Annotated in this window: 43 protein-coding genes and 2 pseudogenes; 21 read left to right on the plus strand and 24 right to left on the minus strand. The window is 69.5% G+C overall.

The window, feature by feature from the left end; translation table 11 throughout:
• Positions 1 to 271: 271 nt before the first annotated feature.
• From pheT to VET29_RS23775, 9 genes are all read right to left on the minus strand, one after another.
• Positions 272 to 2,782: a phenylalanine--tRNA ligase subunit beta gene (gene pheT, locus VET29_RS23735; protein ID WP_324924154.1), complete on the minus strand. Its 2,511-nt coding sequence runs from the start codon at positions 2,780 to 2,782 to the stop codon at positions 272 to 274.
• A gap of 29 nt (positions 2,783 to 2,811) precedes the next feature.
• A complete protein-coding gene (pheS, locus tag VET29_RS23740) occupies positions 2,812 to 3,879 on the minus strand; it encodes a phenylalanine--tRNA ligase subunit alpha (protein ID WP_324924156.1) in 1,068 nt (355 codons plus the stop codon).
• Positions 3,880 to 3,985: 106 nt separating this feature from the next.
• Complete coding sequence (locus VET29_RS23745) at positions 3,986 to 4,804, minus strand: DUF6159 family protein (protein WP_324924158.1); 819 nt, start codon at positions 4,802 to 4,804, stop codon at positions 3,986 to 3,988.
• Positions 4,805 to 4,938: 134 nt separating this feature from the next.
• Complete coding sequence (locus VET29_RS23750; protein ID WP_324924160.1) at positions 4,939 to 5,760, minus strand: RNA methyltransferase; 822 nt, start codon at positions 5,758 to 5,760, stop codon at positions 4,939 to 4,941.
• Positions 5,761 to 5,765: 5 nt separating this feature from the next.
• Positions 5,766 to 6,140 carry a 50S ribosomal protein L20 gene (gene rplT / locus VET29_RS23755; protein WP_324924162.1) on the minus strand — a complete coding sequence of 125 codons (375 nt, stop codon included), beginning with the start codon at positions 6,138 to 6,140 and terminating at the stop codon, positions 5,766 to 5,768.
• Positions 6,141 to 6,203: 63 nt separating this feature from the next.
• The gene (gene rpmI / locus VET29_RS23760; RefSeq protein WP_324924164.1) at positions 6,204 to 6,398 is read right to left on the minus strand and encodes a 50S ribosomal protein L35; all 195 of its coding nucleotides are present in this window, start codon (positions 6,396 to 6,398) and stop codon (positions 6,204 to 6,206) included.
• Positions 6,399 to 6,472: 74 nt separating this feature from the next.
• The gene (infC, locus tag VET29_RS23765; RefSeq protein ID WP_324924235.1) at positions 6,473 to 7,027 is read right to left on the minus strand and encodes a translation initiation factor IF-3; all 555 of its coding nucleotides are present in this window, start codon (positions 7,025 to 7,027) and stop codon (positions 6,473 to 6,475) included.
• Positions 7,028 to 7,335: 308 nt separating this feature from the next.
• Positions 7,336 to 8,010: a response regulator gene (locus VET29_RS23770; protein ID WP_324924166.1), complete on the minus strand. Its 675-nt coding sequence runs from the start codon at positions 8,008 to 8,010 to the stop codon at positions 7,336 to 7,338.
• A gap of 60 nt (positions 8,011 to 8,070) precedes the next feature.
• Positions 8,071 to 9,660 carry a sensor histidine kinase gene (locus VET29_RS23775; RefSeq protein WP_324924168.1) on the minus strand — a complete coding sequence of 530 codons (1,590 nt, stop codon included), beginning with the start codon at positions 9,658 to 9,660 and terminating at the stop codon, positions 8,071 to 8,073.
• A 103-nt stretch (positions 9,661 to 9,763) separates the two neighbouring features.
• On the opposite strand from VET29_RS23775, the gene VET29_RS23780 reads away from it, so the two are divergent.
• Complete coding sequence (locus VET29_RS23780; protein ID WP_324924170.1) at positions 9,764 to 11,128, plus strand: cation:dicarboxylate symporter family transporter; 1,365 nt, start codon at positions 9,764 to 9,766, stop codon at positions 11,126 to 11,128.
• Positions 11,129 to 11,197: 69 nt separating this feature from the next.
• Here the strand turns inward: VET29_RS23780 and VET29_RS23785 are convergent, their stop codons facing one another.
• Positions 11,198 to 11,653 carry a pyridoxamine 5'-phosphate oxidase family protein gene (locus VET29_RS23785; protein WP_324924172.1) on the minus strand — a complete coding sequence of 152 codons (456 nt, stop codon included), beginning with the start codon at positions 11,651 to 11,653 and terminating at the stop codon, positions 11,198 to 11,200.
• A 44-nt stretch (positions 11,654 to 11,697) separates the two neighbouring features.
• Here VET29_RS23785 and VET29_RS23790 point away from each other — a divergent pair, with 44 nt between their 5' ends.
• Complete coding sequence (locus VET29_RS23790) at positions 11,698 to 12,261, plus strand: helix-turn-helix domain-containing protein (protein WP_324924174.1); 564 nt, start codon at positions 11,698 to 11,700, stop codon at positions 12,259 to 12,261.
• On the opposite strand, the gene VET29_RS23795 is transcribed toward VET29_RS23790, so the two are convergent.
• Both VET29_RS23795 and VET29_RS23800 read right to left on the minus strand, forming a co-directional pair.
• Entirely contained in the window at positions 12,248 to 13,225 is a 978-nt protein-coding gene (locus VET29_RS23795) for an AraC family transcriptional regulator (RefSeq protein ID WP_324924176.1), read from the minus strand. The genes VET29_RS23790 and VET29_RS23795 overlap by 14 nt on opposite strands.
• A 135-nt stretch (positions 13,226 to 13,360) precedes the next feature.
• Positions 13,361 to 13,807 carry an SRPBCC family protein gene (locus VET29_RS23800; RefSeq protein WP_324924178.1) on the minus strand — a complete coding sequence of 149 codons (447 nt, stop codon included), beginning with the start codon at positions 13,805 to 13,807 and terminating at the stop codon, positions 13,361 to 13,363.
• 34 nt (positions 13,808 to 13,841) lie between these two features.
• On the opposite strand from VET29_RS23800, the gene VET29_RS23805 reads away from it, so the two are divergent.
• Entirely contained in the window at positions 13,842 to 14,711 is an 870-nt protein-coding gene (locus VET29_RS23805) for an oxidoreductase (protein WP_324924180.1), read from the plus strand.
• 195 nt (positions 14,712 to 14,906) lie between these two features.
• Here VET29_RS23805 and uvrA read toward each other — a convergent pair whose 3' ends face one another.
• A complete protein-coding gene (gene uvrA / locus VET29_RS23810; protein ID WP_324924182.1) occupies positions 14,907 to 17,759 on the minus strand; it encodes an excinuclease ABC subunit UvrA in 2,853 nt (950 codons plus the stop codon).
• A gap of 213 nt (positions 17,760 to 17,972) precedes the next feature.
• Here uvrA and VET29_RS23815 point away from each other — a divergent pair, with 213 nt between their 5' ends.
• Positions 17,973 to 18,764 carry a maleylpyruvate isomerase family mycothiol-dependent enzyme gene (locus VET29_RS23815; RefSeq protein ID WP_324924184.1) on the plus strand — a complete coding sequence of 264 codons (792 nt, stop codon included), beginning with the start codon at positions 17,973 to 17,975 and terminating at the stop codon, positions 18,762 to 18,764.
• 13 nt (positions 18,765 to 18,777) lie between these two features.
• Here the strand turns inward: VET29_RS23815 and VET29_RS23820 are convergent, their stop codons facing one another.
• Positions 18,778 to 19,326 carry a DUF1349 domain-containing protein gene (locus VET29_RS23820; RefSeq protein WP_324924186.1) on the minus strand — a complete coding sequence of 183 codons (549 nt, stop codon included), beginning with the start codon at positions 19,324 to 19,326 and terminating at the stop codon, positions 18,778 to 18,780.
• A gap of 6 nt (positions 19,327 to 19,332) precedes the next feature.
• Here VET29_RS23820 and VET29_RS23825 point away from each other — a divergent pair, with 6 nt between their 5' ends.
• From VET29_RS23825 to VET29_RS23850, 6 genes and pseudogenes are all read left to right on the plus strand, one after another.
• A complete protein-coding gene (locus VET29_RS23825; RefSeq protein ID WP_414636585.1) occupies positions 19,333 to 20,052 on the plus strand; it encodes an MBL fold metallo-hydrolase in 720 nt (239 codons plus the stop codon).
• A gap of 220 nt (positions 20,053 to 20,272) precedes the next feature.
• Complete coding sequence (locus VET29_RS23830; RefSeq protein WP_414636586.1) at positions 20,273 to 21,349, plus strand: beta family protein; 1,077 nt, start codon at positions 20,273 to 20,275, stop codon at positions 21,347 to 21,349.
• A 19-nt stretch (positions 21,350 to 21,368) separates the two neighbouring features.
• Positions 21,369 to 21,569 (plus strand): annotated as a pseudogene (locus VET29_RS23835) (MBL fold metallo-hydrolase); the annotation flags it as partial.
• A 55-nt stretch (positions 21,570 to 21,624) separates the two neighbouring features.
• Positions 21,625 to 21,891 carry a type II toxin-antitoxin system prevent-host-death family antitoxin gene (locus tag VET29_RS23840; RefSeq protein ID WP_324924190.1) on the plus strand — a complete coding sequence of 89 codons (267 nt, stop codon included), beginning with the start codon at positions 21,625 to 21,627 and terminating at the stop codon, positions 21,889 to 21,891.
• The gene (locus VET29_RS23845; protein ID WP_324924192.1) at positions 21,881 to 22,345 is read left to right on the plus strand and encodes a type II toxin-antitoxin system VapC family toxin; all 465 of its coding nucleotides are present in this window, start codon (positions 21,881 to 21,883) and stop codon (positions 22,343 to 22,345) included. Before VET29_RS23840 ends, VET29_RS23845 begins: the two co-directional genes overlap by 11 nt.
• A gap of 27 nt (positions 22,346 to 22,372) precedes the next feature.
• Positions 22,373 to 22,561 (plus strand): annotated as a pseudogene (locus VET29_RS23850) (MBL fold metallo-hydrolase); the annotation flags it as partial.
• A gap of 195 nt (positions 22,562 to 22,756) precedes the next feature.
• Here VET29_RS23850 and VET29_RS23855 read toward each other — a convergent pair.
• Entirely contained in the window at positions 22,757 to 23,185 is a 429-nt protein-coding gene (locus VET29_RS23855; protein WP_324924239.1) for a type II toxin-antitoxin system VapC family toxin, read from the minus strand.
• Positions 23,154 to 23,429, minus strand: a complete 276-nt coding sequence (locus VET29_RS23860) for a type II toxin-antitoxin system prevent-host-death family antitoxin (RefSeq protein WP_324924194.1) — start codon at positions 23,427 to 23,429, stop codon at positions 23,154 to 23,156. The genes VET29_RS23855 and VET29_RS23860 overlap by 32 nt, the downstream gene beginning before the upstream one ends.
• A gap of 311 nt (positions 23,430 to 23,740) precedes the next feature.
• Here VET29_RS23860 and VET29_RS23865 point away from each other — a divergent pair, with 311 nt between their 5' ends.
• The 3 genes from VET29_RS23865 (at position 23,741) to VET29_RS23875 (ending at position 26,235) form a co-directional block, all read left to right on the plus strand.
• Entirely contained in the window at positions 23,741 to 24,622 is an 882-nt protein-coding gene (locus VET29_RS23865; protein ID WP_324924196.1) for a hypothetical protein, read from the plus strand.
• Between the two features lie 236 nt (positions 24,623 to 24,858).
• Positions 24,859 to 25,323 (plus strand): hypothetical protein, encoded by a 465-nt coding sequence (locus VET29_RS23870; RefSeq protein ID WP_324924198.1) that lies wholly within the window; start codon positions 24,859 to 24,861, stop codon positions 25,321 to 25,323.
• A 165-nt stretch (positions 25,324 to 25,488) separates the two neighbouring features.
• Positions 25,489 to 26,235, plus strand: a complete 747-nt coding sequence (locus VET29_RS23875; protein WP_324924200.1) for a GNAT family N-acetyltransferase — start codon at positions 25,489 to 25,491, stop codon at positions 26,233 to 26,235.
• 20 nt (positions 26,236 to 26,255) lie between these two features.
• On the opposite strand, the gene VET29_RS23880 is transcribed toward VET29_RS23875, so the two are convergent.
• Together VET29_RS23880 and VET29_RS23885 are read right to left on the minus strand one after the other, a co-directional pair.
• Positions 26,256 to 27,158: an aminoglycoside phosphotransferase family protein gene (locus tag VET29_RS23880; protein ID WP_324924202.1), complete on the minus strand. Its 903-nt coding sequence runs from the start codon at positions 27,156 to 27,158 to the stop codon at positions 26,256 to 26,258.
• Between the two features lie 64 nt (positions 27,159 to 27,222).
• Positions 27,223 to 27,891, minus strand: coding sequence for a DUF429 domain-containing protein (locus VET29_RS23885; RefSeq protein ID WP_324924204.1), 669 nt, complete (start codon positions 27,889 to 27,891; stop codon positions 27,223 to 27,225).
• A gap of 30 nt (positions 27,892 to 27,921) precedes the next feature.
• Between VET29_RS23885 and rnhA the strand changes: the two genes are divergently transcribed.
• The 4 genes from rnhA to VET29_RS23905 all read left to right on the plus strand — a co-directional run bounded on the left by rnhA (position 27,922) and on the right by VET29_RS23905 (position 31,212).
• A complete protein-coding gene (gene rnhA / locus VET29_RS23890; RefSeq protein ID WP_324924206.1) occupies positions 27,922 to 28,368 on the plus strand; it encodes a ribonuclease HI in 447 nt (148 codons plus the stop codon).
• Between the two features lie 138 nt (positions 28,369 to 28,506).
• Positions 28,507 to 29,304: an ArsR/SmtB family transcription factor gene (locus VET29_RS23895; protein WP_324924208.1), complete on the plus strand. Its 798-nt coding sequence runs from the start codon at positions 28,507 to 28,509 to the stop codon at positions 29,302 to 29,304.
• Between the two features lie 20 nt (positions 29,305 to 29,324).
• Complete coding sequence (locus tag VET29_RS23900) at positions 29,325 to 30,506, plus strand: PLP-dependent aminotransferase family protein (protein WP_324924211.1); 1,182 nt, start codon at positions 29,325 to 29,327, stop codon at positions 30,504 to 30,506.
• Between the two features lie 331 nt (positions 30,507 to 30,837).
• Complete coding sequence (locus VET29_RS23905; RefSeq protein WP_324924213.1) at positions 30,838 to 31,212, plus strand: FKBP-type peptidyl-prolyl cis-trans isomerase; 375 nt, start codon at positions 30,838 to 30,840, stop codon at positions 31,210 to 31,212.
• A gap of 79 nt (positions 31,213 to 31,291) precedes the next feature.
• Here VET29_RS23905 and VET29_RS23910 read toward each other — a convergent pair whose 3' ends face one another.
• The gene (locus VET29_RS23910; RefSeq protein ID WP_324924215.1) at positions 31,292 to 32,110 is read right to left on the minus strand and encodes an alpha/beta hydrolase; all 819 of its coding nucleotides are present in this window, start codon (positions 32,108 to 32,110) and stop codon (positions 31,292 to 31,294) included.
• A 31-nt stretch (positions 32,111 to 32,141) separates the two neighbouring features.
• On the opposite strand from VET29_RS23910, the gene VET29_RS23915 reads away from it, so the two are divergent.
• The gene (locus VET29_RS23915) at positions 32,142 to 33,428 is read left to right on the plus strand and encodes a cytochrome P450 (protein ID WP_324924217.1); all 1,287 of its coding nucleotides are present in this window, start codon (positions 32,142 to 32,144) and stop codon (positions 33,426 to 33,428) included.
• 1 nt (position 33,429) lies between these two features.
• Here the strand turns inward: VET29_RS23915 and VET29_RS23920 are convergent, their stop codons facing one another.
• Both VET29_RS23920 and VET29_RS23925 read right to left on the minus strand, forming a co-directional pair.
• On the minus strand, positions 33,430 to 33,972 hold the full coding sequence (locus tag VET29_RS23920) for a hypothetical protein (RefSeq protein ID WP_324924219.1): 543 nt from the start codon (positions 33,970 to 33,972) through the stop codon (positions 33,430 to 33,432).
• Between the two features lie 51 nt (positions 33,973 to 34,023).
• Positions 34,024 to 35,514, minus strand: a complete 1,491-nt coding sequence (locus VET29_RS23925) for an MFS transporter (protein ID WP_324924221.1) — start codon at positions 35,512 to 35,514, stop codon at positions 34,024 to 34,026.
• Between the two features lie 87 nt (positions 35,515 to 35,601).
• Here VET29_RS23925 and VET29_RS23930 point away from each other — a divergent pair, with 87 nt between their 5' ends.
• A complete protein-coding gene (locus VET29_RS23930; RefSeq protein WP_324924223.1) occupies positions 35,602 to 36,840 on the plus strand; it encodes a nitric oxide synthase oxygenase in 1,239 nt (412 codons plus the stop codon).
• Here the strand turns inward: VET29_RS23930 and VET29_RS23935 are convergent.
• A complete protein-coding gene (locus VET29_RS23935; protein WP_324924225.1) occupies positions 36,813 to 38,768 on the minus strand; it encodes a beta-propeller domain-containing protein in 1,956 nt (651 codons plus the stop codon). The two genes, VET29_RS23930 and VET29_RS23935, sit on opposite strands and share 28 nt — an antisense overlap.
• 87 nt (positions 38,769 to 38,855) lie before the next feature.
• On the opposite strand from VET29_RS23935, the gene VET29_RS23940 reads away from it, so the two are divergent.
• On the plus strand, positions 38,856 to 39,500 hold the full coding sequence (locus VET29_RS23940) for a uridine kinase (RefSeq protein ID WP_324924227.1): 645 nt from the start codon (positions 38,856 to 38,858) through the stop codon (positions 39,498 to 39,500).
• Here the strand turns inward: VET29_RS23940 and VET29_RS23945 are convergent.
• Positions 39,497 to 40,039, minus strand: coding sequence for a carboxymuconolactone decarboxylase family protein (locus VET29_RS23945; RefSeq protein WP_324924229.1), 543 nt, complete (start codon positions 40,037 to 40,039; stop codon positions 39,497 to 39,499). The two genes, VET29_RS23940 and VET29_RS23945, sit on opposite strands and share 4 nt — an antisense overlap.
• Positions 40,039 to 40,332, minus strand: a complete 294-nt coding sequence (locus VET29_RS23950; protein ID WP_324924231.1) for a DUF4342 domain-containing protein — start codon at positions 40,330 to 40,332, stop codon at positions 40,039 to 40,041. Before VET29_RS23950 ends, VET29_RS23945 begins: the two co-directional genes overlap by 1 nt.
• A 116-nt stretch (positions 40,333 to 40,448) precedes the next feature.
• On the opposite strand from VET29_RS23950, the gene VET29_RS23955 reads away from it, so the two are divergent.
• A partial coding sequence (locus tag VET29_RS23955) for a LacI family DNA-binding transcriptional regulator (protein ID WP_324924233.1) occupies positions 40,449 to 41,157 on the plus strand: 709 nt, incomplete at its 3' end.

Below are 41,157 nucleotides of genomic sequence, written 5' to 3' on the forward strand. Positions count from 1 at the left end.
GGAAGCCGGAAGCCGGAAGCCGGAAGCCGGAAGCCGGAAGCCGGAAGCCGGAAGCCGGAAGCCGGAAGCGGGGAGCGGGGAGCGGGGAAGCATCGCAAGGCAAAGAAAGGCAAGGCAAGAGGCAAATCACGGCACCGCCGCACCAACAAGGCAACTAGCACCAACAAGACAGCGAGGGCCCACAGGCCTAGAACCGGCCCACCCAACCAGACCCAGTTGCCAACCCTTCCCCACGCACCCCCGGCCCGCGCCTAGGCCAGAACCCGAAGCCTCAACCCCGAAGCGCAGCCCCGAAACGCCCAGCAGCCGCAGCCACGGCCGAATCCCGAGCAGCCGTGGCCTCCTCAACCGTCAACGTCCGATCCGGTGCCCGGAACCGCAGTGAGTAGGCCAACGATCGCTTCCCCTCACCAACCTGCTCCCCGGTGAACACGTCGAACAGGCGCAGCTCCTCCAGCAGGTCACCGCCGCCGTTGCGAAGGGTCGTGGCCACCTCCGCGACCGGCACGGACGTGTCCACCACCAGTGCCACGTCCAGCAGGACCGGCGGATACGGCGACGGAGCCGGCGCGGGTCGCCGGTCCACCAGTGGCAACGCCTCCAGCTTCAGCTCCATCGCGCAGGTACGCTTCGGCAATCCCAGGGCGTCGATCACCTTCGGGTGCAGCTCGCCGGCGTACCCGACGGCCAGGTCCCCGACCCGCAGCTGCGCGCACCGGCCGGGATGCCAGGGCGCCAGCTCGGCGGCCCGGATGTCCAGCTCGACACCCGACGCCTCGGCCACGACGTGCGCGGCCCGCACGGCATCCGCCCACGTCGCCGGCTCGCCGGGGCCCCACCAGCCGGTCTGCTCGCGGTTGCCCGCCAGCACCACGGCCGCGTGGACCGGCTGCTGCGGCAGCGCGGCCATCAGCGCCGCGACCTCCCCTTCCGACGGACGGCCGTCCACACCCACGGTGGGCACCGGCACCTGCTGTGCCTTCGGCAGCGTCACCTGCCCGATGTGGAACAAGGCCACGTCGCGCATCCCACGTGACACGTTCCGGTTCAGCGCGTCCAGCAGCCCGGGCAACAACGTCGTCGCCAGCTCGCTGCGCTCCGCCTCCAGCGGGTTGAGCAGCGACACGGTCCGGCGGCGGTTGTCGTCGAAGGCCAGGCCGAAGGAGTCCCAGATGTTCGGCGACACGAAGGGGAACGGCAGCACCTCGATGTAGCCGGCCTCGGCCAGCGCCCGCCCCACCGCGCGGCGGCGCAGCTGGCTCGCGGTCGCGCCCTTGCCGGGGGGCGCCGGCGGCAGCTTGGTCGGGATGGTGTCGTAGCCCTCCAGCCGCAGCACCTCCTCGACCAGGTCAGCCGGCTCGGTCAGGTCCGGCCGCCAGGTCGGCGGCTGGATCACCACGCGCGACTTGCCGTCCTCGCCGGTGAACATGTCGACCGTCGTGCAGCCGATCTGTTGGAGCCGCCGCACGGTCGCGCCGCTCGCGTACGGGGTGCCGGCCACCTGGTCCGGCAGGCCGATCGGCATGGTCACCGTCGGCAGCGGGACCACGCCGCCCACGTCGGTCCTGCCGGGCTGGATGCTGCCCTCGGCGTGGTCACGCAGGATCCTGGCCGCCCGCTCCAGCGCCATCGGCGCGATGAAGGCGTCCACCCGGCGCTCGAAACGCTTCGAGGCCTCGGACGGCAGCTTGTGCCGGCGCACGGTCCTGGCGATCGCCGTCGGCTCCCAGTTCGCCGCCTCCAGCAGGATGTCCGAGCTGTCCGTGCGGACCTCGGTGCTCGCGCCGCCCATCACGCCGGCCAGCGAGATCGGGCCCGTGTCGTCGGCGATGATGATGTCGTCCGGGTCCAGCGTGCGCTCGACATCGTCCAGCGTGGTGAGCTTCTCCCCCGGTCTCGCCCGCCGGACGACCATGGTGCCCTTGACCGAGGACGTGTCGAACGCGTGCATGGGTTGGCCCATCTCGAGCATCACGTAGTTCGTGACGTCGACGGCCAGCGAGATCGACCGGACGCCGGCGAGCATGAGCCGCCGGCGAAGCCAGAACGGGGTGGGCGCGGTCGGGTCGACGCCGGTGACCCGGCGGGCGACGAAGCGCGGGCAGTCCTCCTCGTTCTCGACGGTGATCGGGAACGCGAGGCCCTCGGCCTCCGGCACGTCGATGGCGGCGTGGTCCCGGTACGGGATGTCGAACGCGCACGCCAGCTCGCGGGCGAGCCCGCGGATCGAGAACGCGTAGCCGCGGTCCGGCGTGATGGACAGCTCGATGACGCTCTCGTCCAGCTCCAGGTACTCGACCGCGTCGTCACCGGCGCCGACGTGCTCGCCGCTGGGCAGTACGAGGATGCCGGAGTGCTCGTCGCCCAGGCCCAGCTCGCGCGCGGAGCAGATCATGCCGTCGCTGTAGCGACCGTAGGTCTTGCGCTTGGTGATCGAGAAGCCGCCGGGCAGCACCGCACCGGGCAGGGCGAGCACCACGAGGTCGCCCTCGGCGAAGTTCGTCGCGCCGCAGATGACGCCGCGCATGCGCGGGCCCATGGTCTCGTCGTGGTCGTCGGCCTCCGCGACCTCGACCATGCAGTACCGGATGGGCTTCTTGAACCCGGTGAGCTCCTCGATCTCGGCGACGCGGCCGACCACGACGGGACCGGTCACCGGCCCCAGCGGGGTGACCTCCTCCACCTCGAGACCGACGCGAACGAAGGCCTCGGCGATCTGCTCCGCCGTGAACCTCTCCTTGGTCTCGAGTTGCTCGGTGAGCCAGCTGACGGGGACCCGCACGTTCGTTACCTCTCCTACTGACGGCGCGTTCAGGCCTCGATGCCGAAGGGCGCCGTGAACCGGACGTCCCCTTCGACCATGTCGCGCATGTCCGGGATGCCATTGCGGAACTGCAGCGTCCGCTCGATGCCCATGCCGAACGCGAAGCCCGAGTACACGTCGGGGTCGACGCCGCAGGCGCGCAGCACGTTGGGGTGGACCATGCCGCAGCCGCCCCACTCGACCCAGCCCGCGCCGCCCTTCTTCTCCGGGAACCACACGTCGGGCTCCGCGGACGGCTCGGTGAAAGGGAAGTAGGACGGGCGCAGCCGGATCTTGGAGCTGTCGCCGAACATCGCCTTGGCGAACGCGTCCAGCGTGCCCTTCAGGTGGGCCATCGTGAGGCCCTTGTCCACCGCGAGTCCCTCGACCTGGTGGAAGACCGGCGTGTGCGTGGCGTCCAGCTCGTCGGTGCGGAAGGTGCGGCCGGGGCACACGACGTAGACCGGCAGGTCACGCTCGAGCAGCGAGCGGATCTGCACCGGCGAGGTGTGGGTGCGCAGGACCAGGCTGGAGTCGGCCGGGGCCACGTAGAACGTGTCCTGCATGGTGCGGGCCGGGTGGTCCTTCTTGAAGTTGAGCGCGTCGAAGTTGAACCACTCGGTCTCGACCTCGGGGCCTTCGGCGATCTCCCAACCCATGGCGACGAACACGTCCGCGATCCGCTCGGAGAGCGTGGTCAGCGGGTGCCGGGCACCACGCGGCCGGCGGTCCCATGGCAGCGTGACGTCGACGGCCTCCTCGCGGAGCACCCGCTTGTCGCGGTCGGCCTCCAGCTCGACGCGCCGCTCGTCGAACGCCGCGCGGACCTGTTTCTGCACCTCGTTGACGCGCTTGCCGGCGTCGGCCTTCGCGTTGGGGGGCAGGGCGCCGATCTCGCGCCGGGCGATCATCAGTGGCGCCTTGTCCCCGAGGTGGGCAGGCTTCACCGCGGCGAGCGCCGCCAGGTCGACGGCTGCCTCGAACTCCTTGCGCGCCTGCTCCACGGCGGCCTGCAGGGTCTCCGGCGCGAGGGCCGCGACCTGCTTCGGGTCGTAGGAGTCGTTGGCTGCGGACATGGTCGGTGCGCGCTCCCGGAAATGGATCGATCTGGTGCCCGCGCATACCGCGAGCACAGTGATCCTAGGTGATCGGCCGAAACGGCCGACAACCAGTTTCCCCTACTTACCTCTTTGGAGGGAACGCGGCACCCAGGTCGACACCCGCGAACTCCTGCGGCACGCTCCGCTCGGCGGCGTAGTGGTAGAGCGCGGTCTGGTAGATGCCCGACAGGGCGCTGGTAACGATGACGGAGCCGAGGAACCAGACCACGGCGAGGCCGAAGAACACCCAGGACACCGCCCCGCCCGCGGCGGCGCCGAGCACGGCGAAGAGGACGCACGGCAGGAACAGCAGGAAGCCGACCGCCCCGATGCCGACGTTGCCCAGCACGTTCTCGCCCCAGGTGCCGCGGAACAGCTCCGCCGAGCGCTTGACGGCGGGCTTGGTGGTCGCGCGCTCGAGGACCATGATCGGCAGCACCAGGTAGGTGACGAGATTCCAGGCCATCCCGATCAGGCCGCCGATGATGCGGCCGAGGAAGCCGAGCCGCTCCTCGATGGCCCGGATGATCAACGACACCGTCGCGGTCAGCAGCGCCCACGGGAACAGCCGGCCGGCCATCGAGCCCGCCGTGCGCAGGCCGCCGGCGACGGTCGGGTCACCGCCCTTGAGCGCGATGTGGGCCTGGGAGATCAGCGCGGCGTTGAAGAAGATCGCGACGTACGCGCTGACCAGGTAGAAGGCGACGAGCAGCACGTAGGTGCCGGGGGTGGCGCCCTTGCCGTCGGTGTCGACGGTGAACACGGCCGGCGTCAGGAAGATGATCGCCACGACGAGGCCCGCGGCGCCGGACAGCAGCGGGAAGACCGCCAGTTCCCTGCGTGACCGCAGCACCCGCCACGACGCCTTGAACATCTGCCACGAACGCCCGAAGCGACCCATCGCGAACCCCCACATCCGGTGTGTTGCGACAGCTTAGGGCCTCTCCCCGCGTCCGCGCCGGCAAACGGATACCGAGCCCCGATCCACCTCGACAACGCGGCCCCACACCTGAAAGCGGACGAGCAGCGGACCGATCAGATATTCGTTGTGTCTTCCGCGCGTTGGCGCCACGCCGTGGCGTAGAGGCAGACCGTGGCGGCGGTGGCCAGGTTGAGGCTTTCCGCGGCTCCGTAGATCGGCACGCGGAGCGACTCGTCGGCGGCCGACCGCACCTCGTCGGGCAGGCCGTGGGCCTCGCTGCCGAACAGCCACGCCGTGGCGCCTGTCGCGGTGGCGGGCGTCAGCTCCGACTTCGCGTAGCCGTCCGCGGCGACCAGGCGCAGTCCGGCGGCGCGGCAGGCGGCGAGCACGTCGTCGACGGGCGCACGGGCGATGGGCACATGGAAGACGCTGCCGGTCGAGGCTCGCACGCACTTGCCGTTGTGCGGGTCGACCGCGTCGCCGGCCAGGATCACGGCGTCGGCGCCGGCCGCGTCCGCGACCCGGATGACCGTGCCCGCGTTGCCGGGGTCGGACACACCGACGAGCACGGCGACCAGCTGGGGTGTGCCGGCGAGGGCGCCGGCGAGCGACCGGTCGACGAGGTCGCACACCGCGACGACTCCCTGTGGGGTCACCGTTTCCGCGAGGCCGGCCATCGCGCGATCGGTCACCGTCGAGACGAGGACGTCACGGTCGGCGGCCGACGCGGCGAGTTCGGTGTCGCGGGCCAGGAAGTCCTCGGTCACGAACAGCTCGTGCACGGCGCCCGGCCAGGCGAGGGCCTCACGGACGGCCTGTGTGCCCTCCACGAGGAAACGCCCGGCACGCTGCCGGCCGGCGCGGCGCGACAGGGTCCGAGCAGCGACGACCCGGGGTGTCCGCTCGGTGAACGGACCATCCCCGGGTCGGGTCACGGTGTTCAGGAAGCCTTGCCCTGCGGGTGCGCGTTCTCGCGGGCGACCTCGACGAGCGCGGCGAACGCGGCCTCGTCGTTGACGGCCAGCTCGGCGAGGATCTTGCGGTCCACCTCGACGCCGGCGTTCTTCAGGCCCTGGATGAACCGGTTGTAGGTGAGGCCGTTCTGGCGGGCCGCGGCGTTGATACGGGTGATCCACAGCTGGCGGAAGTCACCCTTGCGGGCGCGGCGGTCCCGGTAGGCGTAGTTGAGCGAGTGGAGCACCTGCTCCTTCGCCTTGCGGTACAGCCGCGAGCGCTGGCCCCGGTAGCCACTGGCCAGCTCGAGAGTCGTGCGGCGCTTCTTCTGGGCGTTGACCGCCCTCTTGACGCGTGCCACGGTGCAAATCCTGTCGATCTCATGGGCGGCATGGCGCTCGCCCGGTGGTCAAGGAACGGTCGGTCAGATACCGAGCAGCTTCTTCACGCGCTTGACGTCCTGCTTGGCGACCTCGGTGGTGCCGGACAGACGCCGGGTGAGTGAGCTGGGCTTCTTCTCCAGCCTGTGGCGGAGGCCCGTCTTCTGACGACGCAGCTTTCCCTTGCCGGTGATCCGAACACGCTTCGCGGTACCGGAGTGGGTCTTGTTCTTGGGCATGTGTCTTCCTCGCACAGTGAGATGACCGGGCGCGGTCTGAAACAGAGACGCGCTCGGTCTCGGTCAGCCTCGGATCAGTTCGTGTCGGTGCCCGCGCTCGCCTTGGGACGGGTCTTCTGGGACTTGTGCGGCGCCAACACCATGATCATGTTTCGACCGTCCTGCTTCGGCGCGGCCTCGACGAAACCGAGATCGGCGACGTCCTCGGCCAGCCGCTGCAGCAGCCGGAAGCCAAGTTCGGGGCGGGACTGCTCACGACCCCGGAACATGATCGTCACTTTGACCTTGTTCCCGTGCTCGAGGAAGCGCATCACGTGGCCGCGCTTGGTCTCGTAGTCGTGGGTATCGATCTTCGGGCGGAGCTTCTGCTCCTTGATCACGGTGAGCTGTTGGTTTCGACGCGACTCGCGAGCCTTCTGCGCGCTCTCGTACTTGAACTTGCCATAGTCCATGAGCCGACAGACGGGCGGGCGAGCCTGCGGGGCAACCTCCACGAGGTCCAGGTCCGCTTCCTGAGCCAGTCGCAGTGCGTCCTCGATGCGCACGATGCCGACCTGCTCGCCGTTCGGTCCGACCAGGCGGACCTCCGGACCTCGGATGCGGTCGTTGATACGTGTCTCGGAGCTGATGGGGCCTCCTCAGGCCGGTTGGGTCTTGTCTACCTCCCGCGACCCTCGCGGAGTCCCATCAAGCACGAGACCCCGGCCGCCATGAAGGCGAACGGGGCCCGCTTCCGATCACACCCGCCGCACCTGACGGGAAATGCCTCGACCAGCTGGTTCGACCCTTCCAACAGGCCGTGCCAGCTGCCGCGGCGACCGGAACCCGGCCACGTCGTGACTCGGGTGGGAGCGGGGCTCCACTTGTACCGCCTCGCGGACGAGGCGGGTCGCAGCGAACAGGATAACACCCCCGGTCGGGGGTTTTGTTCCGCGGGTCACCCGCTGGCCCACTGGTAGCGCAGCTCGGGCCTGCCGACCTGACCATATATCGGCTGGCGCACGGCGAGCCCGTGGTCGGCGAGGTACTCGAGGTAGCGGCGCGCGGTGACCCTGGACATGCCCAGCGCGTCGCCGGCCGCGCTGGCCGACAGGCCGTCGCCCGCGCCGCGCAGCGCCGCGGCCACCGCGTCCAGGGTCGGCGGGCTCATGCCCTTCGGCAGCTGGGCGCCCTCGCTGCCCCGGAGCGTGGCGAAGAGGTGGTCGACCTCGGTCTGGTCGGCCTGCTCGGCCCGGTCGACGCCGCGCCGGAACCGCGCGTACCGCTCCAGCTTGTCCCGCAGGGTCGCGAACGTGAACGGCTTGAGCAGGTACTGCACGACCCCGCTGGACACCGCGGCCCGGACGAGCGTGAGGTCACGCGCCGAGGTCACCATGATCACGTCCACGAGCCGGCCCTCGGCCCGCAGCGCCCGGCACAGGTCGAGACCGTTGCCGTCGGGCAGGTACTGGTCGAGCAGCAGGAGATCGACGTCGAGGCGCCCCAGCGCGCGGCGGGCCCCGGCGGCGCTGTGCACGACACCGGCCACGGCGAAGCCATCGACCCGCTCGACGTAGAGCCGGTGCGCCTCGGCCGCGACCAGGTCGTCCTCCACGACGAGCACGTCGATCACGAGACCTCCTCGCCCGCTCCACGGCCTCGCTCGTGCGGTTGGTTCACTCCCCGGCTCCGCTCACGGCGACTTCACCAGCGCCGCTGGCAGCCGCACGGTGAACACCGCCCCCCGGTCGCCCTGGCCGACCTCGATCGTGCCGTGGCCGCGGCGGACCGCCTGCCGGACGAGCGCCAGCCCGAGGCCACGGCCGTCGGCCTTGGTCGACCAGCCGCGGTCGAACGCGACCTCGCCTGCCGTGAGCCCCGTTCCGGTGTCCTCCACCCGGAGGAGCAGCTCCCCGTTCTCGGTGCGGGCGGTGACGTAGACCCGAGGCGTACTGCCACCTTCGAGTGCCGCGTCCAGCCCGTTGTCGATGAGGTTGCCCAGGATCGTGACCACGTCCCGCTGCGCGAGCGCGCCGCCCAGCACCGCGTCGTCGATCTCCGTCTCGGGGGTGATCACCAGCTCGACGCCACGCTCGCTGGCCTCGGCGGCCTTGCCCAGCAGCAACGCCGCGAGCACCGGCTCGGACACCGCGTCCACCACCCGGTCGGTCAGCCGCTGCGCGAGTGCGAGCTCCGCCGTCGCGAACTCGACGGCCTCGTCGTACCGGCCCAGCTCGACCAGGGACACGACCGTGTGCAGGCGGTTCGCCGCCTCGTGCGCCTGGGAGCGCAGCGACTCGGCGAAGCCCCGGACCGAGTCCAGCTCGCCGGACAGCCTCTGCAGGTCGGTGTGGTCGCGCAGGGTCACGACCGTGCCGTGCGCACGGTCGCCGGACCGGACCGGCGCGCTGTTGACGACCAGCACCCGCCGCTCGGTCAGGTGGAGCTCGTCCCGGGTGGCCCGGTCCGAGGCCATGCTCGCGACCATCTCGGCCGGTAGACCCAGGTCGGTGAGCGCCCTGCCCTCGACGTCGCCCCGCAGGTCGAGCAGCTCGCGGGCGCCGTCGTTGCACAACGTCACGCGGCCGGCCGGGTCGACGAGCAGCAGGCCTTCGCGCACGGTGTGCAGGATGGCCTCGTGGTACTCCAGGCGCCGGCTCAGCTCGGCCGGGCCGAGCCCGTGGGTCTGCCTGGCGAGCCGGCGGTTGACCAGGTAGGTGCCGGCCATGCCGATCGTGAGCGCACCGGCGGCGACCAGCGCGAGCAGCACGAGGCGGTCGCGGACCTGGCCGGCGATCGCGTCGAGCGTGATGCCGACGCTGACGAGCGCGACGATCTTCCTGCCGTCCCGGATCGGGGCCACCGCGCGGATGGACGGGCCCAGGGTGCCGGTGTAGGTCTCGACGAACACGTGCCCGGCCAGCGCCTGTTCGATGTGTCCGAGGTACCGCGCGCCGATCTGTCCGGGGTCCGGGTGGGTCCACCGCCGGCCGTTCGTGTCCATGATCGTCACGAAGTCGATCCCGGTGTCGTCCAGCACGCGGTTCGTGAACGGCTGCAGGACCACACTCGGGTCGGGCGCCTCGACCGCGTCGACGATCGCGGGGGTGTCCGCGATGGTCGTCGCGACGGCGACGACCTCGTCGCGGGAGGACGCCTTGGTGCGTGCGGCGACGTCGAGGAACGCGAGTACCGCGCCGGCGACCACGAGTACGCCGACGATGATCACCTGTAGCACCAGCAGCTGCCGGGCGAGGCTCCAACCTCGGCGTTCGGTTGCCATGCCGCCTAGTGTGTCGTGCTTCACGAACGTCCTTCGCTCAAGGCCCGTGTACGCAATGAACAGAAACGTGACCCAGGTCATAACCACTCGGACAATGTCCCGCATGTCCAGCGCTGAACAGCCCGTCCGGTCCCGCCGAAGCGACCGGACACATCTGCTCTACATCGCCGTGGTGGTCGCGGTCCTGGTCGGCATCGTCATCGGTCTGGTCTGGCCGGAGCTCGGCAAGGAACTGAAACCGCTCGGCACCGGGTTCGTCAACCTGATCAAGATGATGATCAGCCCGATCATCTTCTGCTCGATCGTCATCGGCGTCGGCTCGGTCGCCAAGGCCGCGAAGGTCGGCAAGGTCGGCACGCTCGCCATCGGCTACTTCCTCGTAATGTCGACGGTGGCGCTGATCATCGGTCTCGTCGTCGGCAACATCCTGCATCCCGGTGAGGGCCTCAACCTCACGCCGGACGTCGCGGCGGCCGGCAAGAAACAGGTGGCCGAGTCGGAGGGCACGGTCGAGTTCCTGCTCGGGATCATCCCGACCACGCTGGTGTCCGCGTTCACCGAGGGCTCGGTACTGCAGACGCTGCTGGTGGCGCTGCTCGCCGGGTTCGCCCTGCAGGCACTCGGATCGAAGGGCGAGCCGATCCTGCGGGGGATCGGACACATCCAGCGACTGGTCTTCCGCATCCTGTCGATGATCATGTGGGTGGCGCCGGTCGGCGCGTTCGGCGCGATAGCGGCGGTGGTCGGCGAGACCGGCTGGGCGGCGCTGAAGAGCCTGTTCATCATCATGCTCGGCTTCTACGTCACGTGCATCCTGTTCGTGTTCGTCGTGCTGTCCTCCATCCTGTGGGTGGTGGCGCGGATGAACATCGTGGCGCTGTTCAGGTATCTGTCGCGTGAGTTCCTGCTGATCCTGTCCACGTCGTCGTCCGAGGTCGCGCTGCCTCGGCTCATCGCCAAGATGGAGCACCTCGGCGTGAGCAGGCCCGTCGCCGGCATCACGGTCCCGACGGGCTACTCGTTCAACCTGGACGGCACGGCGATCTACCTGACGATGGCGACGTTGTTCATCGCGGAGGCCATGAACAAGCCGCTGGCGTTCGGGGAGCAGATCGGGCTGCTGCTGTTCATGATCGTCGCGTCGAAGGGCGCGGCGGGCGTGACGGGCGCCGGGCTGGCGACCCTCGCCGGTGGGCTCCAGTCGCACCGGCCGGAGCTGGTCGACGGCGTCGGGTTGATCGTCGGCATCGACCGGTTCATGTCCGAGGCCCGGGCGCTGACGAACTTCGCCGGCAACTCGGTGGCGACGGTGCTGGTGGGCACCTGGACCAAGGAGTTCGACCGCGAGAAGGCGGACCGCGTACTGGCGGGCGAGGACCCGTTCGACGAACGCACCCTGCTCGACGAGGACGCGCCCCCGCCCGAGCCCGAACGGGCCGACTCGGAGCCGAAGCCGTCGCCGAGCTGACCGTTGGTCTCCTCCGGTGGACCGGAGGTGGAGGGCCCGCTGCCGTCACCCCCTCGGCAGCGGGCCTCTTTACTTGCGGGTGCGGCGGCGCCAGCCCGTGCCGTCGTGCCAGGACTCGATCACCAGGTGGTCCGGCGGCGTGCCGCCGAGGTAGGTCAGCGCGACCTCGGTGACGTCGATGCGGAAGTGCCCCGAGCCGGGTTCCGCGCCCTCGGCCGGTGGCACCTCGACCGCCCGGCCGGCGATCTTGGCGTCACCGTGCCACTCCCCCTCCGCCGGCGGGTCGAGCGACGGGCTGTGCACGGCGACGCGCGGGTCCCTCCGCACGTCGGCGAGCTTGAGCGAGTCGGCCATCATGCCGAACGTCACCTCGCCGTCCTCGAACTGCAGCTCCGACCCGCTGATGCGCGGCGAACCGTCGCCCCGCAGGGTCGCGAGCGTCTTGTGCTTGCCGGCCCCGAACACGTCGCGCACCCGCTTCGCGAACTCCGGCGCGTCCTTCTCGATGTCCTGCCATCTCGCCATGCTCGGATGGTATCCCGTTTTCGAACCGTGGTTCAATAACATCCGTGGCGCGACCGAGAAAGATCTCCGACGACGGCCTGATGGCGGCGGCCGGCCGCGCGATCGGCCGGTACGGCCCGGGGTTCACCCTCGCCCAGGTCGCGGCCGAGGCCGGCGTCGCGGTGGGCACCGTGGCCGGGCGGTTCGGCTCCAAACAGAACCTGCTGCTGGCGATGATGAACATCGGCGCGGCGAGCGTCGGACCACGCATGCGTGCCGCCGCCCACGGCCTCGACCCGGTCGCGGCGGTCACGGCGGCCGCGCTCGTGATCGCCGACGGCCTCGACGAGCCGGCGACGGTCACCAACCACCTGGGTCAGCTGGGGGTCGACCTGGCGGACCCCGCGCTGCGGTCGGGTTTCGCGGCCTTGCGGGCGAGCGTGCACGAGGTGCTGACTGACCTGTTCACGATGGCAGGACTGCCGGGCGCTCCCCCACCGGCGCAGGCGGCACGCGTCATCGCGGCACTCGCCCACGGCGCGCTGATGGACTGGGCGCTGAACCCGCACGACGCGATGGCGGACGTGCTGCGGGCGGATGTGCGGGCGGTGCTCGTCAGCTGGCGTTGAAGTCCAGCAGGTCGTCGCCGCGGCGTTTCCTGGCCGCCCCCGGGGAGACGCCCAGCACGCGTTTGAAGGCGCGGGCGAACGCGGCCTCGGAGCGGTAGCCGAGCTTGCGCGCCAGCTCCGCGGTCGTCGTCCGGCCCTCCTCGAACGAGCGGAGCGCCACCTGCATCCGCCAGCGGGTCACGTACTGCATGACCGGCTCCCCCACCACCTTGGTGAACCGGGCCGAGAACGCCGACCGGGACATCGCCAGCTCGCTCGCCAGCTCCGCGACCGTCCACGCGTGGTCCGGCTGGCGGTGGATCAGCGCCAGCGCACGGCCGAGCTGCGGGTCGTGCAACGCGCCGAGCCAGCCGGTCCGCGCGGCGGGGTCGGCCTCCAGCCAGGTGCGGATCGCCTGGATGACGATGATGTCCGACAACCTGGTGATCACCTCCTCGCCGCCCGGCCGCAGCTCCCTCGCCTCGCTGGCCATCAGCCGCAGCAGGCTGGGCATCCAGCTGTCCGGCGCGCTGCCGGCCGTCTCGATGTGCAGGGTCTCGGGCAGCACCTCGATCAGGTGCCGCGCGCTCGGCTGGTCGAACCGGATCGCGCCGCAGATCATGTGCGTTGGCGCGCCGCCACCGCCGTGCCGCAGCATCTCGTAGCGTTCGCTGACCAGCTCACGGGGCAGGTCGAGCACGCCGGGCGTGGCCACGCCGGGCTCGCTGAGCAGCGTGTGTCCCTGACCGTGCGGCACGAGCACCAGCTCACCGGCGCCCATCACGCGCGGCGGGCCGTCACCGGTGCCGAGCCAGCACGTGCCCGCGGTGACGACGTGGAACCACAGGTGTCCCGGCATCGCCGGCATCGCCATGCCCCAGGGAGCCGACATCTCGACGCGGCAGTAGAACGCACCGTTCATCCGCAGCAGGTGCAGTGCCTCACCGACGGGGTCGGTGGGCGCCCAGGGGTCAAAACCCTTCATGGAACTGAATATGGCGGTTCTACACCAACCATCCAAGCCAGTTGGACGATCGAGCATGAACCGCATGCTTTCGGTGACAGATTCCCCATCCGGGTCCCGGCCCGGTGGGACGCCCTGCAACGACCAGGGAGATCCTCAGCCGGTGAGGTAGGCGCGGAAGCCGCGCTGGCCCCGCCGCATCATGAGGGCGTGGTTGACGCGGAAGACGGGCCGGGCAACGGGCGAGAGCGCGCGAAGCAGTGGTTTGGTGACGATCACCCGCTGCGAGATGTCCAGGAGCACACCCAGCTTCCCGTGCTCGGCGACGACGCCCTGGACGTAGCCCACGAGGTCACCGGTTATGTTCACCCGCATCCGCCTTTCGCGCGGGTCCTCCACGGCCCGATGCATGCGGAAGGTCAACGCGTACGGCAACGTGGACCGGCAGACGACCTCGGCGGTGTCGTCATCGATTCGGGTGACGGAGCGAATGTCCGGCCACCATTCCGGATAGCGGGAGAGATCGACGAGCGCGTCGAACACCTGCCCGGCGGCGGCACGGACCGACCAGAGACTCCGGAACCGGTATTGGTTGAGCGACACACACCGAGTATGCGCGAAACACTAGGGTGCGGTCATGGCGAAATGGACCCTGGCCGACCTGCCGGACCAGAGCACGCGAACGGTGGTCGTGACGGGCGCGAACAGCGGCGTGGGGCTGGCCACGGCTGGGGCGTTGGCCGCGGCGGGCGCGAGGGTGATCCTGGCGTGCCGCAACGTGGACAAGGGCAAGGCAGCGGCCGCGACGATGGCGGACACGGTCGAGGTACGGGCCCTGGACCTCGCCAACCTGGCGTCGGTGAGGGAGTTCGCCAGGTCAATGGACGAGCCGGTGGACGTGCTGGTGAACAACGCCGGGGTGATGGCCGTGCCGTACCGGCGAACCGTGGACGGCTTCGAGATGCAGGTGGGCACCAACCATCTGGGGCATTTCGCGCTGACGGCCCTACTGCTGGACCGAGTCCGCGACCGGGTGGTGACGGTATCCAGCTCTTTTCACTGGTTCGGGCGACTGGATCTGGACGACCTGAACTGGGAGCGCAGGAAATATCGCCGCTGGGCCGCCTACGAACAGTCGAAGCTGGCGAACCTCCTGTTCGCATACGAGCTGGCCCGCAAACTGGAGGCCGCCGGCTCCTCGATCAGGTCATACGCGACCCACCCGGGCTATGTGGCAACAAACCTGATGTCCCACACGGAAACAATCCTGGACTCGCTAATGACCCTGGGCAACCGCGCAATAGCACAAAGCCCGGAAATGGGCGCCCTGCCCTCTCTGTACGCGGCAACGACCGACCTGCCTAACGGCAGTTTCGTAGGCCCCGGCCGACTGATGTGGGGCCACCCGAAACTCACCAACTCGAGCCCAGCCTCACAAGACCGAGAAAAAGCAAAAAGCCTGTGGAACCTGTCAGAAAAACTGACCGAAGTGACGTTCCCGTTCTAACGTAGGTTTATGTCTCTTGTTGTTCCTGGCGGCGGAGCTTGTGGTGACGTTGGCAGGAACGGCCGGGGCGGGCTTGTCTGCCGCCTGGTGATGGCGGACTAAACCGCCCCTCGCCAACCCAACCACCTGACCAGCCCTGGCCACCCCTCCCCCGGCGGCCCCCGGCGGCGGCCCCTCCCCGACAACCCAGCAAACCTAGAGAACCTGCTTCAAGAACTGCCCCGTATAAGACTCAGCCAAAGCGGCGATGTCCTCCGGCGCCCCCTCACCAATCACGGTGCCGCCGCGAGACCCACCCTCAGGCCCCATGTCGATGATCCAGTCCGAAGTCTTGATCACGTCCAGGTTGTGCTCGATGACGATGACCGTGTTGCCCTTGTCCACCAACCCGTTGATGACGCCGATCAACTTGCGGATGTCCTCGAAGTGCAGCCCGGTCGTCGGCTCGTCCAACACGTAGACCGTCTTACCGGTGGACCGCTTCTGCAGCTCCGAAGCCAGCTTCACGCGCTGGGCCTCGCCGCCCGAGAGAGTCGTCGCCGGTTGCCCCAGCCGCACGTACCCGAGACCCACGTCGACCAGGGTCTTCAGGTGCCGGTGGATGGCCTTGATCGGCTCGAAGAACTTCTCCGCCTCCTCGATCGGCATGTCGAGCACCTCGGCGACGGTCTTCCCCTTGTAGTGCACCTCCAGCGTCTCCCGGTTGTACCGCGCCCCCTTGCACACCTCACAGGGCACATAGACGTCCGGCAGGAAGTTCATCTCGATCTTGATGGTGCCGTCGCCCGCGCACGCCTCACAGCGTCCACCCTTGACGTTGAACGAGAACCGCCCCGGCTGGTACCCGCGAACCTTCGCCTCGGTGGTCGCCGCGAACAGCTTCCGCACGTGGTCCCACACGCCCGTGTACGTCGCCGGGTTCGACCGCGGAGTCCGCCCGATGGGCGACTGGTCCACCCGGACCAGCTTGTCCACCATCGTCAGCCCGTTCACCCGGGTGTGGCGGCCGGGCACCTGCCGCGCGCCGTTGAGCTTGTTCGCCAGCACCGTCGCCAGGATGTCGTTGACGAGCGTCGACTTGCCCGACCCCGACACGCCGGTCACCGACACCAGGCAACCGATGGGGAACGACACGTCCAGGTTGCGCAGGTTGTGCTCCCGTGCGCCCACCACCGTCAGCTGCCGCTTCTTGTCCACCGGTCGCCGGATCGCCGGGATCTCGATCCGCTCCCGGCCCGACAGGTAGGCGCCCGTGAGCGACTTCTTGTTCTTCAGCAGCTTCTCGTACGGTCCACTGTGGATGATCTCGCCGCCGTGCTCGCCCGCTCCGGGGCCGATGTCGACCACCCAGTCGGACGTGCGGATGGTGTCCTCGTCGTGCTCCACCACGATCAGCGTGTTACCCAGGTCACGCAGCCTGCTCAGGGTCTCGATCAGGCGATGGTTGTCGCGCTGGTGCAGGCCGATCGACGGCTCGTCGAGCACGTACAGCACGCCCACCAGACCGGACCCGATCTGTGTCGCCAGGCGGATCCGCTGCGCCTCGCCACCGGACAGGGTGCCGGCGGCGCGGTTCAGCGACAGGTAGTCGAGGCCCACGTCGAGCAGGAAGCGCAGCCGCGCCTGGATCTCCTTGAGGACCGCGCCCGCGATCGCCTGCTCGCGGCGGCCCAGCTGCAGGCCGGCCAGGAAGTCCGCGCACTCGCTGATCGACAGCGCGGTGACCTCGGCGATCGACCGCGGCCCCTCCTTCTTGTGGGTCAGGGTGACCGCGAGGATCTCGGGCTTGAGGCGGGTGCCGTCACACGCCGGGCACGGCACCTCCCGCATGTAGCCCTCGTACTTCTCCCGCATGTACTCGGACTCGGTCTGCTCCTGGCGGCGCTCCAGGAACGGGATCACGCCCTCGTAGTTGGCGTAGTACGACCGTTCGCGCCCGTACCGGTTGCGGTAGCGGACGTGCACCTGGTCCGTGGTGCCGTGGAGCACCGCCTTCTGTGCCCTGGCCGTCAGCTTGCGCCACGGCGTGTCCATCCGGAACCCGATGGCCTCGGCGAGCGAGGTGAGCAGCCGCTCGAAGTACTCCGCGGTCTGGCCGCCCGCCCACGGGGCGATGGCGCCGTCGGCCAGGCTCAGCTCCGGGTCGGGCACGACCAGCTCGGGGTCCACCTCCTGGCGGACGCCGATGCCGGTGCATACGGGGCACGCGCCGTACGGCGAGTTGAACGAGAACGACCGCGGCTCGAAGTCCTCGACGGCGAGCGCGTGGCCGTTGGGGCAGGCCAGGTTCTCGGAGAAGCCCCGGATGCGGTTCGGGTCGTTGTCCGGCAGGTCGACGAACTCCAGCTCCACCAGCCCGTCGGCCAGGCGCAGCGCGGTCTCGACCGAGTCGGTGAGCCGGCGCTTCGAGCTGGCCTTGACCTGCAGGCGGTCGATCACGACCGCGATCTCGTGCTTCTCCTGCTTCTTGAGCTTCGGCGGCTCGGTCAGCTGGTGGACCTCGCCGTCGACGCGGGCACGGGAGTAGCCCTGGGACTGCAGCGAGGAGAACAGGTCGACGTACTCGCCCTTGCGGCCGCGGATCACCGGCGCGAGGACCTGGAACCGCAGCCCCTCCTCCATGGCCATGACCTGGTCGACGATCTGCTGCGGCGTCTGCTTGCTGATCGGCTCGCCACACTGCGGGCAGTGCGGCTTGCCCGCGCGCGCGAACAGCAGGCGCAGGTAGTCGTAGACCTCGGTGATCGTGCCGACGGTCGACCGCGGGTTGCGGTTGGTCGACTTCTGGTCGATCGACACCGCCGGTGACAGACCCTCGATGAAGTCGACGTCCGGTTTGTCCATCTGGCCGAGGAACTGCCTGGCGTAGGCCGACAGCGATTCCACGTACCGGCGCTGCCCCTCGGCGAAGATCGTGTCGAACGCCAGGCTCGACTTGCCGGACCCGGACAGCCCGGTGAACACGATCATGCTGTTCCTGGGCAGGTCGATGTCCACGCCGCGCAGGTTGTGCTCCCTGGCGCCGCGAACGACGAGGCGGTCAGCCACTGAAGTCCCTTCGAAGTTCTCTCTTCTGACTGGTCACAGGCCGGTTCCCGGGCGGGCGGCGTGGCCGCGCCCACTGTAGGACGGGGCACCGACAATTTCGGGACGGGTTGCGGCCCGTGCCTATCGGTTACCGGTTGTGCTCACCTACGCTGGAGTAACCAGGTCTGGTTTTCCGAGTCATGTCTTGCTGCCAACACGCGGGGATTGGGCGGTATGAGCATCTCACCCGAGGCATCGGTCCAACAGAACGGTGTACCGGCGCAGCGGGACGCCGGCGAGCGGCCGGCGGCGGAGCGCGCGGTACGCCTGCTTCCGTTGGTACGCGAGGCGACCGAGAGGCTCGAGCTCATTGTCGCAGGACTCGACGACCACACCATCCACCAACCGAGCCGGCTGCCCGGGTGGTCGAGAGCGCATGTCGTGTCCCACCTTGCCCGCAACGCCGACGCGCTGGTCAACCTGCTCACCTGGGCGCGCACCGGCGTCGAGCATCCAATGTACGCGAGCAGGGCCGACCGCGACGCCGACATCGAGGAGGGCGCCGGCCGGCTCGCGCAGCTGCTGCGGGAGGACCTGCGGGCGGCCTGCGCCCGGTTCATGGTCGCCGCCACGGACCTGCCCGCACGGGCGTGGAGCGCGTCGGTCGTCGCCCGGCGGCAGGGCCCGATCCCCGCGGCCGACGTGCCGTTGGCGCGGTTGCACGAAGTGTGGGTCCACCTGGTGGATCTCGACGCCGGCTTCACCTTCGCGGAGGTCCCGGCGGACCACCTCGAGCACGTGCTGGAGGTGTCGCTCACCGCGCACCTCGACCGGGCGGACGGGCCGGCGGTGCGGCTCACCGCCGAGCTGTCCGGTGGTACGCGGACGTGGGACCTGGCCGGCGGGCGCGATGACAGGACCTACGAGGTCGCGGGTCCCGCCGCCGACGTCATAGCGTGGCTGACCGGTCGTGGCGACGGCGCGGAACTGCGCGGCGACGTGCCGGTGCTCCCCGCGTGGGGCTAGGCGGGCGAGCCGCTCAGGGCCGGATCGTGATGTCCTCGAATCGTGTGGCGAATCCCGTCCCGGTCGGTGACGCGCACATCACACCAGCAAGCACCGACAGTCCAGGCGGGAAGTACGTGAGGCGCAGCATCTCCGCAGGTGGGGAGCCGTTCAGGCCGTAGTGGATGGTGACCGCGTCACCCTCCCGAGCGGCCGAGATCGTGACCTTCTCGGCCGGTTCGGTGAGCGGGATCACCGACCAGTCGGACACGTCGCGCGTCACCACGGCCGATAGCAGCTGACGGCCCTCGACGAACTCGATGCCGCTCTTGATCCAGTTCCGCTCGTCGATCCAGAGCCCGATGCCGGCCTGGTCGTAGAGCGCCAGGTAGTCGCCGGTGAAGGTGACCGTCAGCTCGAAGTCACCGGTCCGGTCGGTGCCCAGGATATGGGCGTTGTCGTGGACGTAGCCGTAGTGGGTGGTGCGCCAGAAGTCGGTCTCGGGGTCGGCCGTGATCGTGTCGCCACTCCACCGCGCCGGTTCGTTCAGCCAGCGCCAGCCGTCCTTCATCAGGTGATCCACCCCGCCATGCTGTCAGTCCGCCGGGGCCAGCCGCTAGGGTCGGCGATCGTGGACGTTGTCGATGAGTACACAGGTCATGTCGAGCCAGGCGGCCCGGCCTCAAGGCGCACGCTGGACGCACTGACGATCACCAAGATCTCGGTCGGCCCGATGGACAACAACGCGTACCTGCTCGTGTGCCAGAACACCAGGGAAGCCCTGCTGATCGACGCGGCGAACGAGCCGGAACGCCTCTCGGACCTCATCGGCCACGGCGACGACCGCCCCACCCTGCGCACGATCGTGACGACGCACCAACACCAGGACCACTGGGCCGCTCTGGGCGCGATCGCGGGCGCGTACGGCGCGAACACGATCGCCCACGAGTCGGACGCGGGTCCACTCCCTGTGCCCCCCGACCGCTACGTGACCCAGGGCGACACCGTCCCGGTCGGCGACTGCGAGCTCGAGGTCATCCACCTCCGCGGCCACACCCCGGGTTCGGTGGCACTCCTGTACCGCGACCCCAAGGGCCACGCCCACCTGTTCACCGGCGACTCACTGTTCCCAGGCGGTCCAGGGCGGACAACAAAACCCGAGAACTTCACCAGCCTGATGAACGACCTGGAGTCACGCGTCTTCGGCAAACTGCCTGATGACACGTGGTTCTACCCCGGTCACGGAGACGACTCCACTCTAGGCGAGGAGCGCCCGAAGCTCGGCGAATGGCGAACACGGGGCTGGTGAGGGTCTGCACCGGTGAGGGCGAACACACCGGTCAGCCACTACGTCGGCTCCTGTTCGAACCCGGACCGAAAGACCTGATCACCCCCTAATTTCACTCTTCCGGAGGACCACGGGCAAACGCTGCGGCGCGCACCATGAGTGTTTGGCCCGGCGCTGCTCGGACGCTTCTCCGGAGGAACTGGCGATGTCCTTCAGACCATTGGTCGCTCTGAAGAGCAAGATGGGCGAGTTGAAGGCGATCTGCCACACCACCTCGGACCACCAGGGAACAAGCCCCAGAATCGTCGTCGAGCTGCTGGATTCGGTTGCACCCGCGGACGGGGCGCAGCTGTTTCCCGCGCTCGTCGAAGCCGCAGCACACATGGTGATGATGGGGCGCCCGCTCTGGGTCGACACCCACGCGTTGAGCGGAAACGCTGCCCTCGCCCGACGCCCCGGCGGTCCGTTCGAGTTCCTCGACCAGAGCGTCGAGGCGAGGCTGGTGACCGAGTTCGGCTTGATGACCTCGCTGCAGGTCCCGGACGTCCCGCCATTGATCCCGGTTGTCCCGGACTGCGCGACCGATAACGAACTCGGGCTGGTCGCCTCGCTGCGCGAGCATCGGGAACGCGACGTCGTGGTGCGGTTTCGGGCACTCAACGCCCCGGTGTCCGACCTTCACCAGCGCCTTCGGCGCGTCGCTCGGCTCGTTCGAACCAGGCCTGACGACATGCACGCCGTCATCGATCTGGGGTTCGTCGAGACAGTTCCACCGGCCGCCGTACGACAAGCGGTCTCGGTCGCGCGAATGCTGGTCGACCAGCTCGGACCCGAGTCGACGACGCTGCTGGCCGGGTCCGTCCCGGCGACGAGGAACGGGTTCGTGACCACTGCTCGCGACCGTCCCGAGGTAGCGCTGTGGCTCGCAGTCGCCGAAGAGTTGGACGGAGCGATCCAGTACGGGGACTACGGCGTCACACACCCGGCGCCACCGGCGAGCGGTACCTCGATGGCCCGCAGTCCCAACCCCTACCTGTACTACACGATCCCGGGATCCACGATCGTGTTTCGCAGACAGCCGACCAAGGTCGACGGCAAGACACCATCGGGCGCGGCTGCCGAAGCGTTCGCGGACCTGGCCGAGGAACTCGTCTCCCGGCCCGAGTTCGCCGGCGGCGACTACTCATGGGGCGACCAGGAGTTGGCCCAGTGCCGACGCGGAGGCAGACGGACCGCCGGCAGCGTCTCCCAGTGGCTCTCCATGGCCACCTCACACCACCTGTCCCACCTGGCACGCCGCACGCCGAACAACCTGTGAGAGCCACGTCGGCAGGACCTTCTCCGGCGACTCGCTGTTCCCCGGCGGGGTGGGCGGACGACGTCCCCGGAGAACTTCACGTCGTTGATCAACGATGTGGCGTCACGGATCTTCGACAAACTCCCCGACGACACCTGGTTCTATCCAGGCCACGGCGACGACTCCACGTTGGGTGTGGAGCGCCCCAAGCTCCGACGAATGGCGCGAACGCGGCTGGTGATCCCAGTGTGCCACACTGTGCCACTGCGTGGCACCAGCGTGTATCATCGGATGTCATGGCCCAGCCCGAGATCACCCAACGAGACCTTCGCAGCCGGTCCAAAGAGATCATGGACGCGGTCGAAGGCGGCCAGTCGTTCACGGTCACCCGTGACGGCCACGAAGTCGGCGAGCTGATCCCATTGCGTCGGCGCCGACGGTTCGTCGCACGGGATGAGTTCGCCACCATGTCACGCAATGCCGCGAGCCTCGACATCAACGCATTCCGCGAGGACCAGACAGCTGCCGCCGAGCAGGAGGTTCTCGACCCGTATGAGCGTTGACAGCTACAACCAGGGCCTCATCGACACGAACATCCTGATCCTGCGCCGCTGGGTCGATACGGCCGAACTGCCGAACGAGATGGCGATCAGTGCGTTGACGCTCGCCGAACTCTCCGCAGGCCCGCACCAAGTGCGCCCGAACAGCGAGCAGAGCACGTACGACGAGCACGCGGAACGCGCCCGCCGCCTCGACGTACTCCAGCGCGCCGAGCACGAGTTCGATCCCATCCCGTTCGGTGTCGAGGCGGCCAGGATCTACGGCCGGGTCACCGCCTCGGTCGTCGCCGTCGGACGAAAACCACGCCGCCGAACCGTGGACCTGATGATCGCCGCAACCGCCATGGCCGAGGAACTACCGCTGTACACGACCAATCCTGGCGACTTCGACGGACTTCAGGATCTACTCCCCATCGTTTCGGTCTCTCGGCCATTCGTTCCTCACGAAGGTCGCTGACCACCGTTTTGTTCGCCGCCCGCGCGATCTCTGTTTCCCGGTGGGGTGGGGTGGACGACGTCTGCGGAGAAAGCCACGTCGTTGCTCAACGACGTGGCGTCACGGATCTTCGACAAACTCCCCGACGACACCTGGTTCTATCCGGAGCACGGAAACGACTCCACGCTCGGTGCGGATCGGCCGAAGCTCGATGAGTGGCGTGCGCGCGGCTGGTGAACTGACGTTGGCAGAGGCCGCATTGACCAGTAGGCAGCCCTCCCCACGTTGACCCCGCGCGGTCAGATCAGCTGCCCGTGCCCCATCACCGATCACGTCGGCCGACAACGGTGACGGTGAGCTGACCTCTCAGGATTCGGTCGTAGCGCGTCTCAAAGTTCGGCGTCACCGTCGGCGACAGCCAGTTGACGACGGTCAGACGGCGATGACCGTGACGATGTCGTCGAGCCCGGCGAAATCGGCGATGTTCCGCGTGAAGAGCGGCAGACCGTGCGACGAGGCGATGGCGGCGATCATCAAATCCATGCGACGTGGTCTCCGATCTCGTCTCGCCTCGACTGTCAAGGCCACGAGGCTGCCGTATCGGGCGGCTGCCTCTCCGTCGAAGGGCAGCGGATCGAAGTCGACAATGGCCGCGCCGAGCAGCTCGTTCCGGGCCGCCCTGGTGACCACGCTCTTGGCCATCACGACGCCCTGGTGCAACTCGGCCACCGTGATAGCGGTGATCTCCGGAACCAACGGCAACAACCCAGGATCGAGTTGACCGAGGTCAATGTAAGTGCAGGTGTCCAGGACGCCGGACCCGTAGCGGTCAGCCACCGGCACGCTCCCACGGATCGTCATCACCGACACGATCCTCGCCAAGGAACTCATCAGCGTCCCGCCGCATGGCCGCATGGTCGACCCGAGGAAGCCGCCGATGCCGCTCGACCAACTCCTCCGCACCCAACCGTCGACGACGAGACAACGGACGCAGCTCAGCGACGGGGACGCCGTTGCGGGTGACGTGATAGATCTCCCCTGCCTCAACCGCATCCATGACCGCAGCGGAGTTGTTGCGAAACTCGCGTTGGGTGATGACCTTCACTCAACCAATGTAGCGCGCTGTAGCACAGTTGGCTACAGTGGTTGCCGCCAGTGCGCTCTGCCCTGGACGACATCTGCTTCTACCCAGGCCACGGCGATGACTCCATGGTGGGTACGCCCGAGGCTCGACGACTGACGGGAACGCGGCTGGTAGCCGCAGGGCGTGCGCTTCGGAAGTCGACGGCTTGCGGCGTCGGCGGAGCCAGCCACGTCGACGGCATCCAGGCGACCAGCAACGGTCCTCCAGATGACCAAGGGCGACGCGTCCGAAACGTTCAAGGTTGGGCAGCGGGATGGCGGCAGAATTCGGATATGACTGTTGACCTCCAGGCCGCGGGGTCGTTCCTGGCCACCCATGGCCGGGTGTTGGACCGGCGGCGGTTCGAGTTTCTGTTCGGGGGCGGCCAGGCCGGCGCCGTGCTTGCCGCCGTCGACGGGTACCGGAACCCGGACGGGGGATACGGGTGGGGACTCGAGCCCGACCTGAGGGCGGGTGAGAGTCAGCCCGGTGGTGCCCTGCACGCACTCGAGGTCTTCGCCGAGGTCGGGCCCACGCCGCGCTCCGTCGAGGTCTGCGACTGGCTTGCCGGGGTCTCCTTGCCGGACGGTGGTGTGCCCTTCGCCGTGCCCGTTGCCGATCCCGCTGGGTGTGCGCCGTTCTGGGTGGACGCCGACCCTCGGGTGTCTTCCTTGCAGAGCACCGCTTTCGTTGCCATGGTCGCGCACCGGGCCGCCGCCGGGGACCCGGCGGTTGCTCGGCATCCCTGGTTGGCCGCGGCCACCCGGTACTGCGTCGAGGCCGTCGCCGCGCTCGACTCCGCGCCGCACCCCATTGCCCTCGGCTTCGCCGTTGGCGTCCTCGACGCCGTCCACGAATCGCATGCGCAGGCTGCTCCCCTGCTCGACAAGCTCGGGGAGTTCATTCCCGCCGACGGGCTCGTGCCCGTCGAGGGGGGCGCCGACGGGGAGACCCTGCGGCCGCTGGACTTCGCGCCCCTTCCCGACCGGCCGGCGCGAAGGTTCTTCAGTGCCGACGTCATCGCGGACGACCTGCGACGGTTGGCCGACGCGCAACACGAGGACGGGGGCTGGCGGGTCGACTTCGACAGCTACTCCCCTGCCGCGGCCTTGGAGTGGCAGGGTTACAAGACCGTCGCCACCCTCTCCTTGTTGCGGGCCAACGGGATTTTTTGACGACTGTCACGTCCTGGGCACCCGAACGGGCTCGTCCGGGCAACCCGGGATACCAGATGGTGATCATCAGCTCACGCTCGGTCTCGAAGCGTCATGGTGGTCATGCGGACAGCCTGCCTGGTTTGGTGTCATCGCACATCCACCCGTGGTTTGTCAGACTCTGGTATGACGTAACGAATTCCGGGACAGGACGACAAACCTTGCGGAACCGTGGAATCCGTTGAGGTGACAGGCGCATGAGTGTGGCCGAGTGGCTGCGGGACAGGCTGACCGGAGAAGGTATACCCGACACGACACCGGTCGCGGAACGTCCACAGTGGATGCGGGACGGCATGCGCGCGATGGAGATCTTCGGGTACGACGACCTGCGGGTGGTCGGCTCCCCCGGCTACCAGGACATACTGTGGTCGATCATCGGCCGTGACGTGGCGACGCCCGTGAGCCGGGACGTCCACGCGCTGCTCGTGGCCGAGCACGGCAACCCGCAGGACCGCAACGCGGTCGCGGTGTGGCTCGGCGGCCAGCGGGTGGGCCGCCTCGCCACCGACGACGCCGGACGGCTGCGACGTGGGCTGATCCGGCTACAACGCCAGCACCGGCGGGCCGTCGCGCTCCCCGGCCACGTGGGCGGCGACCGCGACGGCCTCGGTGTCTACCTCAACTACGACGCGGCCGCCTTCGGGGTGCGTCAGCGGACGTAACGCGAATAGGGGTTGGGTGATCACCGGCGGCCGTGGCACACTCGACGCGACCGCAAGACCGAGCAAGGGAACGCCTCATGTCTGACGCCCTCGACGGGCGTCGCCTGTAGTGCCGGTGGCGCCGTGCCCACTGTCGTTCTCCCATGCTCCTGAAGGGTTCTCAGCTTGTCTTTGCAGTCACACATGCGCCGGGCCGCGGCGGCCGGGCGCGCGACCGAACAGGTCGGTCCCTTTCTCGCCACCTTCTCGCCCAACTCGGCCAATCCGTACCTCAACTACGCCGTTCCCGACGACGGGTCCCGGCCGTCACCGTCCGATGTGGACGCCCTGACTCACGCCTACCAGCGGCGTGACCTCCTACCCCGGGTGGAGTTCCTCGTGGACACCGCGCCGGCCGCCGAGACCGCCCTGCTCGCCGCCGGGTGGTCCGTGGAACGGCGGATACCCCTGATGCTGTGCCCGCCGGGCTCGGCTTCGGCGCCGACGACGCCGGCCGGCATCGAGCTCGTGGTGCCGTCCGGCGACGACGAGGTCAGGGGCATGCTCGCGGCGCAGTTCGAGGCGTTCGAGCAGGCCGTCGACATCTCCGACGCGGACGTCGCGACGGCTCGCAGGCGGCTCGAAGACGGTGGGTTCGCCGTGCTCGCGCGCGACGCCGTGACCGGCGAGGCCGCCGGCGGCGGGGTCGCGGAGGCGGTCGTCGACGGGACGTCCGAGGTGGCCGGGATCGGTGTGCGGCCGGGGTTCCGGCAGCGCGGAATCGGCTCCGCGATGACCGCGTTCCTCACGGTGGCGGCGCACGACGCGGGTGGCCGGACGGTGTTCCTGACGCCGGCCGGCGTGCCCGAGCAACGTCTGTACGCACGGGTCGGCTACGAGGCCGCCGGGACGATGGTGCACCTCAGCCGCTGAGGCCGGCCCGCCGGCGCCGCTCAGCCCAGAAGCTCACGCAGCCACGAGGTCAGGGCGTCCGCCTGTGCCCGCTGAAACGTACGTAGTGACGGCAGGCCCGGCGGCGCCGGCAGGCGTGCGGCATCGGCGAAGAAGGCGCCGAGGCCGGCGAGGGTGCCGACCAGGTCGATGCGGTCGGCGGAGATCGTGGCCAGGTCGGGGCGGCCGCCGCAGAGGCGGACGTTGAACAGCAGCATCAGCGTGTCCAGCCAGGCCGGGCCGCGGGTGGCGTGCGGCCAGTCGATCACCGTTACTGTGCCGTCCGAGCCGATCAGGAGGTTGTCGGCGCGGATGTCGGTGTGGGTCAGCGTGTCGCCGGCCAGCGCGGTCAGCCCGTGCTCGGCCAGCCGGCACAGCTCGTCGAGGTGGGCGGCGGTCCATTCGTCCAGGCTCGACGGGTCGGCGCGGAGGCGGTGCCAGCCGGTGAAGTCCGGTTCGAGGTGCTCGGCGGCGGCCGGCAGGTCCGGTGGCGCCTCGATGCGCGCCAGCCCGTCGAGCGCGACACGGGTGCTGGCGAGATCGTCGTCGCGCCACGGGGTGGCTGGGTGGCGGCCCTCGACGTCGGTGAGGACCAGGGCCACCCAGTCGCCGTCGTCATAGGCGCCGAGCAGGGTCGGGGTCGGCGCGGACGGTGGCAGCGCGGCGGTGACCCGGGCCTCACGGCGGTGGAAGTCGGGGCTGTGCTCGTTCTGCGCGGCGCTGACGGCCTTGACGAACGCCCGCCGGCCGTCGGTGGTGCGCACGCGGTCGGCGCTGCCCGGCGAGAACCCGCCCGACTGCGACACGGCCTCGACGACCTCGCCGCCCAGGATGTCCGCGACCGCGTCGCGGACATCGCCGGGGAGGTCGCCCCAACCGATGCGCACGCCCGATGCCGTCACCATGGCGGCATGGTGCGCCTGCCGTCGTGCCTCGCGCAGCTGGTTTTCCAGTGCGGTGGACACGCAACTAGCGCCAGATGGCGGCTTCGATGCCGTCGAGGACCTCAGGCGGGTTGGGGAACGGCACCGCGGTGCCGAGCTGGACGCGCCACGCCGTCCATGCCGCCGCGGCGGCGTCGAGGACGTCGTCGACCGCAGCCCTGCCGGCCTCGCCGAGAGGGCCCGCCACGGTGAGCCCCATCTGCTTGAGGAGCTCGTGCCGTTGTTCGGCACCCGCCCAGGTCTTCTTCGGTGCCAGTGGGTGGCCGGCCAGCTGAGTGAAGGTCACTTCCGGGTGAACTTCGACCACTCGACAGGGTGCCTTGGGTCGCCAGTTGTCTACTTCCTCGATCCTCGGGAGGAGGCTGAACGCCTGGATCGACAGCCCCTGCCGGGTGTGTTCGAGGTTGATCGCGTTCGCGCGGCTGTGCTGGGGAACACCCAACGTGGCACGTACCGGGGTCATGAAGACCGACGAACGACGCGAGCCGACGAACTTGCGGGCGAGAATGTCGGCCTGGCGGAAGCCACGATCCGGCAGTCCTATCGGGATGTCGATCGCGATGACCGACAGTGGGCCCGCGGCGTCCACCAGGTCGCCGATCGTCGGGGCGTAGTGGGGCGTCACGGCATCCCCGGCCCAGGCGATGCCCACCCAGCCGGTCTTGCACGCGTCCACGCCGAGCACGGTGTCCATGCCGGCTATGTCGTCGATACGCTGCCGGGCGTGTCCAACACCGTGGAGATTTACACCGACGGCGCGTGCAGTGGGAACCCCGGGCCCGGCGGGTGGGGCGCCGTACTCAAGTACGGACAGCACGCCAAGGAGCTGTACGGGGCCGAGCCGGCCGTCACGACCAACAACCGCATGGAGCTGATGGCGCCCATCCAGGCGTTGGAGAGTCTCAACCGACCGTCGACAGTGGACATGTACACCGACTCCACGTACGTGCGGAACGGCATCATGCAGTGGCTGCCACGGTGGAAGAGCAACGGGTGGCAGACCAGCGCCAAGCAGCCCGTGAAGAACGCCGACCTGTGGCGGCGGCTCGACGAGGCGGTCAAGCCGCACGAGGTGCGGTGGTACTGGGTCAAGGGGCACGCCGGCCATCCCGAGAACGAGCGGGCCGACCAGCTCGCGGTCAAGGGCGCGCAGGAGGCCGCCCGGCGCTGAGATCTATGGGGCCGACGCGAACGCCGCGTCCGGCGAGGGTGAGGGCCGTTGGCGCGGGTGACACCAGCCGCCAACGGCCCTCACGCATGCTCTGGCCCCAACTTGACACGTGACCAATCGGTCACATATCTTCTCACCGTGACCGATGACGACCGGGTGTTCAGGGCCCTGGCCGATCCGACGCGCAGGCTGCTGCTCGACCGCCTGTTCGCACGAGACGGCCGGACGCTGAGCGATCTCGAGTCCGACGTGGACATGACCCGTTTCGGGGTGATGAAGCACCTGCGACTGCTGGAGGACGCAGGTCTCATCACCACACGCAAGTCCGGGCGGGAGAAGCTGCATTTCCTGAATGTCGTACCCATCCGGTTGATTCATGACCGGTGGATCGACAAGTACACAGAGCCGCAGGTGACCGCGCTCACCTCGCTCAAGACAGAACTGGAGCAACCGATGACCACTGCCGCGACCGCTACGACCGTGCAGGTGCACCGCGTCTACATCAAGGCGACCCCGCAGGCGATCTGGGACGCGATCACCAAGCCGGAATGGTCGAAGCGCTACGGCTACCGTGCGGTCGTGAACTTCGACCTGCGTGAGGGTGGCAGGTTCGAGGCCCTGGCCGGCGACGGTGTCCCGGGGATGGACCCGACGGCGTGCCTCGTCGAGGGCGAGGTGGTGGAGGCGGACCCGCCACGTCGCCTGGTGCAGACGTGGCGCCCGACCTGGCTCGACGAGCCGGCGACGACGCTGACCTACGAGATCAAGGAGGGTCAGGACGGCGTCTGCTCGCTGACCCTGACACACGACCTGCACGACGCACCGCAGACCGCCGCACAGACGGCCGGGGCCGTGGAGGGCGCCGGCGGTGGCTGGCCGGAGGTATTAAGCGACCTCAAGTCGTTGCTGGAGACGGGTAGTGGCATGTACACGTGAGCGAGCGTTAACATTCCCGCATGCCGCCAGCCCGCCGGTTACAAGGTGTCAGGAGTTCCCCGGTCCGCGACCTGCTCGCGTTGACGCTGCGACCGGAGGTGATCTCCTTCGCCGGCGGGCTGCCCGCCCCCGAACTGTTCGATGTGGATGGTTGGGGTGACGCGTTCGCCAAGGCGGTGGGCGACCGCCGCAACCTCCAGTACGGCCCGACCGAGGGCGATCCGGTGCTACGGGCGTTGATCGCCACCCGGATGACCGACCGGGGGGTCCCGACAGCCGAGAACGACCTGCTGATCACCACGGGCTCGCAACAGGCGTTGACGCTGGTGGCCACCACGATGCTGGAGCCGGGCGACGTGGTGGCGGTGGAGGAGCCGACGTATCTGGCGGCACTGCAGTGCTTCCAGATCGCGGGCGCCCGCGTGGTCCCGGTGGCGAGCGACGACGACGGCATGGTCCCGTCGGCGCTGGCCGAGGTGCTGGAACGCGACCATCCGACGCTGGTGTACGTGATCCCGACGTTCGCGAACCCGAGCGGCCGTACCCAACCCCCGCAACGACGAAAGGAGATAGCCCGGCTTGTCGCCGACCACGACACGTGGCTGGTAGAGGACGACCCGTATGGCGAATTGCGTTACGACGGCAGCCGGGTGCCACCGCTGGCGTCGTACGGCGAGCGGGTCCTGTACCTGGGCAGCTTGTCCAAGATAGGCGCGCCAGGCCTGCGCCTGGGTTGGCTGCGGGCGCCCAAGGACCTGATGCCGGTCGCGGTGGTCGCGAAACAGGCGACCGACCTGCACACGAGCACGATCGACCAGGCGGCGGCCGCGGTCTACCTGTCGAACACGGACCTGGACGCGCATGTGGCAGGTCTGCGCGCGGCGTACCGAGCCCGCCGGGACACGATGCTGACGGCATTGCCGGCAACGGTTCCTCCGGGCACGACGTGGACGAACCCGGAAGGGGGGATGTTCGTGTGGCTCCGCCTTCCTGGCGAGGTCGACGCGACGGATGTCCTGCGCGAGGCGCTGAAGCACAACGTGGCCTTCGTGCCAGGTGCGCCGTTCTTCGCGACGACGCCTGACCACGCGACCTTCCGCATGTCGTTCACGACAAATCCCCCGGAGGACATAACGGAGGGGATGCGTCGGCTGGCCCGGGCCTTCGACGAGTTCGCCACCCAGGACTCTCTGGAGGTCTGAAACCAACCGCCAGCAACGAAAGGCCATCCTCGAAGCCGTCCTCGAAAGCCGTCCTCGAAAAGCCGTCCACAGGAGGCGGTCTGCTGGAAGCCGTGCTGGAAGCCATCGCCCGATCGAGGCGGGCAAATGGGCGAGGGATCTTGCTGGGTGCTTCCGCCCGCTCTGACCTGCCGGCGATCTGGGCTCCGCGGGCTGGGGCTTTGTTGGACTCTCACGGGCGCCGGTCGGTCTCATGGGACGTTGACGGGCCGACTTGGCTGGTCGGGCAAGGCCCGCGGTTGGCTGGTTGGATGGGTCGGGCAAAAGAGGAACCAACCAAGGAGGAAAACGCATGGCGCTCGAGAAGCCCGACGTCGACCCGGTCGACGGGGCGCCGCCAGCTGACCTGGTCGTCGAGGACATCACCGTCGGTGACGGGGACGAGGCCCAGGCCGGGCAGAGCGTGAGCGTGCATTACGTCGGTGTCGCGCACTCGACCGGCGAGCAGTTCGACGCCTCGTGGGACCGGGGCTCGCCCTTCAGCTTCCCGCTCGGCGCGGGGCGGGTCATCGCAGGCTGGGATCGCGGGGTGGCCGGCATGAAGGTCGGCGGGCGGCGCAAGCTCGTCGTACCGCCGCACCTCGGCTACGGCGACCGCGGCGCGGGCGGCGCGATCAAGCCGGGCGAGACCCTCATCTTCGTGGTGGACCTGCTCGGCGTCCGCTGACGACGAGAAGTGGGTGGTCAACTCAGCGCTGACCACCCACTCACCGGCTTGGCCCGTCGGCTGATGGCAGGGCCACCACTCACTGACCCAGCGCGTCGGTGACCGACCGGAGAAGTCGGTCCAGGATCGGCCACAGCAGTGGTGGGCTCTCGACGTGGACGTTGTGGCCTGCGCGGGGCAGCACGACACCGTCGGGTGCCGCGTCGAGCAGGTGCTCTGGCGGGCACATCGGGTCTCGCTCCCCCGCCGCGAGGATCGTCGGGCATGTCGCCCGGGCCAGTAGCGCGGGCACGTCCGGGGCGCCGACGCCGAACGCCGCGGGGTCGACCGCGACCCGCCAGCCGGTGTCGGGCGCGGTTGCGTCGGGCGTGAGCGTGGTGGTGTCCGGCGTGGGCACCCTCGCGTCAGGCGCGAGCACGCCCGCGTCGACCAGTGGGGAGTCCGGGGGCACCAACCCGTCCAGGCCCGACAGCTTCAACCAGCGGTCCACGGCCTCCTCGCGGGTGGCGAACACCCGCTCGGGGCGGGCCGTGACCTGCGCGGCCTTCGTCAGTTCCGCTTCCGACCAGCGCAGCTTGATGCCCACGCCGCAGGCCGCCGCCACGCGGCCGGTCGCGGCCAGGGTCAGCGCGAGCACTCCGCCGAGGGAGTGACCCAGGACCACGACGTCCCGGCCCTCCGGCAGAACCGCGGCGACCGAGGCCGCCATCGACTCGAACGTGTATGTGTCCGGTCGGGGGGAGCGGCCGTGTCCGGGCAGGTCAGGGGCGATGACCTCGCCCTTCCAGTGCCGTTCCAGCAGGCTGTCCCACACCTCCCCCGTCGCGCCGAGGCCGTGCAGCAGAAGCAGGACCGGGTCGCCGCCGGGCTCGTGCCGGGCAAGATGGAGCGTGGTCATAGCCTCCGATCGAACCCGCATAATGACGATCATGTCCACTGACACCGATGTCATCGTCGATCCGGACACCTACCTCACCAACATCCCCCACGCGGTCTTCGCACGGCTGCGCACCAACCACGCGGTGGTCTGGATGGACGAACCGGCGGTGCCGCTCTGGCCCACCGGCCCCGGCTTCTGGGGCGTGCTGCGGCACGCGGAGATCAAGCAGGTGATGCGCGACCCGGCCACCTACTCGTCCTACGCCCGGGCCACGCAGATCAGCGATCCCCCGAACGACAAGGCGCTCGACTTCACCCGGCAGATGATGCTCAACCAGGACCCGCCGCGGCATTCGCGACTGCGCCGGATGCTCGCCAGCGCCTTCACCCCCAGGGCGATCGCCCGGTTGGAGGACCGGATCGCCGCGTGGGCGGGTGAGCTGGTCGACCGGGTGGCGGACGACGGCCACTGCGACTTCGCGGAGCTGGCCGCGGACCTCCCGCTCCAGACCCTCGCCGAGGTGTTCGGGGTGCCGCAACAGGACCGCTGGCTCATGTACGACTGGAGCAACCGCGTCATCGGCTACCAGGACCCCGAGTACGCGTCGAGCGCCAAGGCCGGCGCGGACGGGTCGACCGACATGGCCAGGCGGGCACTGGCGTTGCGGCCGGCGCCGGACGCGAACGGGTACCTGCCCGACCAGCGGACCCGCGAGGGCATGCCCGACCTGTACGGCTACGCCCACGACCTCGCAGAGCTCAAGCGTCGCGAGCCAGGTGAGGACGTCATGAGCAACCTCGTCACGGCCGGCGTCACCACGGCCGAGTTCGAGAACATGTTCTGGCTGCTTTCCGTGGCGGGCAACGAAACCCTGCGCAACGGACTACCGGGCGGCATGTACGCGCTGCTCGCCAACCCCGACGAGTACCGCAGGGTCGTGGCGGACCGGTCGCTCCTGCCCGGCGCGGTCGAGGAGATGCTGCGCTGGTGGTCACCGGTGATGCGGTTCCGCCGCACGGCGACCGTGGACACGGAGCTGGGTGGCCGGGAGGTCAGGGCCGGCGACAAGGTGGTCGTCTGGTTCTCGTCCGGCAACCGGGACGAGCGGGTGTTCGCCGATCCGGATCGGTTCGACGTCACCCGGGCCCAGAACGACCACCTCGCCTTCGGCCATGGCCCGCACTACTGCATCGGCGCGCATCTCGCCAAGGCGCAGATGCGGGCCCTGTTCACCGCGGTGTTCGACCGGCTCGGCGTCGTGGCGCCCGCCGGGGACGTCGTGCGATTACGGTCGAACTTCCAGCACGGCGTCAAGCACCTGCCGATCGGCTGGTAGCTCAGCAACCACCGCAGTTGTAGTACGTGATGTCCCAGTGGTTGCCTTCCTTGTAGTAGATGTTGCCGGCGCCGGACTCCCACTTGGAGCCGCCGATGGACGTGAAGTTGCCCTGGATGTAGTTGTTCAGGCAGGTCGACAGGCTGATGTCGAGCTTGTAGCCGTTCCAGTGGCTGTACGTGCCGCTGGCGTGCCCGGTCTCCGTGCCGCCGGTGACGTTGATGGCACACCCGCTCGCCGACTTCAACGTCTGGATGCCCTGGATGGTCGTCAAATTGACCTGCTCGAACGACGTGCAGGTCGAGTTGTTGCGGTCACTGCAGCCACCACTGGACGACCAGGTGATGCTCGACGAACGCAGGCGCGACGTCGCGTCGGAGTGGGACAGCTTCGTGACCAGGACGCCGATTGTCGGCGTGCTGGCCGGCGGGTTGTCGAACACCGGGTCGCTGCCCTGCGCGGTGGCCTGTGCGCCGGACGTGCCCAGCAGGAGTGCGGTCGCGGCGGCTGCGACCACGGTGAACGTCCGAACGAGGAATCGCATGTTTATCCCTTCGCGGTCGGATTCGTACCCTTCCGCGACGGACTTTAGCGATTACTGACCAGGTACCACAGTGTTGGATCGGATATTTTCCAACTCAATGTTCCCATGGTTCCCAATTCGGCCACGTTCCTCCAGGAGCCCCAGCACGAGTGCCACGAGGACCAGGAACACCGCGGTGACCATCGCGACCGAGAAGCCCGTCGCCGGGACGCCGGAAACCGTCGTGACGGCGTGGAACACGGCCGCCAGCAACGCCGTGCCCACCGCGGAGCCGAGGCGCTGGCCCGTCTGGAGCACCCCGCTCGCCACCCCGGCCATGTCGGACGGCACGCACGCGAGCGTCAGCGTGGTGTTCGGCGAGACCACGGCGCCGCCGCCGACACCGGCCACGAGCATCGGCAACTGGATGGCCAGCATCAGCGAGTCCCGCGCGACGACGAACCCGAGCACGGCGACCGCGCCGAGCCCGGCCACGACGAGCAGGAGCCCGGTGATCGTGACCCACCTGCCCCAGCGCCCCACCAACCGCCCGGCGATCCAGGACGACACCGCCGAACCGATGGAGAACGACGTGACCGCGAGCCCCGACTGGAGCGGCGTGAGCCCCACGTCGGTCTGGAGGTACACCGCGAGAACCAGCCACAGCCCACTGAAGCCGCAGAAGTAGACCGTGCCGATCGTGGCGCCCGACGGGTAGCCCGGCGTCCTCGTGAAGAGGCTCAGGTGCACGAGCGGCGACCGTCCCTCGCCCACCCGTCGCCGTTCCCAACGCACGAACAGCCAGCTCAGCGGCACCGCGACCAGGAACAGCCACCAGAACCGCTGGATGCCGCGCGAGTCGGACAGCACGACGGGGAACATCAGGCACAGCACGGCGACCCCGAGCAGCAGGATGCCCACGTAGTCGATGTCGGCGCCGGTCGAGCGCTTCGGCGTCCGAGGCACCAGCACGAACGCCAGCACGAGGGTGAGCAGGCCGAACGGCAGGTTCACCAGGAACACCCAGCGCCAGCCGTCCGGCCCGCCGGCCAGCCCGAGGATGAGCCCGCCGATCACCGGGCCGGCCGCGGTCGACAGGCCGATCGTCGCGCCGAGCAGGCCGAACGCGCGGCCCCGCTCCGCGCCGCGGAACAGGTCCTGGATGAGGCCGCCGTTCTGCGGCGTGACCAGACCGGCGACCAGGCCCTGCAGCAGTCTGGCGACGACCAGCAGCGTGAGCGTCGGCGCGAGCCCCGCGAACACGCTGGCCGCGACGAACGCGGACAGCGCGTTCAGGTAGATGTCGCGCCGGCCGAACGCGTCGCCGAGCCGGCCGCCGGCGACGAGTGCGAGGCCGAGGGTCAGCGGATACCCCGAGACCACCCACTGCACGCCGCTCGGCGACGTGCCGAGTCCCTGCTCGATCGACGGGATCGCCACGGTCACGATGCTGACGTCCAGCAGCATCATGAACCCGCCCGCGAGCGTCACCCACAGGGCGTGCCAGCGCCGCGGGTCGGCGCCCGGCTCGTAGTTCGTGTGCTGCGCGGGTACCTGGGGCACTGTCGAGGTGTACCCGAAGCGCGCGACCTACTCCACACGGATGAAACGTTGCCAGGACCACACACGGCTTCCGGTACCTTCCCGCGGGTGACCGTCCAGACATGGGAACCACCGCGCCGGCCACCGGCCGAGTCCCGAGTGGATGTCGATGTCGACGAGGCCGTCGAGTTCCTTCGTCTCTACTACAAGGAAAACCCGGACGCCGGGTCCGCGGCGCACCGGATCGCCTGGGTCCGCGCGGAGATCCAGCTGACCGGCACCTACCACCACACGAGCGAGGAGCTGACGTTCGGCGCGCGGGTGGCCTGGCGCAACAGCGCGCGGTGCATCGGCCGCCTTTACTGGCGCAGCATGCGGGTCCGTGACCTGCGGGCCGTCCGTGAGCCGGCCGAGGTCGCCGCGCAGTGCTTCGAACACCTGCGCATCGCCTACAACGGCGGCAGGATCCGGCCGGTGATCACGGTGTTCGCACCGGACGCGCCCGGCCGCCCCGGGCCGCGCATCTGGAACGACCAGCTCATCCGCTACGCCGGCTACCGCCGCCCGGACGGGACGGCGCTCGGCGACCCGCGCTACGTCGGCTTCACCGAGTCGGTCATGCGCCGGGGCTGGCGCGGGGCCGGAACGGCGTTCGACATGCTGCCGCTCGTGGTGTCCGCCGACGGCACGACCCACCTGACGGACCTCCCGTTCGACGCGGCCGCCGAGGTGCCGCTGTCACATCCGGACCACGACTGGTTCCTCGGGCTCGGGCTGCGCTGGCACGCGGTGCCGGCGATCAGCTCGATGCGGCTGTCGATCGGCGGGATCGACTACCCGGCCGCGCCGTTCAACGGCTGGTACATGGGCACCGAGATCGGCGCGCGCAACCTGGCCGACGCGGACCGGTACGACGTGCTCCCGATCGTCGCGACGAAACTGGGGCTCGACACGAGCAGCGACCGGACACTGTGGCGGGACGCCGCGGTGATCGAGGTGAACCGGGCCGTGTTGCACTCGTTCGAGCAGGCCGGCGTGACGATCAGTGACCACCACACGGAGTCGGCGCGGTTCCTCAAGCACGTCGCGAAGGAGGAGAAGGCGGGCCGCGCCTGCCCAGCGGACTGGAGCTGGATCGTGCCGCCGATCTCCGGCGCCCTCACGCCCGTCTACCACCGCTACTACGACACCGACCACCTGAAGCCGGAGTTCGTGGCCGACGACGACTCGGTGCGAACCGCCGTCGAGGGTGTGCCGCCACGCGCGGCCGCGCTGGGCACACCCTCGTACAGTCCGATGTGGAGTTACCTGCGGAAAGGTCAGCTGAACGGCAGCCAGGCCAGCTGAGACAGCGAGTCGAGGCCGCTGACGAGCATGCCGGCCGGGGACACCGTCCACAGCTCGTCGCCGATCACGAGCGCCCGCCTCGGCAGGACGTCGCCGCCGTACCGGTCGGACGGGTGGGTCAGCGTGCGGGCCCGCTCGAACGAGCCCTCGCCGAGCCTGAGCACGAGCGCGCCGGCGGTCTGGTCCGGCCCGCCGCTGACGGGCAGCACGAGCAGGTGCTTCGCCGGCCAGTACAGGAACGCGTGCGGGTCGTTCTCCGCCTCGGTCCAGCCGCCGCCCAGCTGGTACTGGGCGATCACCTTCGCACCGGCCGGGTCGCTCGTGTCGAACAGGGACACCTGCGCGCCCTGGACGCCGCCGTTCGCGTCGGCTCCCTGCCCGACACCGATCAGGCGACCGTCGCCCGCCGGATGCAGGTACGCGGAGTAGCCGGTGATCTTCAGCTCGCCGGTCACCTTCGGCGCCGTGGGATCTCGCAGGTCCACCGTGTACAGCGGGTCCATCCGCCGGAACGTCACCACGTACCCGGTGTCGCCGAAGTAGCGGACGGCGTAGATCCGCTCCCCCACCTCACCCAGTCCGCCCACCTGGCCGACCTGGGTCAGCTCGCTTCCCTCGCGCCGCAGGACGGTGATCAGGCTCTCCGGTCCGCCCTGGCCGGATCTCGTCGTCGCGACCCTCAGGTGGCCCTGGTACTCCGACATCGAGTACTGGTTGAGCAGGCCGCCGTCCACCGCGCCGGACGCGACGTGCACCGGCCTGCCCGGGCGCGAGATGTCGAACTGGTACAGCTCGGTGCGCGCGGAGGCCGGCGTGGGCATCGGCGTGTCGACCATGCCGGTCATCGTGTGGTCGTTGGCGACGTAGAGGTTCTTCTCCGTGCCGTACACCGTGCTGCCGTCGGCGACGATCGTGACCGGGTCGCCGGTGCCGAGGTCGTGCGTCAGGTCGAAGCTGAGCACGGTGAGCATGCCGGTCGCCGTGTAGTCGGCCGGGTGGGTCATGTCGGCGCACTCGGTCAGCTGGCCGTTCGAGGTGGCGCCGCCGGTCCTCAGCTCGTAGCGGGGCAGCCAGTCCTGGATCGTCGAGTTCGCCACGACCTCCTGGTTGTCGTGCAGCGCGGAGGGCTGGTCGCCGTCGGTCGGGTAGCGGAACGGCAGGTGTGGCGTCGAGTGCACGACCACCCTGGCCACGTCGCCCACCTGCCGCGCGTCGAGGTAGCTGCCGTCGACCGACAGGGTGCCGAGGACCTTGCCGGCGCCGGTGAGGTCGATGAGCGACAGCCGCGTCTCGTACGGCACGGTGTCGGTCGGCACGGGCCTGGTGGTCGGCTTCCCCGGCGCGATGTCCGGGACGGACTGGGTCATGATCGGTATGGACATGACCAGCGCGCGGTCGCCGTCGACCAGCAGCTGGGTCGGGTAGGCCTGGTCCGCCAGGCGCACCGCCGCGGTCTGTGTGCGGGAGTGGACGTCCACCACCCGCAGCACGCCGTCGGTGATGCTGACGACGCGCTTGCCGTCGGTCTTCACCAGGTCCGGCTCGTCGACGCCACCCTCGTGCACGTTCGTGGTCGAGTGGTCGGGCCCCTGCTCGGCCCTGGGCGCCTCGGGCGGCGCGGCGTCCGGCACCGCCATCTTCCCCCCGCCCGCGCTGTCCTCGGCACGCCCTCCCGTGAAGACCTCGCCGCGGCCCACGATGTCGAGGCCGTACGGGCCGACGTGCGGCATGATCCGGTCCTTCAGCTGCGTCAGCGCCGCGCCGCAGCTGTCGTAGGCGACGAGCCTCAGGTCCCCGCTCTTGTGGGGCGCCGGGCTGGTGCCGTCCGCCGCGCCGACGATCATCCCGGCGGCGATCATGCCCGCGCCGAGTGTCATCACGAGTCCCACGATGAGCGCGGGCCGCCTGCTCGGTAAGTCGTCCGTCATGCCGCCAGGACGGAGGTCGGCGGCGACTGCGTTGCTCTATCGGGCGAATATCTTGGAAAACCGCGTCGCTGCGGGTTCACTTACGGGATGCGCCCCAGTCAGCACGTAGCGGAAGCGATCCTCGCGCTGCCGGCCGACCGGGTCCGGCGGGTGGCGATCGACGGGGTGGACGGCGCGGGCAAGACCCACTTCGCGGACGCGCTCGGTGTCGAGCTGAACGTCCGCGGCGCGAAGGTGATCCGCGTGTCCGCCGACGGTTTCCTGAACCCACCCCGCACTCGGCACCGCCGCGGCCGGGACTCGCCGGAGGGCTTCTACCGCGACTCGTACGACTACGGGCGGATGGTCCGGCTGCTGCTCGACCCGCTCAGCCCGGGCGGCAACCGCGAGTACATCCGCGAGGTGTACGACGTGCGGCGCGAGCGCGAGGTTCGGCGGCTGCCGGAGCTGGCCGCGGACGACGCCATCCTGGTGTTGGACGGGATCTTCGTCCACCGCGACGAGCTGGTCCGGTACTGGGACTACTCGGTGTGGCTGGAGGTGCCGTTCGAGGTGTCGGTCCCCCGCGCGGCGAAACGCGGGGTCGGCATCAAGGAGGAGGACCCGTACGCGCTGAAGAACCTCCGGTACGTGGAGGGCCAGCGGCTCTACATGGCCGAGTGCCGCCCCCGCACGCGAGCCTCGGTGGTGATCGACAACGCGGACCTGGCCAACCCGGTCCTGCTCGACTAGGCGCGGTAGCCGTTCTCGACGATGCGGCGGGCGGTCTCGGTGTAGCGCTCCGGGGTGTCCGGAAGGAGCGTGCCCAGCCCGTCGACGTAACGGTTGAACATCGAGAACGCGGCCGCGATCAGGACCGTGTCGTGGATCTCCACGTCGGTGGCGCCCTCGGCTTTGGCCTCGTCGACCATGGCGGGCGTGACCTTGCGGCCGTCCTCCCGCACCGTCGCGGCGATGCGCAGCAGCGCACGCAGCCGGGCGGAGATCGGCGCGGTGCCGGGGTCCGCGCGGACCTGGTCGACCAGCGACATGCCGGCGTCGAGCTGGGCCGCGGCGAACGCCGAGTGCGAGTCGCGGCAGAAGTTGCACTCGTTGAGCCCGGACACGTACGCGGCGATCAGCTCGCGCTCGCCGGCGGGCAGCGAGTTGGGAGCCCGCAGCAGCACCTCGGCGAGCTCGTTCAGGGGCTTGGCCGTCTCCGGGCGGAACCGCATCAGCCCGGTGATTCCCGGGAACTGGGTCTCGTCGACGCCCAGGTCGATGTGGGCCATCAGCTGCCAGCCTCCTCGGACTTCCCGGTCTGCTCCACGTCCCCGGCGACGACGTCCGGGTCGGTGCGTTCGACGTTGATGTGCCAGCCGCCGGCCAGGGCCAGCGCGGCGCCCGCGCCGGTCAGCATCGGGGCCAGCACGGCCGCGACGAGCCCGGCGTTGACCGGGAGGTCGAGGATCCTGCGACCGGTGCGGTCGGTGACCACGACCCGCCGGACGCTGCCCTCGTGGACCAGGTCGTTGACCTTGTCGAACAGGGCCTGGACGCCGGTGCCCTCGGCTTCTTTCCCCACGGTTCTCCCCATCCCGCCGCGAGTGGTCGGTCGGCCGAGAAGTCTGCCACGTTCTTCGTCGCCGGGTAATGGTTGGGCGATACTTTTCAACCAGGGGCCGGAAGGCGAGGCGATGAGTGGCGACCATCAGTGACGTGGCGGCCCGCGCGGGCGTGTCGACGGCGACGGTGTCCCGCGCGTTGAACGGAAAGTCCACGGTGGATCCGGCGCTGGCCGCCCGGGCGCTCGACGCCGCGCGGGAGCTCGGCTACCAGCCGAACGGCCCGGCGCGGAACCTTCGCCGCCAGGAGGCCGCCGTCGTCGCGTTGATCATCAGTGACGTGGAGAACCCGTTCTTCACCGCGATCGCGCGGGGCGTCGAGGACGTCGCGCACACGGTCGGGCTGTCGGTGGTGCTGTGCAACTCCGATGAGGACGCGGAAAAGGAGCGCCGGTACGTCGACGTCGCGATCCAGGAACGCGCGGCCGGTGTGATCGTCTCGCCGACGGCCACCGCGACGAGCGTGCACGCCCTGATCCAGCGGGGCACGCCGGTGGTCGCGGTGGACCGGCCGCTGCCCGGCCGGGAGAGCGACACGGTACTGGTGGACACGCGCGCGGCCGCCAGGCAGGCGACGACGCACCTGATCGAGCAGGGTTACGCGCGGGTCGGCTGCGTGACGGGGCCGTCCGGCGTGCGCACCGCGGACGACCGGCTGGCCGGGTATCGCGACGCGCTGAAGGCCGCCGGGCGGCGTGGATCGGCCGGGCTGGTGCGGCGGACGGAGTTCAAGGCGGCGGGTGCGGAGAAGGCGGCGGCGGACCTGCTCGACCAGGACGACCGCC

This window comes from Actinophytocola sp. (assembly GCF_035634895.1).
In the GTDB taxonomy this organism is placed as follows: domain Bacteria; phylum Actinomycetota; class Actinomycetes; order Mycobacteriales; family Pseudonocardiaceae; genus Actinophytocola.

Excerpts from the sequence above, each read along its gene's own strand:
- VET29_RS23805 (WP_324924180.1), top strand. The coding sequence starts at position 13,842 with ATGGCGAAATGGACCCTGGCCGACCTGCCGGACCAGAGCACGCGAACG.
- VET29_RS23775 (WP_324924168.1), bottom strand. The coding sequence starts at position 9,660 with ATGGCAACCGAACGCCGAGGTTGGAGCCTCGCCCGGCAGCTGCTGGTG.
- VET29_RS23855 (WP_324924239.1), bottom strand. The coding sequence starts at position 23,185 with ATGACGATCCGTGGGAGCGTGCCGGTGGCTGACCGCTACGGGTCCGGC.
- VET29_RS23870 (WP_324924198.1), top strand. The coding sequence starts at position 24,859 with ATGAGTGTGGCCGAGTGGCTGCGGGACAGGCTGACCGGAGAAGGTATA.
- VET29_RS23815 (WP_324924184.1), top strand. The coding sequence starts at position 17,973 with ATGAGCATCTCACCCGAGGCATCGGTCCAACAGAACGGTGTACCGGCG.
- VET29_RS23840 (WP_324924190.1), top strand. The coding sequence starts at position 21,625 with ATGGCCCAGCCCGAGATCACCCAACGAGACCTTCGCAGCCGGTCCAAA.
- VET29_RS23885 (WP_324924204.1), bottom strand. The coding sequence starts at position 27,891 with ATGGACACCGTGCTCGGCGTGGACGCGTGCAAGACCGGCTGGGTGGGC.
- VET29_RS23905 (WP_324924213.1), top strand. The coding sequence starts at position 30,838 with ATGGCGCTCGAGAAGCCCGACGTCGACCCGGTCGACGGGGCGCCGCCA.
- VET29_RS23880 (WP_324924202.1), bottom strand. The coding sequence starts at position 27,158 with ATGGTGACGGCATCGGGCGTGCGCATCGGTTGGGGCGACCTCCCCGGC.
- VET29_RS23920 (WP_324924219.1), bottom strand. The coding sequence starts at position 33,972 with ATGCGATTCCTCGTTCGGACGTTCACCGTGGTCGCAGCCGCCGCGACC.
- VET29_RS23785 (WP_324924172.1), bottom strand. The coding sequence starts at position 11,653 with ATGGCGAGATGGCAGGACATCGAGAAGGACGCGCCGGAGTTCGCGAAG.
- VET29_RS23945 (WP_324924229.1), bottom strand. The coding sequence starts at position 40,039 with ATGGCCCACATCGACCTGGGCGTCGACGAGACCCAGTTCCCGGGAATC.
- VET29_RS23745 (WP_324924158.1), bottom strand. The coding sequence starts at position 4,804 with ATGGGTCGCTTCGGGCGTTCGTGGCAGATGTTCAAGGCGTCGTGGCGG.
- rpmI (WP_324924164.1), bottom strand. The coding sequence starts at position 6,398 with ATGCCCAAGAACAAGACCCACTCCGGTACCGCGAAGCGTGTTCGGATC.
- VET29_RS23935 (WP_324924225.1), bottom strand. The coding sequence starts at position 38,768 with ATGACGGACGACTTACCGAGCAGGCGGCCCGCGCTCATCGTGGGACTC.
- VET29_RS23825 (WP_414636585.1), top strand. The coding sequence starts at position 19,333 with ATGCTGTCAGTCCGCCGGGGCCAGCCGCTAGGGTCGGCGATCGTGGAC.
- VET29_RS23940 (WP_324924227.1), top strand. The coding sequence starts at position 38,856 with ATGCGCCCCAGTCAGCACGTAGCGGAAGCGATCCTCGCGCTGCCGGCC.
- VET29_RS23845 (WP_324924192.1), top strand. The coding sequence starts at position 21,881 with ATGAGCGTTGACAGCTACAACCAGGGCCTCATCGACACGAACATCCTG.
- VET29_RS23795 (WP_324924176.1), bottom strand. The coding sequence starts at position 13,225 with ATGAAGGGTTTTGACCCCTGGGCGCCCACCGACCCCGTCGGTGAGGCA.
- VET29_RS23910 (WP_324924215.1), bottom strand. The coding sequence starts at position 32,110 with ATGACCACGCTCCATCTTGCCCGGCACGAGCCCGGCGGCGACCCGGTC.
- VET29_RS23865 (WP_324924196.1), top strand. The coding sequence starts at position 23,741 with ATGACTGTTGACCTCCAGGCCGCGGGGTCGTTCCTGGCCACCCATGGC.
- VET29_RS23830 (WP_414636586.1), top strand. The coding sequence starts at position 20,273 with ATGGGCGAGTTGAAGGCGATCTGCCACACCACCTCGGACCACCAGGGA.
- VET29_RS23780 (WP_324924170.1), top strand. The coding sequence starts at position 9,764 with ATGTCCAGCGCTGAACAGCCCGTCCGGTCCCGCCGAAGCGACCGGACA.
- pheS (WP_324924156.1), bottom strand. The coding sequence starts at position 3,879 with ATGTCCGCAGCCAACGACTCCTACGACCCGAAGCAGGTCGCGGCCCTC.
- VET29_RS23900 (WP_324924211.1), top strand. The coding sequence starts at position 29,325 with ATGCCGCCAGCCCGCCGGTTACAAGGTGTCAGGAGTTCCCCGGTCCGC.
- VET29_RS23915 (WP_324924217.1), top strand. The coding sequence starts at position 32,142 with ATGTCCACTGACACCGATGTCATCGTCGATCCGGACACCTACCTCACC.